The sequence below is a fragment of the Pseudomonas sp. T8 genome, assembly GCF_024610635.1.
Taxonomy (GTDB): Bacteria; Pseudomonadota; Gammaproteobacteria; order Pseudomonadales; family Pseudomonadaceae; genus Aquipseudomonas; species Aquipseudomonas chlororaphis_I.
Genome location: NZ_CP102374.1, coordinates 2,217,662 through 2,272,568 on the forward strand (window position 1 = coordinate 2,217,662; position 54,907 = coordinate 2,272,568).

Below are 54,907 nucleotides of genomic sequence, written 5' to 3' on the forward strand. Positions count from 1 at the left end.
TGCGATGCGTCGTAAACCGGGCAATCCCCGACATCCCCACTAGGAGCAAATCCTTGAGGGGACTACAATCGCCAGCCGCGCTCCTCCGATGGCTGATCCGCCCCGCATGTCGACCTGCTCCGTACACCCGCTGCCCTATCGCCCCAACCCCGCCGAGTATTTCGCGGCGATCCGTCTTGCCCCTGGCGCCGTCCTGCTCGACAGCGGCCGGCCCAGTGCCGAGCGCGGCCGCTATGACCTGCTCAGCGCCTGGCCACGGGCCCAGCTGGCCGTCCTCAAGGACGAAAGCGGCGAAGATTTCCTGCAACGCCTGCGGCTCAACCTGGACCAGCTGGGTCAGGCGGCGATCCCCGCGCCTTACCAGCTGCCTTTCGCCGGCGGGCTGATCGGCTACCTGAGCTACGACTTCGGACGCCACCTGGAACGCCTGCCCAGCCAGGCCCTGGATGACCTGCAACTGCCCGATGCGCGCTTCGGCCTCTACGACTGGGCGCTGATCAGCGACCATCAGCAGTGCACCAGCCAACTGGTGTTCCACCCGGTCGTCGACGCCGCCGAACGCCAGCGCCTGATCGCCCTGTTCAGCCAGGTGCCGGCCAGCACCGACGGCAGCTTCAAGCTCAGCGGGCCGATGCGCCCCGACCTCAGCGCCGCGCAGTATCAACAGGCGTTCGAGCGTATCCAGGCGTACATCCAGGCCGGCGACTGCTATCAGGTCAACTTCGCCCAACGCTTTCGCGCGCCCTGCGTCGGCGATCCGTGGGCTGCCTACTGCGCGCTGCGCGCGGCCTGCCCGACGCCTTTTTCCGGGTTCCAGAGCCTGCCGGAAGGTGGCGCGGTACTGAGCCTGTCGCCGGAGCGCTTCGTGCGGATCAGTGAGCGCCAGGTGGAAACCCGGCCGATCAAGGGCACCCGCCCACGCAGCCAGGATGCCGCCGAAGACGCGGCGAACGCCGCCGAGCTGCTGGCCAGCCCCAAGGACCGCGCGGAAAACCTGATGATCGTCGACCTGCTGCGCAACGACCTGGGCCGCACCTGCCGCATCGGCTCGGTGCGGGTGCCGGAGCTGTTCAGCCTGGAAAGCTACCCGAATGTGCATCACCTGGTGAGTAGCGTCACCGGCGAGCTGGCGGACGACAAGGACGCACTGGACCTGATCGCCGGCAGCTTCCCTGGCGGCTCGATCACCGGCGCGCCGAAGATCCGCGCCATGCAGATCATCGACGAGCTGGAGCCGACCCGGCGCGGGCTGTATTGCGGTTCGTTGCTGTACCTGGATGTGCGTGGCGAGATGGACAGCTCGATCGCCATCCGCAGCCTGCTGGTCAAGGACGGGCAGGTCTGCTGCTGGGGCGGTGGCGGGATTGTCGCGGACTCGGACTGGCAGGCCGAGTATCAGGAGTCCATCACCAAGGTGAAGGTGCTGCTGGAGACCTTGCAGAGCCTTTAAAGGCATCGCGGGCAAGTCGGATCGCCGCGCGCTCGCTCCTACGGGTCAATGTCGTTCACGGCAATGCGGCACGACGCGGCCTGTAGGAGCGAGGCTTGCCCGCGATAGCTGCGCCGCGAACCTACAGGCTCAACTCGCGGTTCGATGCCTTGAGGAACTCCTGCTTCAGCTCGGCAAAGCTGTGCACCGCCGGGAATTGCGGGAACTCGCGAATCACATTGTCCGGGGCATGGAACAGAATCCCGGCATCGGCCTCGCCGAGCATACTGGTGTCGTTGTACGAATCCCCCGCCGCGATCACCCGGTAGTACAGGCTCTTGAAGGCCAGCACTGACTGGCGCTTGGGGTCTTTCTGGCGCAGCTGGTAACCGGTCACCCGGCCGCTGTCGTCGGTGACCAGGCGATGGCACAGCAGCGTGGGGAAGCCCAGCTGGCGCATCAGCGGCTGGGAAAACTCATAGAAGGTGTCGGACAGAATCACCACCTGGAAACGCTCGCGCAGCCAGTCGACGAACTCGATGGCGCCGTCCAGCGGCTTGAGGGTGGCGATCACTTCCTGAATGTCCGAGAGCTTCAGGCCGTGCTCGTCGAGAATCCGCAGGCGCTGTTTCATCAACACATCGTAATCGGGGATATCCCGGGTGGTCGCCTTGAGGGATTCAATCCCGGTTTTTTCGGCAAAGGCGATCCAGATTTCCGGGACCAGTACACCTTCCAGGTCGAGACAGGCAATTTCCACGAGACACTCCCATTTGTATTGGTTATTCGAGCGAGCAAAAGGACTGCCGAACTCTAGCGATTCGCCCCAGCCCACGCAACGCAAGGAGCGCGCCAGCCGGGGGCGGATTTTGTTACCATCGCCAGTATCTAGAGCGCTCAGCGCCACCGACCTGTAGGAAACCGCCCTGATGAGCCCATCGTTCAATGTCGCTGAACTCGCCGCGACCTATGCCCAAAAATCCGCCCAGGACATTCTCAAGCTGGCCTTTGCCGAGTTTGGCGATGACCTGTGGATCTCTTTCAGTGGTGCCGAGGATGTGGTGCTGGTGGACATGGCCTGGAAGCTGAACAAGAACGTCAAGGTCTTCAGCCTCGACACCGGTCGCCTGCACCCGGAAACCTATCGTTTCATCGAGCAGGTACGCGAGCACTACAAGATCGACATCGAGGTGGTTTCGCCGGACCACGCCAAGCTCGACCCTTTCGTCAAGGAGAAAGGCCTGTTCAGCTTCTACAAGGACGGCCACGGCGAGTGCTGCGGCATCCGCAAGATCGAACCGCTGCGCCGCAAGCTGTCCACCGTCAGCGCCTGGGCCACCGGCCAGCGTCGCGACCAGAGCCCGGGCACCCGCAGCCAGGTGGCGGTACTGGAGATCGACAGCGCCTTCTCCACCCCGGAACGCACCCTGTACAAGTTCAACCCGCTGGCGCAGATGACCAGCGAAGAGATCTGGGGTTACATCCGCATGCTCGAACTGCCATACAACAGCCTGCACGAGCGTGGCTTCATCAGCATCGGCTGCGAGCCTTGCACCCGCCCAGTGCTGCCGAACCAGCACGAGCGCGAAGGCCGCTGGTGGTGGGAAGAAGCCACGCAGAAGGAATGCGGCCTGCACGCCGGCAATATCATCAGCAAGGGCTAAAGCCCCCGATTCCTCTTTCCTCTGGTCTGTCGGAGTGAAGCCTGCTCGCGAAGCGGTGTGCCAGGTACGCCGTCTCGCGAGCAAGCTTCGCTCCTACAGGAGCCCTCCTCCCGGCAAAAATCTTGTACACACAAGTGTCACCACAGGTGCCATTTTTGTGTGCACTTTATGCCTCGACGCCCCAAAAGGTTACACCCTTTTCCCTGGACCATCCTCCACCGCGCTCACACCCCATCCCCTCGAAAAATAAATACCTGTTCGAACGGTCAATTTATAATTTCGTAGTTTCAGTTACTTAGAAATCATTAAGAACAAACCGAAATTATCAGTCGCTTGCTTAGATTGGGTTCTGGCACGGAAGTGGCTTAAGTCGCTTCGCATCTTGTATACAACTTAAATAAAAAATACATACACTTTATATCCGCAAGCCGGGTTCCCGAATCCGCCTGCAGATGCCCAGAACCCAGTGATTCCCGGACCCCAGCCGAAGGCTGCCGAGCCTTGCGCTCAAGCACAGTCAGCGCAGGTCCGCAATCAGGAGCCTGCCGGAATGCGTACAAGCCTTGCCAACAACATCGCACTGGATTTGCCCTCCTCCCACACCCACCTCGGCCCCGGCACCGCCGCCACGGTCGACCTCAGCCCACGCCTGCACAACCGCGACCTGGCGCCGACCAAGGTCGAAGGCCGGCGCTGGGGTGGATACAGCATCTTTGCCCTGTGGACCAACGACGTGCACAACATCGCCAATTACTCCTTCGCCATCGGCCTGTACGCCCTGGGCCTGGGCGGCTGGCAGATCCTCCTGTCCCTGGGGATCGGCGCGGCGCTGGTGTACTTCTTCATGAATCTGTCCGGCTATATGGGCCAGAAGACCGGCGTGCCCTTCCCGGTGATCAGCCGTATCAGCTTCGGCATCCATGGCGCGCAGATTCCGGCGCTGATCCGCGCGGTGATCGCCATCGCCTGGTTCGGCATCCAGACGTACCTGGCCTCGGTGGTGTTCCGGGTCTTGCTCACGGCCATCCACCCCGGCTTCGCCGACTACGACCACAACTCGATCCTCGGCCTGTCGAGCCTGGGCTGGGTGTGTTTCGTGGCGATCTGGCTGGTCCAGCTGGCAATCCTCGCCTATGGCATGGAAATGGTCCGGCGTTACGAAGCCTTCGCCGGCCCGGTGATCCTGGTGACCGTTGCCGCCCTCGCCGCCTGGATGTTCACCCAGGCCGACGCCAGCATCGCCTGGTCGATCCGCGAGCCCTTGAGCGGTGGCGAGATGTGGCGCCAGATCTTCGCTGGCGGCGCGCTGTGGCTGGCGATCTACGGCACGCTGATCCTCAACTTCTGCGACTTCGCCCGCTCCTCGCCCTGCCGTCGGACTATCAAGGTCGGCAACTTCTGGGGGCTGCCGGTGAACATCCTGGTGTTCGCGGCCATCACCGTCTTGCTCTGCGGCGCGCAGTTCCAGATCAACGGCAGGATCATCGAAAGCCCGACCGAAATCATCGCCTCGATCCCCAACACCTTCTTTCTGGTGCTCGGTTGCCTGGCGTTCCTGATCGTCACCGTGGCGGTGAACATCATGGCGAACTTCGTCGCCCCGGCCTTCGTGCTCAGCAACCTGGCGCCGAAATACCTGACCTTTCGCCGCGCCGGGCTGATCAGCGCGACCCTCGCGGTGCTGATCCTGCCGTGGAATCTCTACAACAGCCCGCTGGTGATCGTGTACTTCCTGTCCGGGCTCGGCGCCCTGCTGGGGCCGCTGTACGGGGTGATCATGGTCGACTACTGGTTGCTGCGCAAAGGCCGGATCAACGTGCCCGAGCTGTACAGCGAGAACCCGCAAGGCGCGTATTTCTACAGCCGCGGGGTCAACCTGCGGGCGGTGGCGGCGTTCATTCCGTCGGCGCTGATCGCCATTGTCCTGGCCCTGGTGCCGGGGTTTGCCAGCGTCTCGCCCTTCTCCTGGCTGATCGGCGCCGGCATTGCCGGCCTGCTGTACCTGATCATCGCCAAACGCCAGCCGCACTATGCGGATGTCAGCGGCGAATCCATCGCAGTCGACAACGTCTGTCACTAACCTTGAACGGCCCGCGTGCGGCGGGCCCCGAATGCCTCACCGATAAGGACAGCCCATGCGAATTCTCGTGGTCAACGTCAACACCACCGACTCCATCACCCAGGCCATCGCCCGCCAGGCCCAGGCCGTGGCCGCGCCCGGCACTGAAATCATCGGCCTGACCCCACACTTCGGCGCCGACTCCATCGAAGGCAACTTCGAAAGCTACCTGGCCGCCATCGCCGTCATGGACCGCGTGCTGTCCTACGACCAGCCCTACGACGCGGTGATCCAGGCCGGTTATGGCGAGCATGGCCGCGAAGGCCTGCAGGAACTGCTCAATGTGCCGGTGGTGGACATCACCGACGCCGGCGCCAGCACCGCGATGTTCCTCGGCCATGCCTACTCGGTGGTGACCACCCTGGATCGCACCGTACCGCTGATCGAGGATCGCCTGAAACTCTCCGGCCTGTACGACCGTTGCGCCTCGGTACGAGCCAGCGGGCTGGCGGTGCTGGAGCTGGAACAGGACCCGGCGCGCGCCGTGGAAGCCATCGTGCGCCAGGCCGAGCTGGCGGTCAGCGAAGACAAGGCCGAGGTGATCTGCCTGGGCTGCGGCGGCATGGCCGGCCTGGACGAGCAGATCCGCCAGCGCACCGGCGTGCCGGTGGTGGACGGCGTGACCGCGGCGGTGACCATCGCCGAATCCCTGGTGCGCCTGGGGCTGTCCACCTCCAAGGTGCGCACCTACGCTACGCCGCGGCCGAAGGCCATCATCGGCTGGCCAGGGCGTTTCGGGCGCTGAATCGGCGCTTTCGTCGAGGACCTATCGCGAGCAAGCTCGCTCCTACAGGAAGCGGGTTTGCGCGCACCTTCAGACCGCGCTGAAGCGTTGCTCCAGGCCCAGCACGGCGAACTGTTCGATCACGAAGTCGACGAAGGCCCTGGTCTTGCCCGGCAAGAGTTTGTGCTCGGCGTAGTAGATCGAGATGTTGCCGTCGTCGACGTACCAGTCCGGCAAGACCCGCTGCAGGGTACCGGCATTCAGATAACCGACGGCGAACGGCATGCTCACCAGCGCCACCCCCAGGCCCTGGGCGGCGCTGGCGCAGGCCGCTTCCGAATCGCTCATGGTCATCCGCGCCTTCAGGTTCAGCGGGCTTTGCTGCCGGGTGCGGCTGGTCAGGGCCCAGGAACGTATCCGCCCGGTCTGTGGCGAGCGGATCAGGATGCCTTCGCAATGCTGCAAATCCTCGGGCTGCTCGACCGCCGCGCAGCGCGCCAGGTACTCCGGCGAGGCCACCAGGATGCGGTGAGCCGGGCTCAGCCGTCGCGCCACCACCCCTTGCGGCAGTTCGAAGCCGCCGCCGATCGCCGCGTCGAAGCCCTGGCCGATCAGGTCCACCTGGCGATTATCGAAATGCCAGTCCGGGCTGATCTCCGGAAAACGCCGCAGGAATTCGCCGAGCATGGGCACGATGTACAGCCGCCCGAACACCGTGCCCATGCTGACTTTCAGGGTCCCCGCCGGGCGCCCTTCGGCGCTGGCCAGGTTGGCCACGGCGTTCTGGATGGTGTACAGGCTGGCGCTGACCTCATCGAGAAACAGCTTGCCGGCCTCGGTCAGGGTCAGGCTGCGGGTGCTGCGCTGAAACAGCCTGACCCCGAGCCGGGCCTCGAGCTTGGCCACGCTTTTACCCACCGCGGCGGGGGTCAGGCTCAAGCGCCGCGCGGCTTCGGCAAAACTGCCGACTTCGGCGCTGCGCACGAAGCATTCGATGCTGCTGAAGGTTTCCATGGCGCCTCACTCTAAACTTCTGGTTTATACAGACTAGAGCGATTCCTATCTACACAGCACCTAATCCGAGGTCGATACTCGACTCCAACCACAAGGCAGCCCGCCTTGGACTTTTGGAGAACGACATGACCAGCCAATCCCTCAGCGGCAAAGTAGCCTTGGTTCAAGGCGGTTCCCGCGGCATCGGCGCCGCCATCGTGCAACGCCTGGCAGCCGAAGGCGCCGCTGTCGCCTTCACCTACGTCAGCTCCACTGCCAAGGCCCAGGTCTTGCAGGACAGCATCACCCAGGCCGGTGGCAAGGCCCTGGCGATCCTCGCCGACAGCGCCGATGCCGCGGCCATCCGCCAGGCGGTCGACAGCACGGTCGAAACCTTTGGCCGCCTGGACATCCTGGTCAACAACGCCGGCGTCCTGGCCGTCGGCCCGCTGGAAGACTTCAAGCTGGAAGACTTCGACCGGACCCTGGCCATCAACATTCGCAGCGTGTTCGTCGCCACCCAGGAAGCAGCCCGGCACATGGGCGAAGGCTCGCGCATCATCAACATCGGCAGCACCAATGCCGAACGCATGCCTTTTGCCGGCGGCGGCACCTACGCCATGAGCAAGTCGGCCCTGGTCGGCCTGACCAAAGGCCTGTCCCGCGACCTCGGCCCACGGGGCATCACCATCAACAACGTGCAGCCCGGCCCGGTCGATACCGACATGAACCCGGCCCACGGCGACTTCGCCGAAAGCCTGATCCCGCTGATGGCCATCGGGCGCTACGGCCACGCGGAAGAAATCGCCAGCTTCGTGGCTTACCTGGCCGGACCGGAAGCGGGTTACATCACCGGGGCCAGCCTGAGCATCGATGGCGGCTTCAGCGCCTGATTCCTGCGCCCATGAAAAACGCCGGGCCACCGTCATCAGGTGGCCCGGCGTTTTTTGTAGGGGCTGTCGCAGGCTGCTATCGACTCCTCAAGAGGCGCGGCACTTGAGACCGCTGAAGCCCTGTCGGACTTATCGCAGCCTGCGGCAGCGGCTACAGGTTCAGCTCCATTGCAGCAGCGGCAAGCCACAGGCCGCCGGCTGGAACCCCTTCAACGAACGCAGAATGGCATCGGCATGGGCGTACTTGGCGTCCGCCATCGCCGGGTCGGGAATGGCGATCGCGGTCATCCCCGCCGCTTTCGCCGCGGTGACACCGAAGGGCGAATCCTCGAACACCAGGCAATCCTCGGGAGCAACGCCCAGGCGCCGCGCGGCGGTCAGGAAGATATCCGGCGCCGGCTTGGCCGCGCCCACTTCCGGGTCGTCGGCGGTGACTATGGTGTCGAACAGCGCGAACCAGTCGCCGTGCAAGGTGGTTTTCTGGGCGAAAGACTGGCGCGAAGAACTGGTGCCCACAGCGATCGGCACGTTATTGGCCTTGAGGTGCTGCACCAGCTCCTGCGCCCCCGGCATCGCCAGCGCGCGGGGGAAACGCTCGCGCATCAGCGGCTCGCGAATCACCAGGAACTCCTCCGGCGTGATCGGCAGGTCCAGGGCTTCGACCACATAGCGGGCCAGGTCCGCGGCGCCACGGCCGATGATGTTCTGCTTGACCGTCCAATCGAAGGTGCGACCGTAACGATCGGCGATCAGTTGGGTCACCTCGGTGTAGATGCCTTCGGTGTCCAGCAGCAAACCGTCCATATCGAAAATCACGGCCTTGATCGGGCCCACATCATTCAACTGTGCATTCATCGCATCTGATCCGTTAACAAAAAACATCCCGGGGAGCGGCTCAGGTACGGCCAGTTTTTTGCCCGATTAAAGGGTTCAGCAGCATAGCCGCGGCGGATGACAGGGAGCAACCTCAGGCCAGCGCGCAGGCAGACAAAAGCCCGGACAGGCCGGGCTCGATGGTCTCGGCGAATGAATAAAGCAAGCTAGCGCCCCGCGCGCCCGCTGCCGCCTCCGGGACCGCCGGTGCCGCCACCCGCGCTGCCGGTTCCACCGCCGGCACCGCCGCCGCCCATGATGGAACCATTGACGCCGGTGGAGCCCATGCCGCCGCCCTGGCCGGAAGAGCCGCGCGCATTGTCGGCCCGGGAACGGCTGTCCGTGATGCCTACACCATTCCCGCCCAGGGCCCCAGGTCGCAGCATCAGATCGCTGCCGGAACCGCCCTCGAAAGAGCGCCCGGAAGGATGGGTTGAAGCCCGTCCGTCAGCGGATTCTGCCAGGCTGGAGAAGAAGAAAATCGACACCAGGGCGACCAGCACCAGGCTCAGCAGTTTTGCCCGGCTCACGACGAGCCTCCCGGGGCGGTGCGACGCTTGCCCCTGGCCGCCTTGCGCTGCGGCTTGGGTCGAGACAACTCCTGCTCGGCGTTGGCGTCCGGGAGGATCTGCTCGGGAGTCAGCGCATCCGTGGGGGACGGCAGCGGATATTCGGGCGTTTCATCCCGGTCGAGATGTTTCGGATCATGCTTCATATGTACCTCACACCGGTCATGCCGGCGTGCAGGAAGCAGACTTCACGGGCGTTCTTCCTCCGACTCGCCTGCCTCATCGTCATCGCTCAGTGGCACCAGGGCGTCATCCATCAGCGAGCCCGGGTCTTCATTGCCCGGATCGTTGACCAGGGGCGCGCCCGAGGCATCGTCTTCTTTCTTGTCAGCCGTTTCCGGAGTCATGGCAAACCTCGTCGACACAGTGTGTCCATCATTGAATTCGAGGGGCTGGAGCGATATTCGTTCCCATAAAAAAGCCCGGCACAGGGCCGGGCTTTTTGCACACTGCAGCAGAATCAGTCGTGCTTGTGCTTGTGTTTATTCTTGTGCTTCCTGCCGCCGGAGTGATGGTCATCGTCACCCATGCTGCTGCCCAAGGCACCACCGGCCGCGCCACCCAGGCCTGCACCGATGGTCGAGCCCGTTTTGCCGCCCAGCTTGTTGCCGATCACCGAACCGCCGGCCGAACCCAGACCGCCACCGATGGCCGCCTCGGTACGGCTGCCTTTACGGGCACCGACCGCACTGCCGGCAGCGCCGCCAATACCCGCACCCACCGCGGCACCGGTGCTGCCGCCAATCTGTTGTCCAACCACGTTGCCCAGCGCGCCACCCAAACCGCCGCCGACCGCAGCAGTGCCATCACCGGCGGCCATCGCACCTTGAGCAGCCAGAAGCCCCAAAACCAGAGCAGGCAGTGTTAAACGCATGATGTAAACCTCGAAAAAGATGCTGGAGAGTCATTCTATAGCGGTGTCTGACTAAAGCTGAGCGGCGACAGCGCAACGCTGTAATCCTTTTAGTCAAAGTGTTGGACCGTTTTTGCGCAAAGAGTTTTCACCCAGGCAAAAAAAAGGTTCTTCACGGAATACCGGGAAAGACGCTCTTGATCTTCATGAAAAAGAATTCGCTATCCCGGTAACCGTACGCCATTCGTTTGATGACCTTTATGCGATTGTTTATTCCTTCCAGCTGACCGGTGTGCATCGGCCAGCGAACGCGGCTGACGATGCCCCGCCAGTAACTCTTTAGCCGTTTGGCGAACTGGATCAGTGCCGGTATTTCGCTTTCATGAGCATGGCGCAACCATTGCTTCCAGGCCGATCTCCAGCTCCAAGCGGTATTCGGCGTCCAGAGCGTTTTGAGTTCAGCCTTCATCAAGTAGACCGTCATCAACGCCTGGTTGGCCGCCAGTAAATCCTGCAAGTGAACCTGTTGTTCCGGCGTTTTCAGATTCTGTGGATTGCGTAGCAGTAGCCATCGCGCTTGCTTGATGACCTTACGAGCAGGCTTGTCGTGGCGTAGCCGATTAGCCTCGTCAACGCGGACCCGATCAATCACCTCTCGGCCATATTTGGCCACCACATGGAAGAGGTCGTAGACCACGCGCGCTTTGGGGCAGTGCCGGCGAACCTCCAGGTCAAAGGCGGTGTTCATGTCCATCGCCACCGCTTCGATTCGAGCGCAACCCTCTGGCCCCAACTCTTCGAAGAACGGCCTGACCGCCGCACGGCTGCGGCCTTCGCCGATCCACAGCACTCGTCGTGTATCCGCATCCAGCACCACACTGGCGTAACGATGGCCCTTGAACAGAGCGAACTCGTCCATCACCAGACGCCGTGGTTGCGCCTTCGGCAGATCGCTCAATGCCGTTTGCAAGGCGCGACGCTCTAGCAGCCGAACGGTGTCCCAATGCAACCCAAACAGTTGAGCCACGTGTAACGTGGGAAGGCGCTCGCAGGCTTGAATCACCGCATCGGCCAAGCGGCGCGTCATACGGGCATAGCGATCCAGCCAACTGACAGTCTCCATGCGTTTGCCGCAGTCACGACAGCCAACACGTCTGAGCAAAACGCTGAGGCGCACTGCACGGCCGAGAATGGGCAAATCACGAACGACTCGCTCGCAATACTCGTGAGTGGTTGAGCAGGGCTTTTGGCATCCACCACAGGAAGGGAATCGGGTGGTGTGGGGCGTCAGATCGATCTGTAGGGCATCGCCATCAGGCTTGATCGTGACGACAGAAAAGCCCTCCCAAAAAGGAAGGAAAGTATTAATATCGTGCATAAGAACGCCGGTTTTTTAGATGTGTTTGCTCGCACGAACATCATCAATCAAATCGGCGTTCTTGTTTCTGTGTTTCCCGGAATTCCGTGAAGAACCAAAAAAAAGCCCGCTGGGGAGACGGGCTAATAGGATTTGCTTTAACGGATGAGTTGAGCCTACGCAGTCGCTTGTGAATAAATTGTGAAAACCCCGCGACCTTGTGCAACGGATAAGACGAAAGGTCCAACTTCATTCAAATCGACCGCGGCGGCCCATTGTTCAGGTAACAAAAACCCCGCCCGGAAGCGGGGTCGTTCGGTATGAAGGCTACCTTCTCTTAGGAAGCGCCGCTTTCGGGAAAAACTTTGTCTGGGTCACCCTGGGTAACGCACTGGTCCTGGTCTTGCCTGCCGATGCCTTGATCGGTGGCTCGCTGTCGAACGCTGCCTGACCGCAGCGCACCAGGTTGTTGATTGGGAACTCATCCCCGTTGTCCTCGATATAAGGATCGCTCATCTCCCTGCTCCCTCCAACAACCGGTCGATACCGGCAAGCACCTGACTGCCTAGAAAATATCGACCGTCACGGCGTTTCAGACTAGACGGTCATTTACGGACTTACAGTTCACAGGAGAAAAGACCGACGAATGGCCCAAACTGGGATTCTTCGTCCAAGGGAGTGGATCGTCGTTGAAAAAGGAGCTGATGGCCTGCATCAGCTCCTTTGCGACTGCCTTTCGCCTAGACCTTACGAGCGTAGTTGCTGGCCCCGAACCAGTCGACCACCACCACGGTTTCATCCCCCACCACCCAGGCGTCATGACCTTTAGGCAGGGAGGTAATATCGCCCGGTCCAGCGATGATTTCAGTGCCGTCATCCATCAGGATCGCCAGCTTGCCGGCCACGTGATACTGAAAGTGCGGCGCCTGGCAACTCGGTGTCTGCGCCAGCGGCCGGATATCGTTCGACCAGCGCCAGCCCGGCTTGAACGTGAAGCGCCCCACTTCGCATTGACCGATCTTCAGAATCTCTGCCTTGCCATTGGAAAACTCGCGGGTCTCATCCGGTTCGGAGAAGGATTTGTGCTCGGTGACCTGTTCGTGCGTGGACATGATCGTGCCCTCGATTGAGTAGCTGCAAAGCCTGCCGGCGCCGGCAACATCGCCCCACGCTCGCAGACCGCCAGCATCGCCCCACTCGATGCGCATGACCATTCTAGACCTGAAAGCGTGGGGTGCCCGGGACAAACGCTAAACGTAAGGTTGCCCACCAAAGCCCCGAGGCAGACGCTGCAAGCCCGCCATGGCCGTCAGCCGCTGGGTCCAGGCTGCACGCCAATCGCCCGTGTGCGCAGCCTTCGCTTTGCGCGCCGCTCGACGTGCCGCATTGCGCTGATTCTTGCGGGCTTCCTTGAACACCTCGGTATTGCGGCAACTGCGGCATTTGACCCGCGCCGGCTCGGTGCTGGACATGAGATTGGAACCCTTGTGGCCGCAGGCCAGATGCCCGGCGACCTTGAAGTGAATGACCATTGCGCGTCTCCTCGTAGCCAGTACGGGGCACAGAAAACCGCACGCTGATGCCCGCCTGATATCGGCGGAAACCTCACCTTCAAGGTGACCGGGCCGCCAGGCTTCGCAGGGGTAACCAAGCCAAAGACTACTCAGGTATCCAGCGTGATCGATACCTCGCTGGAGCAGCCTTGGCTGTTGCGAACTCGTAATGATTTTGACCGTGGCGAGGAAACGGCGTTCAGCAAAGAAACCGCTCGCCAACGGCTGCGACAAACAGGCCCCAGAAAGCACAAAACCCCTGACTTCTCGAGGAAATCAGGGGTTTTGCGTCGATCGAATATGGCGGTTGAGGAGGGATTCGAACCCTCGATACAGTTTCCTGTATACACACTTTCCAGGCGTGCTCCTTAAGCCACTCGGACACCCAACCGTGTCTCGTCAAACCGATTCAGTCTGTCGAGGCGCGCTAATGTAGTCGAAAGCTTTTCTGATGGCAAAGGTTTTTTTCAGAATTTTCATGCGCTTAAGACATTTCTCCGGATTCCGGCACTTCGACGACATCAGCGTCATGGCAAACCGGCCAATCTCTGGCCTGGCTGGCAGCTATATAGCAGAGCCGATACGCGCCCCAGGTGGCCGGCTACGCTTGTCAGGCCAGAAAGGGCTGACTCGCCAGTCAGTCACAGCGCTTTACCTGACCTGTGACCGTGGGTAACGTCTGCCCCACTTCAATACAAGGAATTGCGTCATGAGTGAGTTGATTTCTTACCACCTCGAAGACGGTATCGCGACCCTGACCTTGAGCAATGGCAAGGTCAATGCCATTTCCCCGGACGTGATTGCCGCCTTCAATGCCGCGCTGGACCAGGCCATCACCGATCGCGCGGTGGTGATCATCACCGGGCAGCCCGGCATTCTGTCGGGCGGCTACGACCTGAAGGTGATGACCGCCGGCCCCAAGGAAGCCGTGAGCCTGGTGACTTCGGGTTCGACCCTGGCCCGCCGCCTGCTGTCGCACCCCTTCCCCGTCATCGTCGCCTGCCCTGGGCACGCCGTGGCCAAGGGTGCGTTCCTGCTGCTGTCGGCGGACTACCGCATCGGCGTCGAAGGTCCGTTCAGCATCGGCCTGAACGAAGTACAGATCGGCATGACCATGCACCACGCCGGCATCGAGCTGGCCCGTGACCGTCTAAGCAAATCCGCGCTGCACCGCTCGGTGATCAATGGTGAGATGTTCGACCCGCAAGGCGCGGTGGATGCCGGCTTCCTCGACAAGGTGGTAAGCGCCGAGGAGCTGCAAGGCGCCGCCCTGGCCGCCGCGCGCCAACTGAAGAAGATCAACATGACCGCCCACAAGAACACCAAGCTGAAAGTGCGCAAGGCGCTGCTGGAAGCGCTGGACAACGCGATCATCCTCGATCAGGAACACCTGGGCTGAAGCTTGAGCCCATCGCATACCAGCCCGGCCCTGCGTCGGGCTTTTTTATGCCCGCAGCGCGAGAAAGACCGGCGCGATGCTCTAGCCCGCCACTGAGCAAAGAGTTGGAAACATGCGCTTAAACATCGGCCATCTTCCCCTTCTATACAGGTAATTGCCGAAAACAGTGCACATCCGTACACTGCGCCACCTTTTGTCCCCGGTGGGCCTGTAGATGCTGTATCTGTTTCGTATGTTATTGATGGGCCTGCATTTTATTGCAGCGGGGATTCTCGGCGTGGTGCTGGGGCTGTGCCGCCCGTTCAACCCGGATAACAGCCGCCTGTGCGCGCGCCTGTATGCCTTGCCTGCCATGTGCATTCTGCGCCTGCGGGTCAAGGCCGAAGTCGGGCCGCTGATGGACAAGCCCAAGAGCTGCGTGATCATCGCCAACCACCAGTCCAACTACGACCTCTTCGTGTTCGGCAACGTGGTGCCCCAGCGCACCGTGTGCATCGGCAAAAAGAGCCTGAAGTGGGTGCCGCTGTTCGGCCAGCTGTTCTGGCTGGCGGGCAACGTGCTGATCGACCGCGGCAACGCGCACAAGGCACGTCGCTCGATGCTGACCACCACCCATACCCTGCAACACAAGGACACCTCGATCTGGGTGTTCCCGGAAGGCACCCGCAACCTCGGTGAAGACCTGCTGCCGTTCAAGAAAGGCGCCTTCCAGATGGCCATCGCCGCCGGCGTGCCGATCGTCCCGGTGTGCGCCAGCAGCTACATCCGCCACATGCGCCTCAACCGCTGGCACAGCGGCAGGATCCTGATCCGTTCGCTGCCGGCGATTCCCACCGCCGGGCTGAGCCTGGACGACATGCCAAGGCTGATCGAGCAATGCCGCGAACAGATGCGCGAGTGCATCGAATCGATGGACCGCCAGCTACAGACCGCCTGAAAACAGCCCGCCGCGTGCGGGCTTTTTTATTGCCGGCGAACTCCGCCCAGCAGGCTGACTCTGATCAGTCATGGGGCTAAGCTGCACGGAGTCTCACTCCTCATTTCGATAAGAAGAAGCGAACAGGAACCATGGGTAGAGTTGTTGCCGCCGCTGTCTACAGCGCAGGTAAAAAAGTCACTGATATCACCCTCGACGAAGGTGCAGCCTGGGCTGCCAAACCCGGGCACTTCGTCTGGATTGGCCTCGAAGAACCCAACGCCCAGGAACTGGCCAATCTGCAACGCCAGTTCAACCTGCACGAACTGGCCATCGAGGACGCCCTGGAAAAACACAGCCGGCCGAAACTCGAAACCTTCGGCGACGCGCTGTTTATCGTCACCTACTCGCCCGTGCGCGAAAACGGCAAGCTGGAATTCATCGAGACCCACATCTTTGCCGGCAACGGCTACATCATCACTGCCCGCAACGGCCATTCCAAATCCTATGCGTTCGTCCGCCAGCGCTGCGAGGCACGACCGTTGCTGCTTGAGCACGGCGAAGACTTCGTGCTCTACGCGCTGCTGGATTTCGTCACCGAGAATTACCAGCCGGTCAGCGAAGCGATCCATGCCGAGATCGACGCGCTGGAGCACAGCGTGTTGTGCAGCTCGCTCAACGAGCGAGATATCCAGCACCTTCACAGCCTGCGCCGCGATGTGCTGCGCCTGCGCCGCTATGTGGCGCCCATGGTGGAGATCAGCGAAGAGCTGCAGAAGCTCAGCTTCCCCTTTATCGACAAGAACATGCGCCCGTACTTTCGCGACGTGCAGATCCACGTCACCCGGCAGATGGAAGACCTGGCGACCCTGCGCGATATCGCCAGCCAGACCATCGAGATTGGCGTGCTGCTGGAGGCCTCGCGACAAAGCGTGGTGCAACGCAAATTCGCCGCCTGGGCGGCGATCCTGGCGTTCCCGACCGCTGTGGCCGGGATCTACGGCATGAACTTCGACAACATGCCGGAGCTGAAGCTGCACTATGGCTACTTCGGCGTGCTGGCGTTCCTGGTGCTGGGCTGTACCGGGTTGTGGGCGAGCTTCAAGCGCTCGGGGTGGCTCTGACAGCGGAGCCGGGCAGGACGCTCCTACAAGGGCCTTGAGGCCTTTGTAGAAGCGAGCCGGCTGGCGATGCGGCTATGGATTCAAACCGACCCGGCCTGCGGCTTGTGCGCGACAAAACGCATCATCCACTCGGCAACGGTGCTGCCGTGATGATCCCGATCCAGGCTGGCGATGCCCTTTTGATAGACCTGCTCGCCCAGGTGCTGCTGGCGCAGGTCCAGCAAGGCCCGCGAATAGTCGTGGATGAACTCCGGGTGGCCCTGGAAGCACAGCACCTGGTCATTGATGTGATAGGCCGCGAACGGGCAGAAATCGCTGGAAGCGATCACCGTGGCGTTTTCCGGCAAGGCAGTCACCTGGTCCTGGTGGCTGATCAGCAGCGTCAGCTCTTCCACCACCGGGCTCATCCACGGCGCCTTGGCCGCCAGCTTGTAGTTGTGGGTACCCACGCCCCAGCCCTGGGTCGCGCGTTCGCTCTTGCCGCCCAGCAGCAACGCCAGCAACTGATGGCCAAAACAGATGCCCAGCAGTTTATCGCCGCGCTTATAACGCTCCAGCAGGTAAGTCTTGAGAGTTTGAATCCAGGGGTCGGTACCGAAGGAGTCGGCCTTGCTCCCCGTGACCAGGTAGGCGTCGAAGCTCTGGTCGTCGCTCGGGTAGTGGCCTTGCATCACGTTGTAGACGGTAAATTCGGCAGCGATCGGCTGCTGTGAAAACAGGCGCTGAAACATCTGCCCGTAACCCTGATATTGATCGACCAATTCTGGACGCAGGATGTCGGTTTCCAGAATGCAGATGCGTAGCGACATAAAAAATACCTGACACGTGATGGGAATAATGAACACCCCAGAGCCTGCCTTGAAACACCCGACCAAGGCAAGCCCCGCGATGCATCACTTTAATCCCTTCAGCCTCAGAACAACTGGCCCTTGGCGGCCTTCTCCAACAGTAGCGCCGGCGGCGCGAAACGCTCGCCATATTGCTCGGCCAGGTACTGGGCACGGGCGATAAAGTCCTTCAGGCCGTACTGGTTGATGAACTGCAAGGCCCCGCCGGTCCAGGCCGCGAAGCCGATACCGAAGATCGAGCCGATATTGGCATCGGCCGTCGAGCGCAATACGCCCTCCTCCACACAACGCACGGTTTCGATGGCCTGCACGAACAACAACCGATCGCGCACGTCCTGCGGTGAAATCTGCCCATCGGCTTTCTCGAAGCGGGTTTTCAGCTGCGGCCACAAGTGCTTCTGCCCCCCGGCCGGATAGTCGTAGAAACCGCCGCCCGCCGCCTTGCCTGGACGCTTGTATTCATTGAGCAGCAGGTCGATCACGGCAAAGGCCGGATGCTCCGGCAGTGGCTTGCCTTCGGCCTGCAGGTCCTTGGCGGTCTGTTGGCGGATATGGCTCAGCAGGCTCAGGGAAACCTCGTCGCAGATCGCCAGCGGACCGATCGGCATCCCCGCCTTGCGCGCCTCGGTCTCGATCATCGGCGCGGCCACGCCCTCGCCGAGCATGGCGATGCCTTCGTTGGTGAAAGTGCCAAACACCCGCGAAGTGAAAAAGCCGCGGCTGTCGTTGACCACGATCGGGGTCTTCTTGATCTGCTGGACGAAGTCGAAACCGCGCGCCAGGGTTTCATCGCTGGTCTGCTCGCCCCTGATGATTTCCACCAGGGGCATTTTTTCCACCGGGCTGAAGAAATGCAGGCCAATGAACTTGCCTTGATCCGGTACCGCCTTGGCCAGGCCGCTGATGGGCAGGGTCGAGGTGTTGGATGCGATCACCGCCTGCGCCCCCACCACTTGCTGCGCTGCCGCCGAGACCCTGGCCTTGAGCTCGCGATCCTCAAACACGGCCTCGATGATCAGGTCGCAACCGGCCAGGTCGGCGTCCTGCTCGGTGGTGCGGATTCGCGCCAGCGTGGCGTCACGCTGCGCGGCGCTCAAATGGCCACGGGCGACCTTCTTCTCCAGCAGCGCCGCCGAATGGGCCTTGCCCTTCTCGGCCGCCGCCAGGTTGATGTCCTTGAGCACCACCTCGATACCGGCCACAGCGCTGACATAAGCGATCCCGGCGCCCATCATTCCGGCACCGAGCACCCCGACCTTTTTGGTCACATAGGGCGCAAAACCTTGGGGACGGGAGCCACCGGCATTGATCTCGTTGAGCTGGAACCAGAAGGTGCCGATCATGTTTTTCGCCACCTGGCCGGTGGTCAGCTCGGTGAAATAGCGGGCTTCGATCAACTGCGCGGTATCGAAATCGACCTGGGCACCCTCCACTGCCGCACAGAGAATCTTCTCCGGCGCCGGCAGGCAGCCCTGGGTCTTGCTGCGCAGGATCGACGGCGCGATGGCCAGCATCTGCGCGACTTTCGGGTGCGACGGCGTGCCCCCGGGGATCTGGTAGCCGGCCACGTCCCAGCGCTGCTTGGCCGCCGGGTTGGCGACAATCCACGCCCTGGCCTTGGCCAGAAGATCGTCGCGGTCGCTGGCCAGTTGATCGATCAGGCCGGCTTGCAGCGCCTGTTGCGGCCGCACCTTCTTGCCTTCCAGCAGATACGGCAGGGCTTTTTCCAGCCCCAGCAAACGCACCATGCGCACCACCCCGCCACCGCCCGGCAGCAGGCCGAGGGTCACTTCCGGCAGGCCGATCTGCAGCGACGGATCGTCCAGCGCCACCCGGTGATGGCAGGCCAGGCAGATCTCCCAGCCGCCGCCCAGGGCCGCGCCGTTGATCGCCGCTACCACGGGTTTGCCCAGGGTCTCCAGGGCCCGCAGCTGGCCCTTGAGGGTCAGCACCATGTCATAGAAGGCCTGGGCTTCGGCCTTGCCGACCTTGATCAGTTCATTGAGGTCGCCGCCGGCGAAGAAGGTCTTTTTCGCCGAAGTGACGATCACCCCGGCAATCGATTCCTGCTCGGCTTGCAGGCGGGCCACGCAGGCGGCCATGGCCTCGCGGTACACCGCGTTCATGGTGTTGGCGCTCTGGCCCGGCATGTCGATGGTCAGAACGACGATCTGGTCCTGGCCCTTGTCGTAACGGATGGCTTCGGTCATGAAAGTGTTTCCTTGAAGTCAGGGCTCAGAGGCGTTCGATGATGGTGGCGATACCCATGCCGCCACCGACGCAGAGGGTCGCCAGGCCGTAACGCTGGCGCCGTGCTTCCAGCTCGTCGAGCAGGGTGCCGAGAATCGCGCAGCCGGTGGCGCCCAGCGGGTGGCCCATGGCGATGGAGCCGCCATTGACGTTGACCTTGCCAGGGTCGATGGCCATGTCCTTGATGAACTTCAGCACCACCGAGGCGAACGCCTCGTTGACCTCGAATAGGTCGATGTCCTCGACCCGCAGCCCGGCCTTGGCCAGTGCCTTGCGCGTGGCCGGCGCCGGCCCGGTGAGCATGATGGTCGGATCGGTGCTGGTGACCGCCGTGGCGACGATCCGCGCCCGCGGCTTGAGGCCCAGCGCCTGGCCCTTGGCTTCGGAGCCGATCAGCATCAGCGCCGCACCGTCGACTATCCCTGAGCTGTTGCCCGGGGTGTGCACGTGGTGGATGCGCTCGACATGGCTGTAGACCCGCAAGGCGGTGGCGTCGAAGCCCATCTGGCCGATCATCTCGAAGCTGGGCTTGAGCTTGCCCAGGCCCTCGAGGGTGGAATCGGCGCGAATGAATTCATCGTGATCCAGCAGGACGATGCCATTCTGGTCTTGCACCGGCACCAGGGACTTGCTGAAAGCTCCTGCCGCCCTGGCCCGCGCGGCCTTTTGCTGGGATTGCAGGGCAAAGCTGTCGACATCCTCGCGGCTGAAGCCTTCCAGGGTGGCGATCAGGTCCGCGCCTATGCCTTGCGGGGTGAAATGGCTGTGCATGTTGGTTTGCGGGTCGAGCACCCAGGCGCCGCCGTCGCTGCCCATGGGCACCCGTGACATCGACTCGACGCCGCCGACCACCACCAGGTCCTCGAAGCCGGAGCGCACTTTCATCGCCCCCAGGTTCACCGCCTCGAGGCCCGAGGCGCAAAAGCGGTTGATCTGCACCCCGGCCACGCTGACGTCCCAGTCGGCGACCAGCGCCGCGGTCTTGGCGATGTCGGCCCCCTGGTCGCCGATCGGCGTCACACAGCCGAGCACGATGTCGTCGACCTGGCTGGTGTCGAGTTCGCTACGCCGCTGCAGGGCATCGAGCAGCCCGGCCAGCAGGTTCACCGGCTTGACGCTGTGCAAGGCGCCGTCGGCCTTGCCTTTGCCACGGGGGGTGCGTAATGCATCGAATATCAAAGCCTGGGTCATGACGTCCTCGAACCGCTGTGCAGATGAATGATGACAGGGCTCCCACTCTTGGCCCCGAGGGCCCCGGATTCAATGACCGATGCGCTCACTGACCTTGACGGTCACGCTCAGACGAACGGTAGTGAGCTAATGGATTCCGCCCGCCGCATAACGGAACTGTCTAGACAAAGGGCGGGCAAGAAGATGGCAATAGGCCTCATGCGTTTTTTAAAGCATCCGCCTATTAGCTGATATGAAATGGATCTAAGCCAAGGGTTACAAGGACCCTAAGGTAGGACTGTAGGCAGTGAATCGTTGCAGCCGGGTCTTGCCGGTGCACGCGCAAGAAAAGGGACACATCGCCTGACCATAGTGAAGCGGCAGGCATGCAGTTGATGTTCAGGAATAACAACAAAAGGCATTCAGCCATGTTCAAGCATTCGAAAGTCCGTCAAGCGGGGCTCATTCTGTTCGCAACCACCTTGCTTCTGATCTTGCCGAACCTCACCAAAGTGATCGGCTAGAGGCGTGGCCATACCGTCACGCAATCGAATCTTTGTACTCCGGTTCGCTACCGGGGCCGGCACTTGTGTGCCACTCTTTCTGACGCTGCGGCTACGCTGAATCAGGGCGTTGTCGCGCTTATCAGAAAACTGGAGACAGGCCCTACGCGGAGCTCTCCACCCCAGCGACGGAACAGCGATCAATTGAAATCTCTTATCCTCCTGTGCAGCGCCCTGCTGCTCACCACGCCCGTGCATGCCGCGCAGCTGACCCTGGAACTGGGGGCCGGCAGCCGCACCTGGCAGACCGATGAACTGCTCAAGCACCCTTTGGCCCGGACCGTCACCGTCAAGGATGACGTGTCGTACAAACGCGACATGAGTTACCGCGCGGTGCCGATCTCGGCCCTGCTCACCGGCATCAAGGCCGATGACCATCTGCAGGCCGTCGCCCTGGACGGTTTCGCCGCCGAACTGCCCGCCGCGCCCCTGCTCACCCAGGACGGCGCCCAGGCTTGGCTGGCCATCGAAGACCCGGCCAAGCCCTGGCCGCCCCTGGCTGAAGGCAAGCACAGCGCCGGGCCTTTCTACCTGGTGTGGACCAACCCGCAGGCTGGTCATATCAGCCCCGAGCAATGGCCGTTCGAAGTGGCGAGCATCAAGCGCCTGGCGCCGGTGGCGGAACGTTTCCCGGCCCTGCGCCCGGACCCCAAGCTGGCGGCCGGCGACCCGGTGAACCAGGGCTTCGCCCTGTTCCAGAAGAACTGCCTGGCCTGCCATCGCCTCAACGGCGCCGGCGACTCGCAGTTCGGCCCGGACCTGAATATCCCCTACAGCCCCACCGAGTATTTCGGCGCGGACTTCCTCAAGCGTTACATCCGTGACCCGCAGAGCCTGCGCCGCTGGCCGCAGGCGAAGATGCCGGCCTTCGCAAGCAGCGTATTGCCGGATGCCGAGCTGGAGTTGCTGGTGGGGTATCTGAAGCATATGGCGGGGCGTAAACAGGCGGCGCAATAAAGCTGGCTCGGGGAGGTGTCCTTCGGGACGTCATCGCGGGCAAGCCTCGCTCCTACAGTCGAGTGAACTCCTCGGCGGCCGCTCTATTGCAACGTAATGCAATGGCTATCGACGACATAGCCAGACTTGATTTCACCGCCTGGGCAAAACTGCGCAGAATTCGCTGCAACAACGCAGATGACTTCAGCGCCGCCAAGGCGCGCAGTCGACGCCCCACCTTCATGGCGCCCATGGCAGCCGGCCCTGGAATGTCCCGACCGGTTTCCTCTCCTACCGGTCTTCCCTTTTGGCCACCCTCAGCGGGTGGCCTTTTTTTGCCCGCGCGTTTTGTAGGAGCGAGGCTTGCCCGCGATAAGGCCGATGCGGTTTTGCCGAAAGACCGCGTCCCCTTATCGCGGGCAAGCTGCGCTCCTACAGATCCCGGAGGCAGAAACGAAATCGGCCGACCCGAAGGTCAGCCGATGCTGAGTCTTGACGCTATTCATATGCACTAAACGAGTCGCCCTCGAACCTCCTGCTTCACGCCCCAACCCTCGATGATCCCGCCCAGGGGCGCGACCACCGCTTCAAAGTCCTGCTCGAAATCGCCGATGCCGCCGTAGGTGGCGTACATCACCTTGCTCAGCTCCAGGTACCAGGCGCCGTCATCGCGCACGCTGACCTGGGCATTCAAGGATTCACCGCGGAACTGCCCTGCCGCCCTGCGTGCCCGCTCCTCGTCCGGGAAAATGGCGTAGAACTCGATGGGATGGAATCGTGAAAAGTCGAAACCGCCTTCTTTCATGCGGCGCAGCACGCTGCTGCTGATGTCTTCTTGATAGGCTGTGCTCATGAAACGTCCTCCTCAAACCGATGGATAGACTTTCCGTACTCCCTTGCCTGTCACCGCACGGTGCAGGCTTGCGGCGAGAAGATCGCCGCCAGGAAACAAGCATGTAGCTGACAAGACCAGACCTTAGCGATTCATTCGCTGATCTCGAATGCAGAGTAGCGCCAAGACGCAGGCGCTGCCAAGGTCTGGGTTCAAGCTCGGTAGGGCTTTGCGCATTAAAGATTAAATTGGAGCAATGCTGAGGATTTGAATGCTGTTCTGATCTTTCAGGCTCTTGAGCGTAGGGTCATCGGTACGCCCCTCCAGATCGTTGAGGTCAAGCTCGGCCGGAACCGGTAGGAGCTTTGCGCGAATCAATTGTGCCGCCTCCTCCATACTGGGCTGCTGCTCACAGTCGAATTGCTCCACTGACTGGACACCATGATCGTCAACGAAAGTGACTTGCCACTTTTGCATCAGTGCCTCCTTGATGAAGCCCATGGATGGACTCACAAGATGTCGACCCTGAAGAGCCAGTAATCGTTCAAACCAGGGGCCCGGCGGCGCCATTAAAAAAGGCCGCCCTGGGGCAGCCTTTTTTTTTGCAACGATCGACGCTTACGGCTTCTCGGCGCGCGCCTTGAGTGCCTTGAGGGTGTTGAACGGCGCATCCACGACAAACTTGTTGGCCAGCCAGGACGGCACGCTACCGCCCGGCTCGGTGTGCACCTGGTAGGTCACTTCGACCTGGTCCGCGCCCTTGGGCACGAATTTCCAGAAACCTTCGACCTGGGCGACACGCACGAAACCTTTCTCGTCGGGAACATAGGTCGGTACGCCTTCGAGCTTGCGGGTCAGGCTGCCGTCGGCTGCTTCGCTGGTGGTGACGTGCAGCACCGAATCACGCGGGGTAACCGGCCACGGGGTATTGAACTGGGTGTAGGTCCAGCTCTGCTCACCTTCGTGCTTGAGCAGTTTCTGCGACTTGCATTCGTGAATCCAGGCACAGGCGCCTGTCACGTCGTCCTGCAGCGCGCGCAGCTTGGCCACGCTGGTTTTCATGGTGGTGACGCCCCGGTAGGCCTTGTATTTGGAACCGGCCACTTCACTCAAGGAGACCTTGATGCCGTCTTCATCCTTGGCCGTTTGCCAATCTTCGGCGTGGGCGGTGGCCGAGAGCAGAACGGTCAACCCACAGAGCACAGCAATTCGATGCAGCGAACCCATTGTCTTATTCCTTATTGTTGAAGTTCCGTTCATTGAAAACACTTCACGCCGCCGTCACTTGCTCCCACCAGCCCAACAAGCGGATAGCCTCTTCCCGGCTGCCGCCGCAGACTTCGACATCGGCCTGGAACGCACCACAGACGGCGGGCCGTTCGGCTTGGCCGAACAAACCGCACAGCAGTTCGACAGAAAGATGGATGCAACGTTCTCCGGCCGGTTTGCCATTGGGCATTCCAGGAATCGGGGTACTGATGGAAGGGGCAATGCAACAGGCGCCACAGCCTTCACGGCAGTTCATGACGACAAGCTCCTCGCGACGGGCAAAGTATTGAAATGACGCGGACTAGAGTAACCGCTAAAACAGCCGTTTGAAATTGGCCATCCGCTGGTTTTTGCTCTCGGGCTCGCGTGACTGACCAGTCTCCGACAAAGCGTCAGGGCCGCGGGTCACAGTCAGGATGAGGGTTTACTGCTTGAACTCGAAATCCAGCGCCGCGCCTTCCACATCACGCCGCTCGTCATTGCGCAGCTGCAACTGCATTTCGTTGCTCAGCAGGCGGCCGTTGAGCTGGAACGGACTGTCGTCCTTGGGTTTCTCGCCGAACATCGGCGGCAACAACGGAGTGCGTTTGGGTTGGTTGACCGAACCGATCGGCTGCAATTGCTTGACCATCTCCGGCGGCAGGCTCAGATCCACATTGGCTGATGGCAAACGCGTCTTCACGATTTCGCTGGCAGGCTTGGACTTGGAGGCAATCGGCGCACGCCTTTTCTGGGCCTTGGCCTTGGGGTTGGCCTTGCTGGTCGCGGTCGCCTTCTTTACCGGTGCGGTTTTCTTGGCTGCTGCGGTTTTCTGCGACTTATTCGCGGTGGCGCTTGTCGCGACCTTTTCCTGGGCTGGAGCCGCCAGGACGCTGGCCGTGCCAAAAGCACTCAAGACACTGACCAAGACCCAGGCAACAGGAAAAATCGCTTTCATAGAGAGACAACAGGATTGGCGGCGAAGAGCCATATGCTCGCCTGTTGACCGCGCGAAAACAAGCGCGGTAACCGATCCTTCAAAAACCGCCCGCAGCCTCCTGGCACAGCTGGCTGGCCAACATGCCCAGGGTCATCAGCGCCCGCTCGGCCTCGCGATTCCACGGGGTGCCGCAGTTGAGGCGAATGCAGTGGTTGAACTGCTCGGTATTACTGAAGATCAGCCCCGGCGCGATACTGATGCCCTGCTGCAATGCCCGGACATGCAATTCCTGGGTATTGACCCGCCCCGGCAGGCTGACCCAGAGAATGAAACCGCCGTTCGGACGGGTAATCTGCGTACCCTCTGGAAAGTACTGCTGCACCGCCAGCTGAAACGCGCTGAGGTTCTTGCGGTACTCCTGACGGATAAAACGTAGATGCCGGTCGTAACCGCCGTTCTCCAGGTAGGCCGCGACCCCCATCTGGGTGACGCTGCAGGCCGAATGAGTGCTGAAGGTCTGCAAGCGCTGGATTTCCTGCTGGTACTTGCCGGCAATCATCCAGCCGATGCGCACGCCGGGTGACAGGGTCTTGGAAAAGCTCGAGCAATAGATCACCCGATCCAGCCGGTCATAGGCTTTCAGCGCCTTGGTACGACCGACCTCGAACATCAGTTCGCCGTAGATATCGTCCTCGACCACCTGGATATCGAAATCCGAGGCCAGGCGCAGCAATTGCTTCTGTCGCTCTTCCGGCATGGTGCCGCCCAGTGGATTGCTCAGGCGCGTGGTCAGCACCAGGGCCTTGATCGACCATTGGTTGGCCGCCAGTTGCAGCGCCTCCAGGCTCATGCCGGTGGAAGGGTCGCTGGGAATCTCGATGACCTTGAGCCCGAGCAGGTCGGCCAGTTGCAGCAGGCCGTAGTAAGTCGGCGACTCCGCGGCGATCAGGTCGCCCGGGCGGGTCAGCACGCGCAACGACATCTGCAGGGCATCCACGCAGCCGTGGGTGATCACCACTTCGGACGGATCGACCACCACGCCGGCGTCGCGCATGCGAATCGCCACCTGTCGGCGCAACGGCTCGAAACCGGGGCTGAACATGTAGCTGAAGGCGCGCGGGCTGTGGAAACGGGTGACCTTGGCCAGTTGCTGGTGCAGCGCCCGCACCGGCAGGTAATCGACGCTGGGCACCGCAGCGCCCAGCGGAAACACGCCTTCACGGCGCGACTCCACCAACACCTGATGAATGATGCTGCTGCGCGTCACCAGGCCCGGCCGTTCGACCCGGGCGATGTCCGGGGTCGGCGCGGTCAGCGCCGGGGTCTGGTGCACGTAATAACCCGACTGCGGACGGGCGCGGATCAGCCCCTGGTCCTCGAGATTGGCGTAGGCCTGGAGCACCGTGGCATGGCTGACGTTGAGCTGGGAACTCATCTTGCGTACCGAGGGTACGCGCTCCCCGGGCTGGTACACACCACGACGGATATCTTCAGCCAGCTGCTGAGCGATACGTTGATAAAGCAAGAGATTGGTCATGACGCTGCACTCGATTTCACCGGCATTTTATTCTTGTGGATGACGATACCGGAACAGTTCATAAGTGTACTGGGACAGTTGCCACAATAGTCGACCGTACAGGGCAGTGTCAGCAAAAACTGTACTGTTTTGTGTGCCAATCGTCAGGCACAAAAAAACCCGGCTCCACAGGGAAACCGGGTTGTTTTGACCATCCGCGTCTTAGCGCGCGGCGCCCAGCTGGCCTTTCTCGTCGGAGAAGACGATTTCCACCCGACGGTTCTGCGCTCGCCCACGTTCGGAGGCATTGGCCTCGACCGGGTACTCATCACCATAACCTTCGACCTGGACCCGTTTCTCCTCGACCCCCAGGTCCACCAGGATATCGGCCACGGCCTGCGCCCGGTCGCGGGACAGTTTCAGATTGCTCTGCTTGTCGCCGGTGTTGTCCGTGTAACCCTCAATCCGCACCACGCGCTTGGGGTTCAGCTGGAGAAACTGCACGACCTTGAGCACAGTGCGGTTGGCCGAGCTTTTCAGCTCCGCCTCGCCGGTGTCGAACAGCACATCACCCAGGGTCATCACCAGCCCGCGATCGGTCTGGGTGGTGGCCAGGTTGATGATCTGCTCTTCCAGCCACTTGCCCTGTTGCTGCACGCTCAGCAGCTTGGCCTCGCGCAGCGCCAGTTGCAGGCGCTGGCGTTCGAGTTCGAGCTTGGCCGCCTGCTCCTGGTTCAGCGCCTGGTTGGTGTGCTCGCGGGCGATTTCGCTGTAGCGCTGGCTGAGGTAGGCGTAGTGCACCACATCCGAACCGCTGCCCCAGTAGCTGGACAGGCGATCGGCCCGGGCCAGGGACTCACCGGCACGGATCACATCCTTGGGCGCGATGCGCAGCACGTTGGAGTCTTCCTTGACCTTCTGGAAGTCTTCGCTGGCCTGTTCCAGCGCTGCTTCGCTGCGTTGCCCGGCGCAGCCGTAGAGGCCGGTGCAGGCGATCAGCAGCACGCCACCCAATACTCGAGTCAGACGAATCATTGGGCATCTCCCAACTGCTTGCGCAGGCGAGTGATGCGGGTCTGGACCAGGTTCAGCTGTTCCTGGCTTTTCAGGGTCAGGACGCGCGCCTCGGCCAGGCGCGCATCCAGTTCCGCCTGCTCGGCACGCATGCGCGCGTGCTTGAACGACTCTTCCTGCATGTTGCGTTGGGCGCGGGCGAACTTGTCCTCGGCCAGTTTCATTTCCGGCACATCCTCTGCCGTGGCCCCCACGGCCTTGGCCTGGGCCAGGGTTTGTTCGGTCAGGCGCATTTGTTCATTCGGCGCCGGATCGGCTGCGCAACCCGCCAGAGCCAGGACGGCCAGGGCAGCGAAAAGAGGTCGAATACTCACTAGAAATCCCTACTGTTTGGGGGTACTGACAGGTTGCTGCAACTGTGCCTTCCAACGCTCGAGATTGCGCTGCAGCACGGCTTCCGTCAGACCGGACGCGGGCAATTCTGTCATCTTTTTCGCCAACTGTCCGCGCAACCATGGGTCATTGCAGGCTGAGTTGTGTGAGACAGCCAGGAACAGGCCGGGTTTGTCGGCGGGCTGCTCAAAAGCCAGCAGATCGTTGGCCATGCCCAGCGACTGGGCCAGGGCCATGCCGGCGTAGCGTCCGGCCAGTACGTACTCCACCTCCCCCAGCAGCAGTTTCTGGAACGCCTGGGTCAGGTTCGGCATACGGGTCAGGCTCAATTGATCCTTGGCGAAGGCCTCGAAGGGCGGCGTCAGGCGCGCCCTTTCCGACACTGCGCCGGTATGCCCATGCAGGTCCGACGGCTGGCTGTAGCTCAGCGTAGAGCCCTTGCGGGTCCAGACCAGGAAGTCGTTCTCCAGCAACGGCGGATGAATGTAGTCCAGCGCTTCCAGCTCATTCACCGTCAGCGGGGCGTCGGCCAGCATGTCCATGCGTCCGCTGCGCACTTCATCCAGGGCGGCGGAGCGTTTGCCGGCATACAACAGTTCGACCTTGATTCCCAGCTCCTGCGCAACGTGCTGCAGCAGTTCGGCGCTGGCGCCAATCAGGTGGCTGGGGTCCTGCGGGTCGCGCCACAGATAAGGCGGGGCATCCGGACTGCCGGTCACCACCAGGCGCTCGCATTTGCCGGCGGCCATCAACGACAACGGCATCAATGTCAGGCCCAGCAGCACTGACAGACCACCCAGGCGGCGCAGATCCATGGCGAAATTCTCCCACTCACATCCCAGACAATAAAAAAGCCCGGCCAAAAGACCGGGCTCTTTATAAGTGAAGCCGCTGGATTAGACCAGCTTCTCCAGCTCAGGTACGGCTTCGAACAAGTCCGCTACCAGGCCGTAGTCGGCCACCTGGAAGATCGGCGCTTCTTCGTCCTTGTTGATCGCAACGATCACCTTGGAGTCTTTCATGCCGGCCAGGTGCTGGATCGCACCGGAGATACCGACGGCGATGTACAGCTGTGGCGCAACGATCTTGCCGGTCTGGCCGACCTGCATGTCGTTGGGTACGAAACCTGCGTCGACCGCGGCGCGCGAAGCACCCACGGCGGCGCCCAGCTTGTCGGCCAGGGCGTACAGGTGCTTGAAGTTGTCGCCGTTCTGCATGCCGCGGCCGCCGGAAATGACGATCTTGGCAGCGGTCAGTTCAGGACGGTCGGACTTGGCCAGCTCTTCGCCGACGAAGCTCGATTTGCCTGCATCGTGAGCGGCAGCAACCGCTTCGACAGCGGCCGAACCACCTTCGGCGGCAACCGGGTCGAAACCGGTGGCACGCACGGTGATGACCTTCACGGCAGCGTTCGATTGCACGGTGGCGATGGCGTTACCGGCATAGATCGGACGCTTGAAGGTGTCGGCGCTTTCTACCGAGATGATCTCGGAGATCTGGTCGACGTCCAGTTGCGCGGCAACCCGCGGCAGGATGTTTTTGCCGTTGGAAGTGGCGGCGGCCAGGATGTGGCTGTAGCCCTTGCCCAGCTCTGCTACCAGAGGGGCAACGTTTTCCGGCAGCTGGTGCGCGTAGGCGGCGTTGTCAGCGGACAGGACTTTGCTCACGCCAGCGATTTTCGCAGCGGCTTCAGCCACGGCGCCAGCGCCCTGGCCGGCAACCAGAACGTGGATGTCGCCGCCAATTTTGGCAGCGGCGGCAACGGTGTTCAGGGTGGCCGGGGCCAGCACCTTGTTGTCGTGTTCAGCGATTACCAAGATAGTCATGATCAGATTACCTTCGCTTCGTTTTTCAGTTTCTCGACCAGTTCAGCGACCGACTTGACCTTGATACCCGCGCTGCGTGCAGCCGGCGCTTCGACTTTCAGGGTCTTGTTGGTAGAGGCGGTGGAAACGCCCAAAGCATCAGGAGTCAGCACTTCAAGCGGCTTCTTCTTGGCTTTCATGATGTTTGGCAGGGACGCGTAGCGCGGCTCGTTCAAACGCAGGTCGGTGGTGACGATCGCTGGCAGGTTCAGCGAAACGGTTTGCAGACCGCCGTCGATTTCACGGGTCACGGCAACCTTGTCGCCCGACACTTCGACCTTGGAGGCGAAGGTGCCTTGAGCGTAACCGCTCAGGGCAGCCAGCATCTGGCCGGTCTGGTTGTTGTCGCTGTCGATGGCTTGCTTGCCAAGGATCACCAGTTGAGGCTGTTCCTTGTCGACCACGGCCTTGAGCAGCTTGGCCACGGCCAGCGAGTTCAGTTCATCAGCGGATTCGACGAGGATGGCACGATCGGCACCCAACGCCAGGGCGGTACGCAGTTGCTCTTGAGCAGTAGCGGGACCGATGGAGACGACGACGATTTCAGTCGCTACGCCTTTTTCTTTCAGGCGTACGGCTTCTTCCACTGCGATTTCGCAGAAAGGGTTCATCGACATCTTGACGTTGGCGAGGTCGACGCCGGAATTGTCCGCCTTGACGCGAACCTTGACGTTGTAATCGACAACGCGTTTGACAGCTACAAGAACCTTCATGGATTCCTCGTTACTCTCCGGTGAAAAGAAAGTCGCCTAGGCGAACCTGGCGGTTGATGCTCATCGGGCACAAGGGCACCTCTAAAAACGCTGGCATTGCCCCTTGGGACAGCAGACAGATGACCCTGCTCACGGGATGATGACCGTTCGTCAGTAGCGACTGGCCGGTCATTCTTTAGCGCGGCGTGTAAACTGCGCGTTGCGTCACCTTGTACTGCCTCCGCCCTGTCTTTAGAGGTGCTCTTGAAACCAACAGTCAGCCTACGGCGAGCGCAAAACCGACCGTATCTTGACCGGAACGCCTATTCTGGTCAATACGCCAAAATGGTCTGTCATAAGCCGCGCTTCTTTGATTTACATGGGCTGCAGCAAATTCAAACAAACGTTTGTATTGGACGCTAAGAGTGGTGTAGATATAATGCGCCGCCTAGAGATAAAGGCGGGTCGTTCATTGTCCCCTCCCCTGTTTGGCGGAGAAAACCATCGATGCGACACCCAACCTCCAATTAGAAAAAAACCGTTGAGCCTTGAGTAGGAGATAGCCTAGTGGAACGCGAATACATGGAATTCGACGTGGTCATCGTCGGTGCCGGCCCCGCTGGCTTGTCCGCCGCCTGCCGACTGAAGCAGAAGGCCGCCGAAGCCGGTAAGGAAATCAGCGTCTGCGTGGTCGAGAAAGGCTCCGAAGTCGGTGCTCACATTCTTTCCGGCGCCGTGTTCGAACCGCGCGCCCTGAACGAGTTGTTCCCGGACTGGAAGGAACTCGGCGCCCCGCTGAACACCCCGGTCCAGCGCGATGACATCTATGTCCTGAAAAACGCCGACAGCGCGACCAAAGTTCCCGACTTCTTTGTGCCCAAGACCATGCACAACGAAGGCAACTACATCATCTCCCTGGGCAACCTGTGCCGCTGGCTGGCCCAGCAGGCCGAGAACCTGGGCGTGGAAATCTACCCGGGCTTCGCCGCCCAGGAAGCGCTGTTCGACGAGAACGGCGTGGTCCGCGGGATCATCACCGGCGATCTGGGTGTCGATCGCGAAGGCAATCCGAAGGAAGGCCTGTACACCCCCGGCATGGAGCTGCGTGGCAAATACACCCTGTTCGCCGAAGGCTGCCGTGGCCACATCGGCAAGCAGCTGATCAAGCGCTTCAACCTGGACAGCGACGCCGACGCCCAGCACTACGGCATCGGCCTCAAGGAAATCTGGGAAGTCGACCCGGCCAAGCATCAGCCAGGCCTGGTGGTCCACACCGCCGGCTGGCCGCTGGACATCATGGGCACCGAGAACACCGGCGGCTCCTTCCTTTATCACCTGGAAAACAACCAGGTGGTGGTCGGCCTGATCGTCGACCTGTCCTACAGCAACACCTACCTGTCGCCGTTCGACGAGTTCCAGCGCCTCAAGCATCACCCTGTGTTCAAGCAGTACCTGGAAGGTGGCAAGCGCGTCAGCTACGGCGCGCGGGCCATCTGCAAAGGCGGCCTGAACTCGCTGCCGAAGATGGTGTTCAAGGGCGGCGCGCTGATCGGTTGCGACCTGGGCACCCTGAACTTCGCCAAGATCAAGGGCAGCCACACCGCCATGAAGTCCGGCATGCTCGCCGCTGACGCCGTGGCCGATGCGCTGTTCGCCGGCTCCGAAGGTGCCGACGAACTGAACACCTATGTAGAAGCGTTCAAGTCCAGCTGGCTGTACGAAGAGCTGTTCGCCAGCCGCAACTTCGGCCCGGCGATCCACAAGTACGGCGCCATCGTCGGCGGCGGTTTCAACTGGGTCGACCAGAACATCTTCGGCGGCAAGCTGCCGTTCACCCTGCACGACACCAAGCCGGACTACGCCTGCCTGAAGCTGGCGGCGGACTGCAAGAAGATCGACTACCCGAAACCGGACGGCAAGCTCAGCTTCGACAAACTCAGCTCGGTGTTCATCTCGGGTACCAACCATGAAGAAGAACAGCCTTGCCACCTGAAGCTGAGCGACCCGAGCATCCCGATCGGCAAGAACCTGCCGCTGTACGATGAGCCTGCTCAACGCTACTGCCCGGCCGGGGTGTATGAAGTGATCACCAAGGAAGACGGCGAGAAGCGCTTCCAGATCAATGCCCAGAACTGCGTGCACTGCAAGACCTGCGACATCAAGGACCCGGCGCAGAACATCACCTGGGTCGCGCCGGAAGGCGCGGGCGGCCCGACTTACCCGAACATGTAAGGCGTACACTCAAAGAAAAAAGGCTCCCGAACGGGGGCCTTTTTTATTTGCCAGCACCACTGCCCCGCTTCTGTAGGAGCACAGCTTGCGTGCGATAAGGCCTTGGCAATGTCTCTGTCAGACCGCGTCGCTATTCATCGCGGGCAAGCCTCGCTCCTACAGAAGAGTGTCGCGCCACGCCATCACGCTGCTCGCTCATCCCCCGGATTGCGCTCGAAGTAGCGCTTGTATTCACGACTGAACTGAGAGGTGCTCTGGTACCCCACCCGATGCGCCACCTGGGCCACGCCCAGCCCTTCCCCCAGCAGCAACTGCTGCGCCTTGAGCAAGCGCAGGCGCTTGAGGTACTGCACCGGCGACAGCAGCGTGCTGCGCTTGAAGTGCTCATGGAAGGTCGAGGCGCTCATGTTCGCGCAACGGGCCAGGGTCTCGACGTTCAGCGGCTCGGTGTAATGCTCGTGCAAGTGATTCAGCGAGGCGGAAATCCGCGCGAACTGCCCATGCTGCTCCACCAGCGCGCGCAGCACATCGGCCTGCGGCCCGCGCAAGACGGTGAACATCAACTCGCGCAAACGCGCCTGGCCCATGACCTTGCATTCCAGAGGATCGTGCAGGCAGCGCAGCAGGCGCTCCACGCAACCGCGCATGGTGTCGTCGAGCACCACCGAGGTCATGGACTCCGGGGTTTGCGCCTGGGCACTGCGTCCTGCGGCAACGCCCATCGCCAGCACCAGTTCGCCCAACAAGGCCCGGTCGAGGGCGATGGACACCCCGAGCAACGGCGCATTGGGCATGGCGAAAGTCTCGCACTCGAAAGGCACCGACAACGCCTGGATCAGGTAATGCCCGGCGCCGTACTCCAGGGTCCGCGGGCCCAGGTACGCCAGTTTGCTGCCCTGGACGATGATCATCAGGCTCGGCTCATAGATCTGCGGGCCGCGGGCCACATCACAACTGGCCCGCAGCACCATGACCCCCGGCAGCTCGGTGGGGACGAAACCATCGCGGGTCGCAAGGGGCTGGATCAGGGATACCAGGGTGGCGTTGGCATCGAGATGACGGGTCAACAACATGGGGAAAACTTCACGGGAAAAGGGATGAAAACATCATCGCAGGTCTGAACGCCAATGCCGCGCGCCAATCGCCGATGGCGGAGGAATAGGCATGACATGCCGAGGAATCGCCATGTTCGCGCCCGGCAGCGGCGCCGAGAATGGCCCGCCTCACCTGTCAGTGCTTTTGCGAGGTTCATCATGTACACAGCCATCGGTTACGCCGCCCAGTCAGCCACCACGCCCCTCGCCCCCATGAGCTTTCAGCGACGCAGCCCGCGCCCCGACGACGTGGCCATCGAGATTCTCTACTGCGGCGTCTGCCACTCCGATATCCACCAGGCCCGCAATGAATGGGGCATCGCCGTGTACCCGCTGATGCCGGGCCACGAGATCGTCGGCAAGGTCACCGCGGTCGGTGCCCACGTGACCAGGCACAAGGTCGGCGACCTGGTCGGCGTCGGCTGCATGGTCGACTCCTGCCGGCATTGCGAGGCCTGCGCCGCCAACCTGGAGCAATACTGCCTGGAAGGCCCGACCATGACCTACGCGACCCCGGACCGGGTCGACGGCAGCAACACCATGGGCGGGTACTCCGACAGCATCGTGGTCAGCGAGCACTTTGTCGTGCGTATCCCCGAGAAACTCGACCTGGCCAGCGCCGCGCCGATCCTCTGCGCGGGCATCACCACCTACTCGCCGCTCAAGCATTACGGGGTGAAGGCCGGCGACAAGGTGGGCATTCTCGGCATGGGCGGCCTGGGCCACATGGGCATCAAGTTCGCCAAGGCCCTGGGCGCAGAAGTGACCCTGTTCACCCGTTCGGCGAGCAAGGCCGAGGAAGGTCGTCGCCAGGGCGCCGATCATGTGATTGTCTCCACTGATGCCGAGCAGATGAAAGCCGCGGCCGGCCGCTTCGACTTCCTGCTGGACACCATCCCGGTGCAACACGACCTCAACCCCTACCTGGATACCCTGCGTTTTGACGGTGTACACATCCTGGTCGGCCTGATCGAACCGGTGGACCCGCCCGTGCACGCGGCCAAGCTGGTGCTGGGCCGTCGCGTGCTGGCCGGCTCGCTGATCGGCGGCATTGCCGAAACCCAGGAAGTGCTGGATTTCTGCGCCGAGCACAACATCACCTGCGACATCGAAATGCTCGACATCCGCCAGATCAACGAGGCTTACGCGCGGATGATCGCCGGCGATGTGAAATACCGCTTCGTCATCGACATGGCGACCCTCAAGCAATAAACCGCGTGCTGTAGGAGCGAGGCTTGCCCGCGATGACGATGGACCTGGAAAAATCCCATCGCGGGCAAGCTCCGCTCCTACAGAAGCCTGAGTCAGCCGCCGAGCTCGGCGGAGATACCAGCCGCGGCCTGCTTGATCACCGGGATCAGCTCGGCCATCTTCTCCAGCGGCATGTACGGCACGGTGCTGGCGATACTGATGCCGGCGACGATCTTGCCGCTGGCATCGCGGATCGGCGCCGCCACGCAACGGATCGACGGTTCGTTGTCCTCCAGGTCGAAGGCATAACCGCCCGTCACATATTCCTGCATGCGCTGCTGGAACTGCTCCCAGGTCGGCTCTTCATGCTGCGGCCAGAGGGCATTCCTGCCGCCCGCCGGCAGGCTCACTTCATATAAACGCTGCCACTCCTGCGGCGTGCTATCGAGCAGCAGCGCCTTGCCGATCCCGGTGCGCGCCAGCGGCATGCGATGGCCGACCCGCGAGCGCATTTCCGGGCCGTTGCGCCCAGGGTTCTTGTGCAGGTACAGCACATCGTCGTCTTCGCGGATCGCCAGGTGAATGGTGTCGCCGGTCAACGCCGACAGCTCGTCGAGGAATGGCCTGGCCAGGGTCACCAACGGCAAGGCTTCGCGCGCCTGGAAACCCAGCTCGATCAGCTTCGGCCCCAGCAGGTAGCCGACCTGCGGCACCACCCTCAGGTAACGCTCGTCCACCAGGCAACTGGCCAGGCGATGGGTGGTGCTGCGGGTGGTGCCGATCAGCCGGGCGATTTCCTTGAGGTCGCGGGCACCGCTGGCCACGGCCTGCACCACCGCCAGGCCACGGAGCAATGTCTGGGTACCGGTGGGGGCGGCATCCTTGGCGGTCTTTGCTGCGTCGTCCTGCATATCCAGCCTTTTGAGGGTGAGAACGGGCGGCATTATGGTCGCCCGCCCCCCGCCACTACAACTCGATACGCTCGACCTTGCCCACCAGCAGCACGTAGGACAAGGCCCCCGCCAGCGCCAGCACGGCAATGTAGGTAATGGCCGGGGCGAAGGAGTCGCCGCTGGCCAGGAAGCCGATGACGATCGGCGTGGCAATCGCCGACAGGTTGCCGATGAAGTTGAACACCCCGCCGGTCAACCCTAGCAACCGTGCCGGCGCCAGGGTCGAGACCAGCGACCAGGTGATCGAGGCCAGGCCGTTACCGAAGAACGCCAGCGCCAGGAAGGCGATCACCAGCGGCGTCGACTCGACGAAGTTGGCGCCGATGATCGAGGTGGAAATCAGCAGCCCGCCAATGATCGGCAGCTTGCGGGCAAAACCCACCGAGGCGCCACGCCGGATCAGCCAGTCGGAGAAGAACCCGGAACACAGCACGCCGACAAAGGCCGCGAGGAACGGCAGCGACGCCAGCAGGCCGGACTTGATGAAGTCCATGCCGCGGTACTTCACCAGGTAAGTGGGGAACCAGGTGAGGAAAAACCACAGGGTCGAATTGAGGCAGAACTGCCCCAGATAAATGCCCCACAGCTTGCGCTTGCTCAGGACGATCCCCAGGTCCGTCCAGTTGAAACGCGCCTTGCGCTTGGCCGTCTCGCGCTGGATATCCACCAGGCCGCCGCCCTGGCGGATCAGGTCGATTTCCGCCGGGTTGGCGCCCTTGAAATCCCGTGGTTCGCGATACACCGCGTACCAGATCGCCGCCCACAGAATGCCCACCGCGCCGGTGACGACAAACACCATCTGCCAGCCAAAGGCATGCTGCAGCCAGGCCAGCACCGGGGTGAGAAAAGCCAGGCCGACAAACTGCCCGGAGGTGTAAAAGCCGATGGCCGTGGCACGTTCGCGCTCGGGAAACCAGGTGGTCACCACCCGGCTGTTGATCGGATAGGCCGGCGCCTCCAGCGCGCCCACCGCCATGCGCAGGACGAACAGGGCGATAAAGCTGGCGGCGAAACCGAGCATCACCGTCGCCAGCGACCACAGCAGCAGCGCCGCGGTGTAGAGAATGCGCGGCGGTACCCGGTCCACCAGCCAGCCACCGGGGATCTGCATGGCGGCGTAGGTCCAGCCGAAGGCCGAGAAAATCAGCCCGACGTGGATCGGGTCGATACCCAGGTCGCTGGTCAGCGCCGGCGCGGCGATCGACAGGTTGCTGCGGTCCAGGTAGTTGATCACCACCGTGATGAACAACAGCAGCATGATGAAAAAACGCTTGCGGCTCGGCGCGACCAGCGACGCCTGCCCGGTGAAGGTTTCCGGTTGCATGGGGATGCCTCTTCTTATGGTTATTGAGGGCAATGTTTCTCTGTACCTGTAGGAGCGAGCTTGCTCGCGATGGCGTCGGTTGCTTCACGGCGATAAGAAGTCAGACCCTGTCGTCTGCATCGCGAGCACGCTCGCTCCTACAAGCAATGAATCAACTCACCATTCGGCAAAGCTGCCGTCGGCGTGGCGCCAGATCGGGTTGCGCCAGCGGTGGCCGATGGCCGCGCGCTCGATGACGTATTCCTCGTTGATCTCGATACCCAGGCCCGGGCCGTTGGGGATCGTCACCATGCCTTGCTGGTAGTCGAAGACGCGCGGGTCCTTGACGTAGTCCAGCAGGTCGTTGCTTTCGTTGTAATGGATGCCCAGGCTCTGCTCCTGGATGAAGGCGTTGTAGCAGGCCGCGTCCAGTTGCAGGCAGGCGGCCAGGGCAATCGGCCCCAGCGGGCAATGCAGGGCCAGGGCCACGTCGTAGGCTTCGGCCATGTTGGCGATCTTGCGGGTCTCGGTGATGCCGCCGGCATGGGAAGCATCCGGCTGGATAATGTCGACGTAGCCTTCGCTGAGCACCCGCTTGAAATCCCAGCGCGAGAACAGCCGCTCGCCCAGGGCGATCGGCGTGTTGGTCAGCGGCGCCAGCTCCTTGAGGGCCTCGTAGTTTTCGCTGAGCACCGGTTCTTCGATAAACATCAGCTTGTAGGGATCGAGTTCCTTCATCAGTACCTTGGCCATGGGCTTGTGCACCCGGCCATGGAAGTCGACGCCGATCCCGACGTTAGGCCCCACCGCATCACGCACCGCGGCCACGTTGGCCAGGGCCAGGTCGACTTTGTCGAAGGTATCGAGGAACTGCAGCTCCTCGGTGCCGTTCATCTTCACCGCGGTAAAACCACGCGCCACCGCCTCTTTGGCGGCGCGCGCGGTATCGGCCGGACGGTCGCCGCCGATCCACGAATAGACGCGGATCTTGTCTCGCACCTGGCCACCCAGCAGGTCGCTGACCGACACGCCCAGGGCCTTGCCCTTGATGTCCCACAGCGCCTGGTCGATACCGGCCAGGGCACTCATGTGGATCGCGCCGCCACGGTAGAAGCCGCCGCGGTAGAGCACGGTCCAGATGTCCTCGATATTGCGCGGGTCCTTGCCGATCAGGTAATCGGCCAGCTCGTCCACAGCGGCGGCCACCGTGTGTGCCCGCCCTTCGACCACAGGCTCACCCCAGCCGATGACGCCCTCGTCGGTCTCGACCTTGAGAAAGCACCAGCGTGGCGGAACGATAAAGGTGGTCAGTTTGGTGATTTTCATCTTCTTGTCTCTCTTGTCGGATGCAGCGCCGACGGCGCAGAAAAAGTCTTAAGCCAGGGCGTTCCAGGCGGCGACATAGGCCTTGGCGCGAGTCGCCACCTCAGCCGCGCTCATCCCCGGCTTGAACAACCCGGAACCGAGGCCGAAGCCCTTGACCCCGGCGTCGACGAACACCTGCATGTTGTCCGGGGTGATCCCGCCCACCGGCAGCAGCACGGTGCCGGCCGGCAATACCGCGAGCCAGGCCTTGACCACCGCCGGGCCCATCTGCTCGGCGGGGAACAGCTTGAGCACGTCGGCGCCTTCGGCCAGCGCGGCAAACGCCTCGGTCGGCGTGGCCACGCCGGGGGACAGATACAGGCCGGCGGCCCTGGCCGCGCGCAGCACCCTGGGGTCGCTGTGGGGCATGACGATCACCTGGCCGCCCGCGGCCTTGACCTGCTCGACCTGCTCCGGGGTCAGCACCGTGCCGGCGCCGATCAGGCAATCGGCGGGCAAGGCGTCGCGCAGGATGCGGATGCTGTCGAAGGGCTGTGGAGAATTGAGCGGCACCTCGACAACCCGAAACCCCGCCTGATACAGCACCTCGCCGATGGCCGCCGCTTCTTGCGGACGCAGCCCCCGGAGAATGGCGATCAGGCCGTTATGTGCCAGTGCTTGCTTGAGCATGTCGGACCTCTTTTCAAGGATGAGCGCAAGGGACGCGCGCCAGCAGCCCGGCCGCTTCAGCCAGGTGCCATAAACCGCGTTCGGTGGCCTGTTCGGCCAGGATTACCCGGGGAAAACCGCAGGCGGACAGGGCCCGGCTGTAGCGGGCGCAAAGCTGGGCATTGCCGATCAGCACGATCGATGGCAACGGGTCGCTGTGACGGCGGCGCCGCTGCACGGCGGCCAGTGCGCAAAGTTCGTGGCCGATCAGCAGGCCCGACAGATAGTCCGGCTGGGCGCGGCCGCTGAGTTCACCGGTCAACCCCAGGCTGCGGGCGCTGAACAGAGTCGACAGCGGGCCGATCTCGCCCTCGACGGACAAGGCCACCTGCACGCCGCGATCGAAGGCCTCGGTGTCGAACGCCGCGCCACGCTCCTGGGTACGGCCGAGAATGCTGTGTTGACTGAGCACGGCGAACAGCTCGCCGGTCATGAAGGTGTCGAAATGGACGATACAACCGTCGGCCACCTGCACCCATTTGGAATGACTGCCGGGCAGGCCGATCAGCACGTCGTCCCCTGCCCCGCCCGCCAGTTGCGGCAGCACACCCAGCACCTGGGTTTCTTCGCCCCGCATCACGTTCGGCAAGCGCGAACGCTGGATCACCCCCGGCACGATATGCACGTCCACCCCGCGCCGGCTGCGCAAGGTCACCAGGGCCTGTCCGAGCTGGGCGACATCCGCCGGGGTCTCGCAGTAACTGGCCTCGCGCCAGCCCTGGGCGCTGCCGACCATGCCGCAGGCAATCACCGGCAACCCCGGCTGCGCGTCGAGCCAGTCGCCGCAGGCGTCGTCGAAGGCCAGTTCGAAACCGTTGTCGCAGCGCTGGCCGGCAATCATCCGCGCCACTTTCGGCAACTGCATGATCCCCGAGGTCAACGCGCGCTGTTCCAGCACCTGGCCGCCTGCTGCGAGTTTGTAAGCACGAAGGGAGGTGGTTCCCCAATCGAGCGCGATCAATTGCGCCTGCATCGCTTCACCTGTGAGTTGTTTTTGGCAGTGAGTGCGTAAGAGCTGATGGCGGCGACTATAAACCCGACTCAAATAAAATCTCAATATATAAATATAACTCCCATATTGTGGGATTTATTGATTTGCATGAGAACAGCCCGCTATTGCCTGGTTTTCATGGCAGCAGGCAGGCGTCGACCGCCTGTCCCTACAAGGGAACAGGAACCGGCAACGAGTGAGATCGGTTTTTGAGCCTGGGCAGTGAAGGCGGGCCTAAGCCCGAAGAAAAACGCCGGCCGCCCCGAGTACACAGGGCGGTCTTGGCAGCGAGGGATCTGGAAAGGAATCGCGAGCAACCGGATAGCGAGCGGCTGCCCCTACAGCGTTGACGATGGACTCAGCCCTGGGCGAACGCGCGCAGCACATCGCCATCCATGCGGTACCTCACCCACTCTTCCTGAGGCTGGGCGCCCAGGGATTTGTAGAACTGGATCGCCGGTTCGTTCCACTCCAGCACGCTCCACTCGAAGCGCCCGCAACCGTTGTCGCAGGCGATCCGCGCCAGGTGCCGCAGCAGCTGTTTGCCAGCGCCGCCGCCACGTTGTGCAGGGGTGATGTAGAGGTCTTCCAGGTACAGGCAGTTGCTGCCCAGCCAGGTGGAATAGCTGAAGAAAAACACCGCGAAACCGATCGGCACACCATCGCGCAGGCAGATCAGGCCGTGGGCCGTGGCACCCTCGCTGAACAGGCTGCGCTCGATGTCGGCGACGCTGGCGATGACCTCATGGCGAGCGCGTTCGTAATCGGCCAACTCCCTGATGAAGGCAAGGATTTGCGGTGCATCGCTGGGCACGGCTGGACGGATTTCGACGGACATCGGCGGGTCTCGGTTAGAAGGCAGGCGGCCATATTAGATCGACAGGGGAAGGACATGCACGGGTATTTCACAGGGATATGCCTGGAGGTCGTGGCGGGTGATTGTCCATGTCGGAATTGCCGATTCCCGCGACCAGCGCCGCAGACTGACCGACCGGCCAGCCAGCAAAGGACGCAGGTATGAGCGTCATGGGCCTTATCGCCGCCTTCGACAGCGGCTACAGTGGCGCGTTATTGACCCGCTGATGGCTCCCTCCTGATGACCGCCCACGCTTTTGCTCCCCTGCCCGATCTCGCCAATACCCTGCTGCCCCACGCCTTGGAGCCTGTCGACGACGGCGCCCACGACCTGTCGCACCTGCAGCGGGTGTGGGCCAATGTGCGGCGCATCGCCAAGGAAGACGGCGGCGATTTGCAGGTGCTGCTGGCCGCCACCCTGCTGCACGACTGCGTCGCCGTGGAAAAGAGCTCACCGCTGCGCGCCCAGGCCTCGCGCCTGTCGGCGGAAAAGGCCGCGGCCCTGCTGCACCGGCTGGGCTGGCCCGAAGCCAAGATCGCCGCGGTGGCCCACGCCATCGAAGCCCACAGTTTTTCCGCCGCCATCCAGGCCGAAACCCTGGAGGCGAAGATCCTGCAGGACGCCGACCGTCTCGACGCCCTCGGTGCTCTCGGCGTGGCCCGCACCTTCTATGTCGGCGGCCGGTTGAACCGAGCCTTCTACGATCCCCACGACCCGCACGCCGAGCACCGCGGCTACGACGACCTGAACTTCACCCTCGACCACTTCCACACCAAGCTGCTGCACCTGGCCGAGGGCTTTCAGACCGTGACCGGCGCGCGCCTGGCGCAGGTGCGGCATACCCGCCTGAAGCGCTTCATGGACGAGTTCATCGACGAGATCGGCGGCTGACTTACTCCGCTATGCGCTAACCCTGAAGCCTGCAAGATCACAACTAACGCGACAGCCACCCATGGTAGAACGGCGCCTCATGAATCCAACAAGAAACGAGGCCTGCGCATGTCCAGCGCTACCCCACCACCCATGGTTCCAGCCAGGCTGTTCGGGCTGTTCTGTGTCGCCAGCTACCTGCTGTCGCTGTCCTATGGCTCGACCTTCCTGCTCTCGCTGCTGATCGGCTCGCGCGGTGGCAATGAGCACGATGCCGGCAGCGTGATTTCGGTCGCCATGCTCAGCACCTTGGTCGCGGTGATCTTCTCCGGGCACCTGTCGGACCTGCTGGGCGCCGCGCGCTCGATTGCCCTGTTCGGTTGCCTGCTGGTGGTCGCCAGCCTGGGCTTTGCCCTGACGCCGGGCTTTGGCGATGCCTTGCTGTTTTTCGGCCTGACCCTGGGCCTGGGCTGGGGCGTGTTCTACACCCTGGGGCCGATCATCGTCGCGATGATGGTGGCGCCGGCGCAGCGGGCCAGGTTCTTCGCCCTGCTGTCGGGCAGCATGATGAGCGGCATCGGCTCGGGCCCGCTGCTGGGGCGGCTGGCCAGCGCCCTGGGCTACCCATTGACTGCGGCCTTTCTGCTGGCCGCGGCCGCCAGCTTGATCGGCGTGCTGATCTTCTGGCGCCTGGGCGCGCTGCTGAAGAGACACCCCAGCCATCTGGGGGCCGGCGCGGCGAAAATCAGTTGGGCCAGCAGCGCCCGGGTGCTCTCGTCCAAGGCCTTGTTCCCGATCCTCATGGTCGGTCTCGGTGGCTGCGTATTCGGCGGCCTGTCAAGTTTCCAGACCAGCTACGCGGCCTCCCGCTCGCTGGACTATTCGCTGTTCTTTCTCGGCTTCATGGTGGCCGCCATCGGCAGCCGCCTGCTGATCGCCGGCTTCGTGGTCAAGCGCGACGCCTATCGCGCGGCGTGCCTGCTCTCGGGGATGATGCTGGGGTCGATCCTGATGTTCCAGCTGCTGGTCGATGACACGGTGAGTTATCTGCTGGCCGCCGTGGTCCTGGGGGTCGGCTACGGCCTGACCTACTCGGTGATCAACGGCCTGGCCGCCAACGAAGCGCCGCCCGGCGACACCTCGCAAGCCTTGCTGCTGTTCAGCCTGGCCTATTTCATCGGGGTGTTCGGTTTTCCGCTGCTGGCCGGCCGGATCATCGTCGAACAGGGCATGCCGGCCCTGATGCTCACGGTGCTGGGCATCGCCCTGCTGAACTGGCTGATCAGCGTCGGGCGCCTGGTCTGGCGCGGGCTGAAACCCGACAGGGTGGCGCAGAACGCCTGAACCGTTCGTCGTTCATCAGGCACCAATCAAAATCACCGGCAGCCCAAGATCAGGTAGCGACTCTAAAAACGAATGGAGGCGACATCATGATCAAATCCAGGCTGACGCTCCTCGCCCTCGCCGGGCTGCTGTCCTCGGCGGCCTTCGCCGGCGCCAGCGGCCCCACCGATCCGGTGGAACGGCCAAAGTCCCCGGCCACCCAAGGCTCGCCGAGCATCAATATCAACCCGCCGCAGGTGGACGAAAGCACCCTGCCCCCCGCCACGGGTACCGATCCGCGCATCCAGGGCAACGACACCGGCCGCGCCGGTACCCTGGACACCGACCCGCCGGACAGCAAGCCGAAAACCACCACCGGCGGCACAGGCTCCGAAGGCCACGGCACCGATCAATGAACCAGGCACGCACCTTTCCCCCACACAGAGGTCCGCATGAACGTCGACAAAGAGCTGGAAAAAGAAGTGCTCACCCGCTTGCTGCACGCCCACCCCAACGGCCTGGGCAAGGAGGTGCTGGATAACTATCGCGGCGAAAGAGTCGTGGCCAGTACCCTGGCAATGTTGCAGGAACGCGGCTTGATCAAGGAGGGCCATGTCACCCTCAACCCGGCGGGCGAACATGCCCTGAACCTGCCGATCAAGCTGACCGCTTCCGGAGTGGAAGCGGCCCGCAAGCTGGACGCCTGATCGAAGGCCCGGGCGTTCGTTTGCGCCCACCGGCACCCGCGTCGCGACGCGGGTGCCGCCAGCGCCGATTCAGCAGGTCGGATGGTTGAAGCGATTGATCATGTTGCCGTAGGTGCGGTTGTAGCGGTTGGCCGAGCGAACGATGCTCGAGCTCTGCATATGCGCCGGCAGGTTCTTCATCGCGCCTTCGGGAGCGCGCTTGTACACCCCGTCCTTGACGTCGCGGATGATCGAACGCGACTGGCCGATGAACTCATTGATTTCCAGCATGCCGCCACCGCACGACTTGCCGCTCTGCGCCGCCTGGGCGCTGACCTTGCCATTCCAGCCCGCGGCCGCGTCGGCCACCAGTGCCAGGGACTTCTCGAAAGCCGCCAGGGCCTGCGGATCGTTCGGTTCGGCGAACAGCGTCTCGGCATCGGCGGTGTTGAGTTTGCCGTAGTAGATCAACCCGGCACGGTAGTAGGCCGCGGTGTCTTTCGGCGCCTCGTCGAAGGCTTGCTTGGTCAGCGCCAGGTCACGCGCGCCAAGGCCGGCGTAGAAGTCCTGCTCCTTTTCGCTGACCGCGGTCAGGGCGGCCAGATAGGCCTGGCTCTGGCGACGGGCCAGCTCGCCGTTGTCGCTCAGGTAGCCCTTGGAAGTCGCGTAGTTCTGCAGCTCATGACTCAGCGGCGAGAGGGTTTTCAGCGCCGCGGAAAAGGCCTGGGCCGCCTGATCCACTTCCGGGATTGGTGTATCGATGGCCAGGGCGCCATCCAGGGCCTGGCTCAGGCGATCGATGAGGATATCGTTGCCGACGCTGAAAGCGCTGATCGGCGCCTTGCCCGCCAAGGCTGGCACCTCGTACTGCTGGTAACGCTGGAGGAACGTCTGGAAGGATTCGCTGATGCTGTTCGCCGCACCGACGTACTGGTTGTATTTATCGATTTCCTGCTGCTTGGCATCGACCTGTGCCGCGGGCTGGCTGACCTTTTCAGTCTTGTCGCCACAACCGGCCAGCAGCACGCTGCCGCCCAACAGGGCCGCAGCCAAAAACATCCGGGTATTCATTGGTTCATTCCTTTAAAAACAGGCCACGACCACACCGCACGGCAGCGGCAGACCGGTGACGGGGTTGGATTTGCGCAACAGGGGATTGATAGCGGGCGTACTGTGTCGATCAGCCGCCCCTGATCTGGGGCGTAAGAATCATCCATGAGCATCTCGCGAAAAGGCCTGACAACTCGTCAGACGCATCCATTTCCGGGGCAGGCATTGTGCGAGACTTCCCCCGCCCTGGCAAACCTCGGGCCGCCCTGGCCTGCCGCTTTTGTGCGCAATGCCGCACTTCTGTGATAGCGATCACACCCCTCTGGCACTGGCGTCGAGAGCCCCATTCGTCGATTCCCGGGCACTTATCGGCCTTTCTCCCGCCCCAACTTCAGGTACCCATTGCCAAAGGAGAGCCCTCATGCCTCGTGGAAGCAAAGCCAAATACACCGCCGAACAGAAGCGCAAGGCCGCACATATCGAAGCCGGCTACGAAGCCAAGGGCGTGCCCAAGGACGAGGCCGAAGCGCGCGCCTGGGCCACGGTGAACAAGCAGTCCGGTGGAGGGGAACGGGCTGGCGGCTCCGGGCAACGCACACCGGCTTCGGAAAAGGCCGCCGCGCGCCACTCCTCGGCCAGGCGTGCCGCCGCCAGCCGTGAGGGGTACGCCCGCAACAGCCAGGCCTCGCTGAGTACCCAGACCAAAGACAGCCTGCTGAAGGAAGCCCGGGTGAAGAACATCCGCGGCCGCTCGACCATGAGCAAGCAGGAGTTGATCGACGCATTGCGCAAGGCGGGATAAACCGCGATCGCGAGCAGTGCTCCCTGTAGGAGCGAGCTTGCTCGCGATCCCCTCACTCCGTCAGCAAGTGTCAGGCGTGGACGCCGTTCCCATTGACCAACGCATCCACCTCCGCCGCCCCCGGCGCGGTGGCCGGGCCCCAGCGGGTCACCGCCAGGGCCGCCGCGGCATTGGCACGACGCGCCGCCTGCAACGGCTCCAGCCCCTGCGCCAGGGCTGCGACGAAGACTCCGGCATGGGCATCGCCAGCGCCGTTGCTGTCCACTGCCTGGACCTTGAAGCCCGGTACATGGGCGCTGTGGCCATGCTGGCTGACCCAGCAGCCTTGCGGGCCGTCCCTGACCACCAGCAACACCTCCTGCGGCAGCCCCTCATGCAGGCGTCGCAGGGCTGCAGCGATGGTCGTGGTCCCGGTGAAGCGCAAGGCCTCGACACTGTTGCTGGTCCAGAGATCGATACGCGGCAGCAGCCGGCGCATCGCCACGGAGTCCGGCGAATCCACCAGCGGGCCCGGATCGAACACCAGCCGGATCGCCCGTGGCAAGGCCAGCAGCCAGTCCAGCAAGGCCTCGGCCTTGCCGGCATGCAGCAGGCTGTAGCCGCTGACATAGACAAAGTCGTCGGCCTGCACCGCGACACCGGCCAGGTCCTGGGCCGACAGTTGGCCTTCCGCCCCGATGTAGGAAATGAAGCTGCGTTCGGCCGTGGCTTCGGTCAGCGCCACGCACAGGCCGGTGTCCTCGGTGCGGCTGGCCTCGAGAGTGACCTGGATGCCCTCGGCACGCATCGCCTCCCGCGCCAGCTCCCCGAAGCGGCCGTTGCCGTGCCGCCCCAGGTACAGCACCGGCAAGCCGTTTCGCTGGGCGGCAGCCATCACGTTGAAGCCGCCACCGGCCTCGAAGCTGGCAGACTGTGCCAGCACGTCGCCGCCGGAGCTCGGCAGGCGGTCTACGGACATCACCAGATCGACGATGACCTGGCCGGTGTGCAGCATTCTAGGCATTGGCATTCTCGACAAAAGCGCCGCGGCGATCCCTGGCCCCACCCAGCACGGCATACACGCCGCCGGCTACCAGGAAGGTGACGATCCAGCCCAGGCCGTTATGGCCCAGCCAGGAATCGGCCAGCGGCCCGGCGAACCAGACGTTCTCGGCGCTGGTGCCGATGGTGGTGAAGCTGAAACCCAGCACTATGGCCAGTGCCCAGGCACCGAAGGCCCGCCATTCGACACCACCGCGATACCAGTAGGCGCTGCTCGGGCTGACGTCCAGCAGGTCCTTGGGGCTGTAGTAGTGACGGTGGATCAGGTCGACCACGAAGATCCCGACCCAGGCGGTGAGAGGCACCGCCAGCAAGGAAATGAAGGTAATGAACGGCCCATAGAAACTCTCGGCGATCAGCATGAAGTAGATGGAGCCGGCGAAGATCGCCACGATGTCCACCACCACCGCGTACACCCGCTTGACCTTGAGCCCCAGGGTCAGGGTGGTCAGGCCGGCCGAGTACACCGACAGGTTGTTCGACAACAGCAGGCCGCCGAAAGCGGTGATCAGGTAGGGCACCGCCATCCAGGTCGGCAGCATGTCGCGGATCGCCACGATCGGGTCGGTGGCCGAGGCCAGGTCATCGTTGCCCACCGACAGCAGGCCACCCAGGGTAATCAGCAGCACCAGCGGAATGCCGGCGCCGAAGGCCGCCGATGCCACCAGGCGCGAGGCCTTGACGCTGCTGTGCTGGTAACGCGACATGTCGGCACCGGTATTGGCCCAGCCGATACCGGTGCCCGCGGCCATGGTGCCGATACCGATGATCATCGCGCTCAACGGCGCCGGGGTGGCGTTGAACACCGCGCTCCAGTCGATGGTGGCGCAGAGGAAGCCGCCCACCAGCAGGTTCAGCGCGCCGAACACATAGGTGGCCCACTTCTGGATCACCAGCAGGGTCGCGTGGCCCAGACCGGAGACGGCCAGGGTCAACAGCACGAAAATGCCGATGAACAGCAGGGTCAGCAGCGGCGCACTCTTGGCTTCCACCGGCGAGCCGAACAGGATCGAACACAGCGACAGCAGGACGAAGGCAGCGGTGGTGGTGTTGACGGTTTCCCAGCCCACCCGCGACATCAGCGACACCAGGGTCGGGCCGATATTGCCGCGCACGCCGAAGATCGCCCGCGATAGCGTCAGGCTCGGCGCCCGCCCGCGACGCCCGGCGATGGAGATGATCCCCACCACCGCGAACGAACCGGCGGCACCGAGGATAGCGACGATGATCGCCTGCCCGATCGACAGGCCACGAAAAGCCACCAGGGTCGCCCCCAGCGGCAAGCCGAGGATGCTGATGTTGGCGGCGAACCAGACCCAGAACAGTTGCAGCGGATGGCCGTTGCACTCGCCTTCCGGCACCGGCTCGATGCCACGGGTTTCCAGCTGCCCGGCACTTTGCCCGGGGTTCGATGCACTCATGAAAACACTCCTGTTGCCTTTGTTGTGATTGTCGGCAATTTCGGAAGTCGATCAGACGTCCCGGCATTCCTCGCCGTATTCCTGCTATCCATGGCAAATAGGCCTCAGCGAGGGCTCGCGCACAGGGGGTGGGAGCCTTGGTCATGCAGCCTCGCGGCCCTTAACGCAGGGCCAGCAGCCCCTGCACCAGCGGTTCGAGATCCAGGTCATTGACCTGCTTGATCTGCTCGATCAAGGCGGCCGGCCAGCACTCCATCCCCTGGCAGGCACCGAGCATCGCGCCGAGGATGGCGGCAATGGTATCGGTGTCGCCCCCCAGGCTGGCGGCCATGCACAGCGCTTCGAACGCCTGCAGTTCGCCGATGGCCACCTGATGCGCCAGGGCAAAGGAGACCACCACCGATTCCTGGGAAGCGACGGAAGTACCGATCAGGTCGTACAGCAGATCGGCCAGCAGCGCCTTGTCGCTTTCGACACTGAGGCTGCGCGCCCAACTGATGCGCGTGGCGATACGCCCGCCGGCCACCCAGTGGCCATGCCGCTCCGCCTCCTGGGCGATCTGCACGCCGACCTGCAAGGCATCGCCCAGCGGCACGCCATTGATCCCGGCGGATACCACCGCCGCCACCGCCGCCGCGCTGGAGATGCCCAGCGTGGTGTTATGGGTGACCTGGCAAGCCTCCACCACCGCACGGATAAAGGCCTGGGCATCGTCGACATTCGCCGCGATGCCCACCGGAGTGATGCGCATCGCCGCGCCGTTGGTGGTGCCATAGCGCCCGGCTTCTTCCGCGGTATGCCCGGCGAGGATCATTTCGATGGCGCGTTTGGTCGAAGGGCCCAGCAGATCCTGGGAGCCCTTGGCCTGCATCGCCGCTTCCCACTCGATCAGGCTGTGGGCCAACGCTGCCGGTTCGATCCGGCCCTTGCCCGCGACCAGCAGGTCGCCGACCAGGATCGCCTGCTCGGTGTCGTCGGTGATCGAGCCCTTGGGCATGTTGGCGGCGATCGGTTGATCGGGGCCGGCGTCTTCCAGGCCGCGAATGGCACCGAAGCGCTGCTTGATCTGCTGCCGGCTCAAGGATTGGGTCGGCATGCCCAGGGCGTCGCCCAGCGCCAGCCCATAAAAGGCGCCCAGAGCGCGGTCCAGGGGAATCATTTCTGCGCTCCGAATTCCAGGTGCAGGCGAAAGTGCAGCGGGTCGAGAAAACTTTCCACCTGCTCCATGAAACGCCCGCGACGGTCATAAGTGGTCCGCAGGGCCTTGAGAAACACACTGCCGGCCGGACGCCCCAACAGTCGGGCCTCTTCTTCACCCAATGGCTCGGCGCCGATCCATTGATCGCCGCGCTCGCCGATGTAGCCGTAGGCGGCCAGGGTAATGGTCAGGGAATCATCGATCAGCCCTACTCGCGGCAGGCTCTCCAGGCCTCCGGTGGCGGGCATCAGGGAACGTTCAAGGGAAACCACGGTGCCGTCGGTAGAGCGCCGGCGCCGGTCCAGGGCGATGAATTGGTCGGTACCGAAACGGCTGAACAGGTCAGGACGTTGAACCGCCTCCAGGCGCAGCAGCTCGGTGTTGATCAGCGCCCCGCTGTCCGCCAGGGCCTGGGCCCAGCCGTTTTGCTGGTCCAGCACCACACCGTCAAAGGTGACGATGGAGCCGACCCCGCTCTGGGTGGCGATGTAGTTGCGGCGTTTGAGTTCGGCCAGGGCCTCACGCAGGGTGCCACGACTCACCGAGAATTCCTGGGCCAACTGATGCTCGCCCGGCAGCAGGAAACCGTCCTCCATGAGGCCGCTTTCGATGCGTCGGATCAGTTCATCGACCACGCGTTTTTTCTTGTCAAATCGAACATGTCTAATCATGTACAAATTGATACCCGAAACGGGATCTTCGTCGCAAGATATTTATTCGGGACACAAGGTATTTCGCAGCTCAGGGCTCCAGGCCGATCGGGAAGAACACCCCGCCGCTCCAGACGCCCAGCCAGTTCTGACCGTCGATCGGACGGCTCACCGCCAGCTCCACCAGTTGGTAGAACACGTTGCGGTGCACCAGTGCTTCCAGGTTGCTGCGCACGTGAACGTAAGGCGCCGGCTCCTGGGTCTGCGGGTCGATCACCACCCGCAGCGGATGCTCGCTGCCGGTGCTGACCTGCTCGTCGACATTGGTGGTAAAGCGCAGGAGTTGCTCCTCACCCCCACCTTCGACCTCCAGGGTGACAGCGACAAAAGGCGCGTCATCGACCTTGATGCCGACCTTTTCCACCGGGGTGATCAGGAAATAGTCGTCGCCGTCGCGGCGAATGATGGTGGAGAACAGCTTGACCATGGGTTTGCGGCCAATGGGGGTACCCAGGTAGTACCAGGTGCCATCGCGGGCGATACGCATATCGATATCGCCACAGAAGTCGGGATTCCACAGGTGGACCGGCGGCAAGCCTTTCTCCGCCTTGGGAATCTGCGCCAACAGATCGTTGGCTTTGCCCGGACCACTCATGCTGCTCTCCTCGTGCTTGGCTTAATCGCTCAAGCCTAACAGGCTGCGGGCGTATTGTTCGAGCGGCGGGCCAAGCAGGTCTTCCGGCTTGTTGTCGTGGAACGTCAGTAAACCGCCACGACTGCGAATCCGCGCGGTGTCGATCAGATACTGGGTACTGGTCTCGATCAGCATGATCTGAATCACGCCGTTGTCGATCCCCAGGCGATCCACGGCTTCCTGGTCGAACCACTCATCGGAGTTGCCGATACGGTCGTCGGCCTTGGCGAAACGGGTGTACAGCAGGTAATGCGCGCCCACTTCACGGGCTTCGGCCATGGCCTGGTCCAGGCCTTCCGGCGCCCGGGCGCGGCGGACCATGGGGAAGTATTCGATAAAGCCCTTGAAGGCTTCCTCGGCCACCACGTTGGGGCGCGGGTAGGCGCTGCCCGGCGGGGCAAAGGCGCCCTGGGCGATGAAAATGAACGAGTCCGGCTGAACGCGGAACGAGTTGGAGCGCTGGGTATTACTGTGATCGAGGAAACCCGCATCACTCATGTGATAGCGAACACCCTCGCCCATATCGCTGACATTCATGCAGCCACCGAGCCCCAAAAAAGCCAGCAGCAAAACCAGGCTACGCATCCTTCCCTCCAGAAGCCGGTGACGGAAAACCGGCGAATGGCCACGAGATGCAGCTTCCGCGCCAGCTCGGGCGCCTGTAGCCGCGGCCGCAGCTGCGAATGGCTGCGCAGCAGCCACAAACCCGGTGAAGGCTATTGGCTGGAGAGAAATGGGTCGTCTGGATTGGCGAGGGCTACGCCCTCGATCGCAGCCGCTACAGAGGACGGGGATCAGAGAGATGGGGTTTAGCCGCCGATGATTTTCATCACCGTCGCCCCACCGGAGAACGCCACATCCTGCTTGTCGCCCAGGGCCTTGACCAGCAGGCGCTGCAAGGCCGGCAAGGCTTGATGGCGCGGCTTGTCCAGCAGGTCGCCGACGTAATGCCGGTTGCTCGACGACAGGCAACCGTGCAACCAGCCGGTGGACGACAACCGCAGGCGCGAGCAGGTCCGGCAGAACGGCACGCTTTCGTTGGCGATCACGCCGAAATGGCCCAGCCCCGGAATTTCATAACGCACGGCCGTGGCATCCACCGGCGCATCGGCCTGCAGGTATTCGTAGCGTTCGCCGATCAGGCTCAGCAACTGCTGCAGGCTGACGAATTGCTGCAGGAAGGCGTTGGAGTCGCTGGCCAGGTGGCCCATGCGCATCAGCTCGATAAAGCGCAGCTCATAACCACGCTCCAGGCAGTAGTCGAGCAACGGCATTACCTGATCCAGGTTCTGCCCGCGCAGCGGCACCATGTTGACCTTGATTTTCATGCCCGCCGCGCGAGCCTGGTCCATGCCGTCGAGCACCGTCGCCAGATCGCCGCCACGGGCGATGCTGCGGAAAGCTGAGGCGTCCAGGGTGTCGAGGGAAACGTTGATGCGCCGGATACCGGCATCCACCAGTAGCGGCAGCTTGCGTGCGAGCAACTGGCCGTTGGTGGTCAGGCTGATGTCTTCCAGGCCCATTTGCCCCACCGCGCCCATGAAGGCTTCGAGTTTCGGGCTGACCAGGGGCTCGCCGCCGGTGATGCGCAGGCGTTCGATGCCTGCCGCCTCGATCAGGTAGGCCACGCCGCGCGCCATGGCTTCGGCCGACAACTCGTCCTGGGCAGCCACCAGCCGCTTGCCGTTGGGCACGCAGTAGGTACAGGCGTAGTTGCAGGCAGAAGTCAGGCTGATACGCAGATTGCGAAAACGCCTGCCTTGACGGTCAACGATCATGGATGACTCCGGCGAAGGAAGAGTGAACCAGCCAAAACCTGACTCAAAAATCAAGTTTTGGCAAGTCCCATGCCTGAGTATATTCCTGGGACACTGCGCCATATAGAGAAATCATGGCGCCATAAGGCGACTGAATGAATCAGCTGCCGGAGCTATCGGGGTCGCGCTTGCGCTTGTTGCCCATGCGCACGCCGATGTCCATCAGGAACTGGAAGAAGCCTTCCTGGTCTTCCAGCACGTTGCTCCAGAACGGCGAGTGGTACAGCGCTACCGCGCCGTGCACCAGCGCCCAGGCCGCGCAGTAGTGGAAGTAAGGCGGCACGTCTTCGAGCTTGCCTTCGCTGATGCGGCCCTTGATCAACAAGGTCAGGCGTTCGAAGTTGGAAGCACGGATCTTGTGCAACTCCTCGACCATTTCCGGCACCTGGTTGCCCTTGACCACCTTCTCTTCCAGGCGATCGAACAGCCGGTAACGCTGTGGGTCGCGCATGCGGAATTCGAAGTAGGCCCGGGACAGGGCTTCCTTATCCTTGTCGACATCGGCAGAGTGCAGCAGCTCGTTCAGGTCGCGCTCATAATCGAGCATCAGGCGCAGATAGATCTCCGCCTTGGACTTGAAGTGCTTGTAGATGGTCCCTTTGCCGATACCAACGGCATCAGCGATCATCTCGACGGTGACGCTGTCTTCACCTTGATCGAGGAACAGCTTGAGCGCGGTATCGAGAATTTCTTGCTCGCGGCGACGAAACTCACGGACCTTACGAGGTTCTTTCTGCATAAGAAAAGGTCTGTCGGGGTCAAAATCGAAGCCGCGTATTATGCCTAAATTGCGCCAAAATGCACGGATCATCCGACCATGACTATGTTTCTTGATGAATTTGTACAGGCCCCGGGCCTGCGTTATTTGAACCATGCAGCTGTCGCCCCCTGGCCGAATCGGGCCGCCGAAGCCGTGGCGCGCTTCGCCAAAGAGAACGTTTTGCTGGGTGCGCGGGATTATCCGGACTGGATGGCCCTTGAGCAACGCCTGCGCGAACGCCTGATGCGCCTGCTAAATGCACCGTCAACGGATGACATCGCGCTGGTCAAAAATACTTCGGAAGCGCTGTCATTCGTCGCCTTTGGCCTGTCCTGGGAAAAAGGCGACCAGATCGTCATCAGCGACGAAGAATTCCCCTCCAACCGTATCGTCTGGGAAGCCCTGGCCAGCCAGGGCGTGGAAGTGCTTCAGGTGAGCCTCAAGGGCGACGACCCGGAAGGCGCGCTGCTGGCCGCCTGCGGGCCGCGCACCCGGCTGATGGCGATCAGCGCGGTGCAATTCGCCAGCGGCCTGCGCCTGGACCTGCAGCGCCTGGGCGCCGGTTGCAAACAACAGAACGTGCTGTTCTGCATTGACGCCATCCAGCAACTGGGCGCGCAACCCTTCGATGTCCAGGCCTATCAATGCGACTTTGCCATGGCCGACGGCCACAAATGGATGCTCGGGCCTGAAGGCCTCGGCGTGTTCTATTGCCGCAGCGAGCTGCGCGCGCAGCTCAAGCTCCATGAGTTCGGCTGGCACATGCTGGAACACATGGGCGATTACAGCCGCAGCGAATGGGAACCGGCCAAGAGTGCCCGGCGCTTCGAATGCGGCAGCCCGAACATGCTCGGCGCCATGGCCCTGGAAGCCAGCCTGTCGTTATTGGAAGAAGTGGGCATGGAGCACGTGGCGACCTTGATCGCCGAACGGGTCCAGTGGCTTCAGGACGGCTTGAATGCTATCCCCGGCGTACGCCTGCACACCCCGCTCAACCCTGCCCGTCGCGGCGGAATTTTCTCGTTCAGTATCGATGGCATCGATAATCAGGCGGTTTATGAGGCGCTGCAACAGCAACAGGTGGTGTGCATCCCCCGCGGCCCCGGAGTTAGATTTTCACCGCATTTCTATACCGAAAAACGCGTGATCGACGAAACTCTCGCCATTGTGGCTGACATCGCCCGGCAATGAGAACTCAAGCGAAGCGC

At 62.6% G+C, this 54,907-nt stretch carries 58 protein-coding genes and 1 tRNA gene; 17 read left to right on the plus strand and 42 right to left on the minus strand.

Annotated elements, in window-relative coordinates:
• The first annotated feature begins 106 nt into the window (after positions 1–106).
• Entirely contained in the window at positions 107–1,450 is a 1,344-nt protein-coding gene (pabB, locus tag NRG23_RS09820; RefSeq protein ID WP_257374576.1) for an aminodeoxychorismate synthase component I, read from the plus strand.
• 121 nt (positions 1,451–1,571) lie between these two features.
• Here pabB and thrH read toward each other — a convergent pair whose 3' ends face one another.
• Positions 1,572–2,189: a bifunctional phosphoserine phosphatase/homoserine phosphotransferase ThrH gene (gene thrH / locus NRG23_RS09825; protein ID WP_009047891.1), complete on the minus strand. Its 618-nt coding sequence runs from the start codon at positions 2,187–2,189 to the stop codon at positions 1,572–1,574.
• Positions 2,190–2,358: 169 nt separating this feature from the next.
• Between thrH and NRG23_RS09830 the strand changes: the two genes are divergently transcribed.
• The 3 genes from NRG23_RS09830 (at position 2,359) to NRG23_RS09840 (ending at position 5,957) form a co-directional block, all read left to right on the plus strand.
• Positions 2,359–3,093: a phosphoadenylyl-sulfate reductase gene (locus NRG23_RS09830; protein WP_016704990.1), complete on the plus strand. Its 735-nt coding sequence runs from the start codon at positions 2,359–2,361 to the stop codon at positions 3,091–3,093.
• A gap of 550 nt (positions 3,094–3,643) precedes the next feature.
• Positions 3,644–5,173: an NCS1 family nucleobase:cation symporter-1 gene (locus NRG23_RS09835; RefSeq protein WP_016704991.1), complete on the plus strand. Its 1,530-nt coding sequence runs from the start codon at positions 3,644–3,646 to the stop codon at positions 5,171–5,173.
• Positions 5,174–5,228: 55 nt separating this feature from the next.
• Positions 5,229–5,957: an aspartate/glutamate racemase family protein gene (locus NRG23_RS09840; protein ID WP_028681992.1), complete on the plus strand. Its 729-nt coding sequence runs from the start codon at positions 5,229–5,231 to the stop codon at positions 5,955–5,957.
• A 69-nt stretch (positions 5,958–6,026) separates the two neighbouring features.
• Here NRG23_RS09840 and NRG23_RS09845 read toward each other — a convergent pair whose 3' ends face one another.
• Positions 6,027–6,950: a LysR family transcriptional regulator gene (locus NRG23_RS09845; RefSeq protein WP_257374577.1), complete on the minus strand. Its 924-nt coding sequence runs from the start codon at positions 6,948–6,950 to the stop codon at positions 6,027–6,029.
• Between the two features lie 125 nt (positions 6,951–7,075).
• Here NRG23_RS09845 and NRG23_RS09850 point away from each other — a divergent pair, with 125 nt between their 5' ends.
• On the plus strand, positions 7,076–7,822 hold the full coding sequence (locus NRG23_RS09850) for a 3-oxoacyl-ACP reductase family protein (protein WP_257374578.1): 747 nt from the start codon (positions 7,076–7,078) through the stop codon (positions 7,820–7,822).
• A gap of 159 nt (positions 7,823–7,981) precedes the next feature.
• Here the strand turns inward: NRG23_RS09850 and NRG23_RS09855 are convergent, their stop codons facing one another.
• From NRG23_RS09855 to NRG23_RS09900, 10 genes are all read right to left on the minus strand, one after another.
• The gene (locus tag NRG23_RS09855; RefSeq protein WP_009047886.1) at positions 7,982–8,677 is read right to left on the minus strand and encodes an HAD-IA family hydrolase; all 696 of its coding nucleotides are present in this window, start codon (positions 8,675–8,677) and stop codon (positions 7,982–7,984) included.
• A 185-nt stretch (positions 8,678–8,862) separates the two neighbouring features.
• Positions 8,863–9,225, minus strand: coding sequence for a hypothetical protein (locus NRG23_RS09860; RefSeq protein ID WP_016704992.1), 363 nt, complete (start codon positions 9,223–9,225; stop codon positions 8,863–8,865).
• Positions 9,222–9,410, minus strand: coding sequence for a hypothetical protein (locus tag NRG23_RS09865; protein ID WP_009047884.1), 189 nt, complete (start codon positions 9,408–9,410; stop codon positions 9,222–9,224). Before NRG23_RS09865 ends, NRG23_RS09860 begins: the two co-directional genes overlap by 4 nt.
• A 42-nt stretch (positions 9,411–9,452) precedes the next feature.
• The gene (locus NRG23_RS09870) at positions 9,453–9,611 is read right to left on the minus strand and encodes a hypothetical protein (RefSeq protein ID WP_257374579.1); all 159 of its coding nucleotides are present in this window, start codon (positions 9,609–9,611) and stop codon (positions 9,453–9,455) included.
• Positions 9,612–9,724: 113 nt separating this feature from the next.
• Positions 9,725–10,138 (minus strand): hypothetical protein, encoded by a 414-nt coding sequence (locus tag NRG23_RS09875; protein WP_009047882.1) that lies wholly within the window; start codon positions 10,136–10,138, stop codon positions 9,725–9,727.
• Between the two features lie 151 nt (positions 10,139–10,289).
• The gene (locus tag NRG23_RS09880; RefSeq protein WP_009047489.1) at positions 10,290–11,495 is read right to left on the minus strand and encodes an ISL3 family transposase; all 1,206 of its coding nucleotides are present in this window, start codon (positions 11,493–11,495) and stop codon (positions 10,290–10,292) included.
• Between the two features lie 306 nt (positions 11,496–11,801).
• The gene (locus NRG23_RS09885) at positions 11,802–11,990 is read right to left on the minus strand and encodes a hypothetical protein (RefSeq protein WP_009047880.1); all 189 of its coding nucleotides are present in this window, start codon (positions 11,988–11,990) and stop codon (positions 11,802–11,804) included.
• Positions 11,991–12,214: 224 nt separating this feature from the next.
• A complete protein-coding gene (locus NRG23_RS09890) occupies positions 12,215–12,682 on the minus strand; it encodes a cupin domain-containing protein (RefSeq protein ID WP_232290999.1) in 468 nt (155 codons plus the stop codon).
• 42 nt (positions 12,683–12,724) lie between these two features.
• Complete coding sequence (locus NRG23_RS09895) at positions 12,725–13,006, minus strand: hypothetical protein (RefSeq protein ID WP_009047878.1); 282 nt, start codon at positions 13,004–13,006, stop codon at positions 12,725–12,727.
• 322 nt (positions 13,007–13,328) lie between these two features.
• A tRNA-Ser gene (locus NRG23_RS09900) sits at positions 13,329–13,418 on the minus strand.
• A gap of 318 nt (positions 13,419–13,736) precedes the next feature.
• Between NRG23_RS09900 and NRG23_RS09905 the strand changes: the two genes are divergently transcribed.
• From NRG23_RS09905 to NRG23_RS09915, 3 genes are all read left to right on the plus strand, one after another.
• On the plus strand, positions 13,737–14,426 hold the full coding sequence (locus NRG23_RS09905) for a crotonase/enoyl-CoA hydratase family protein (RefSeq protein WP_009047877.1): 690 nt from the start codon (positions 13,737–13,739) through the stop codon (positions 14,424–14,426).
• Between the two features lie 214 nt (positions 14,427–14,640).
• Positions 14,641–15,363 carry a 1-acylglycerol-3-phosphate O-acyltransferase gene (locus tag NRG23_RS09910; RefSeq protein WP_009047876.1) on the plus strand — a complete coding sequence of 241 codons (723 nt, stop codon included), beginning with the start codon at positions 14,641–14,643 and terminating at the stop codon, positions 15,361–15,363.
• A 131-nt stretch (positions 15,364–15,494) separates the two neighbouring features.
• The gene (locus tag NRG23_RS09915; protein ID WP_009047875.1) at positions 15,495–16,466 is read left to right on the plus strand and encodes a magnesium and cobalt transport protein CorA; all 972 of its coding nucleotides are present in this window, start codon (positions 15,495–15,497) and stop codon (positions 16,464–16,466) included.
• 80 nt (positions 16,467–16,546) lie between these two features.
• On the opposite strand, the gene NRG23_RS09920 is transcribed toward NRG23_RS09915, so the two are convergent.
• From NRG23_RS09920 to NRG23_RS09930, 3 genes are all read right to left on the minus strand, one after another.
• Entirely contained in the window at positions 16,547–17,275 is a 729-nt protein-coding gene (locus tag NRG23_RS09920; RefSeq protein ID WP_016704995.1) for an amidotransferase, read from the minus strand.
• 104 nt (positions 17,276–17,379) lie between these two features.
• On the minus strand, positions 17,380–19,524 hold the full coding sequence (locus NRG23_RS09925; RefSeq protein WP_257374580.1) for a 3-hydroxyacyl-CoA dehydrogenase NAD-binding domain-containing protein: 2,145 nt from the start codon (positions 19,522–19,524) through the stop codon (positions 17,380–17,382).
• 25 nt (positions 19,525–19,549) lie between these two features.
• Positions 19,550–20,755 carry an acetyl-CoA C-acetyltransferase gene (locus tag NRG23_RS09930; protein WP_009047872.1) on the minus strand — a complete coding sequence of 402 codons (1,206 nt, stop codon included), beginning with the start codon at positions 20,753–20,755 and terminating at the stop codon, positions 19,550–19,552.
• Positions 20,756–21,441: 686 nt separating this feature from the next.
• On the opposite strand from NRG23_RS09930, the gene NRG23_RS09935 reads away from it, so the two are divergent.
• Positions 21,442–22,254: a cytochrome c gene (locus tag NRG23_RS09935; RefSeq protein WP_257374581.1), complete on the plus strand. Its 813-nt coding sequence runs from the start codon at positions 21,442–21,444 to the stop codon at positions 22,252–22,254.
• 490 nt (positions 22,255–22,744) lie between these two features.
• On the opposite strand, the gene NRG23_RS09940 is transcribed toward NRG23_RS09935, so the two are convergent.
• The 11 genes from NRG23_RS09940 to NRG23_RS09990 form a co-directional block, all read right to left on the minus strand.
• Positions 22,745–23,086, minus strand: a complete 342-nt coding sequence (locus tag NRG23_RS09940; RefSeq protein WP_009042886.1) for a ribonuclease E inhibitor RraB — start codon at positions 23,084–23,086, stop codon at positions 22,745–22,747.
• A 222-nt stretch (positions 23,087–23,308) separates the two neighbouring features.
• The gene (locus tag NRG23_RS09945) at positions 23,309–23,566 is read right to left on the minus strand and encodes a hypothetical protein (RefSeq protein WP_028681983.1); all 258 of its coding nucleotides are present in this window, start codon (positions 23,564–23,566) and stop codon (positions 23,309–23,311) included.
• A 117-nt stretch (positions 23,567–23,683) separates the two neighbouring features.
• Entirely contained in the window at positions 23,684–24,292 is a 609-nt protein-coding gene (locus NRG23_RS09950) for an START domain-containing protein (protein WP_009047868.1), read from the minus strand.
• Positions 24,293–24,335: 43 nt separating this feature from the next.
• Positions 24,336–24,590 (minus strand): YkgJ family cysteine cluster protein, encoded by a 255-nt coding sequence (locus tag NRG23_RS09955; protein WP_257374582.1) that lies wholly within the window; start codon positions 24,588–24,590, stop codon positions 24,336–24,338.
• 168 nt (positions 24,591–24,758) lie between these two features.
• Positions 24,759–25,271 (minus strand): translation initiation factor 2, encoded by a 513-nt coding sequence (locus NRG23_RS09960; RefSeq protein WP_257374583.1) that lies wholly within the window; start codon positions 25,269–25,271, stop codon positions 24,759–24,761.
• A gap of 79 nt (positions 25,272–25,350) precedes the next feature.
• On the minus strand, positions 25,351–26,790 hold the full coding sequence (locus tag NRG23_RS09965) for a PLP-dependent aminotransferase family protein (RefSeq protein ID WP_009047866.1): 1,440 nt from the start codon (positions 26,788–26,790) through the stop codon (positions 25,351–25,353).
• Positions 26,791–26,991: 201 nt separating this feature from the next.
• Entirely contained in the window at positions 26,992–27,804 is an 813-nt protein-coding gene (locus NRG23_RS09970) for an OmpA family protein (RefSeq protein WP_009047865.1), read from the minus strand.
• Complete coding sequence (locus NRG23_RS09975; protein WP_009042881.1) at positions 27,801–28,157, minus strand: DUF4398 domain-containing protein; 357 nt, start codon at positions 28,155–28,157, stop codon at positions 27,801–27,803. The genes NRG23_RS09970 and NRG23_RS09975 overlap by 4 nt, the downstream gene beginning before the upstream one ends.
• A 9-nt stretch (positions 28,158–28,166) precedes the next feature.
• Positions 28,167–28,991: an ABC transporter substrate-binding protein gene (locus NRG23_RS09980; protein WP_016702139.1), complete on the minus strand. Its 825-nt coding sequence runs from the start codon at positions 28,989–28,991 to the stop codon at positions 28,167–28,169.
• Positions 28,992–29,072: 81 nt separating this feature from the next.
• Positions 29,073–30,002: an electron transfer flavoprotein subunit alpha/FixB family protein gene (locus NRG23_RS09985; protein ID WP_009042879.1), complete on the minus strand. Its 930-nt coding sequence runs from the start codon at positions 30,000–30,002 to the stop codon at positions 29,073–29,075.
• A gap of 2 nt (positions 30,003–30,004) precedes the next feature.
• Positions 30,005–30,754, minus strand: coding sequence for an electron transfer flavoprotein subunit beta/FixA family protein (locus NRG23_RS09990; RefSeq protein ID WP_007928126.1), 750 nt, complete (start codon positions 30,752–30,754; stop codon positions 30,005–30,007).
• Between the two features lie 546 nt (positions 30,755–31,300).
• Between NRG23_RS09990 and NRG23_RS09995 the strand changes: the two genes are divergently transcribed.
• Positions 31,301–32,965: an electron transfer flavoprotein-ubiquinone oxidoreductase gene (locus tag NRG23_RS09995; RefSeq protein WP_110176050.1), complete on the plus strand. Its 1,665-nt coding sequence runs from the start codon at positions 31,301–31,303 to the stop codon at positions 32,963–32,965.
• Positions 32,966–33,147: 182 nt separating this feature from the next.
• Here the strand turns inward: NRG23_RS09995 and NRG23_RS10000 are convergent, their stop codons facing one another.
• Positions 33,148–34,038 (minus strand): AraC family transcriptional regulator, encoded by an 891-nt coding sequence (locus tag NRG23_RS10000; RefSeq protein WP_016702136.1) that lies wholly within the window; start codon positions 34,036–34,038, stop codon positions 33,148–33,150.
• A gap of 180 nt (positions 34,039–34,218) precedes the next feature.
• Here NRG23_RS10000 and NRG23_RS10005 point away from each other — a divergent pair, with 180 nt between their 5' ends.
• On the plus strand, positions 34,219–35,271 hold the full coding sequence (locus NRG23_RS10005; RefSeq protein ID WP_016702135.1) for an NAD(P)-dependent alcohol dehydrogenase: 1,053 nt from the start codon (positions 34,219–34,221) through the stop codon (positions 35,269–35,271).
• A gap of 92 nt (positions 35,272–35,363) precedes the next feature.
• On the opposite strand, the gene NRG23_RS10010 is transcribed toward NRG23_RS10005, so the two are convergent.
• From NRG23_RS10010 to NRG23_RS10035, 6 genes are all read right to left on the minus strand, one after another.
• Positions 35,364–36,161, minus strand: a complete 798-nt coding sequence (locus NRG23_RS10010) for an IclR family transcriptional regulator (RefSeq protein WP_041990013.1) — start codon at positions 36,159–36,161, stop codon at positions 35,364–35,366.
• Between the two features lie 55 nt (positions 36,162–36,216).
• Complete coding sequence (locus NRG23_RS10015; protein WP_009047858.1) at positions 36,217–37,527, minus strand: MFS transporter; 1,311 nt, start codon at positions 37,525–37,527, stop codon at positions 36,217–36,219.
• A 156-nt stretch (positions 37,528–37,683) separates the two neighbouring features.
• Complete coding sequence (gene dgoD / locus NRG23_RS10020; protein ID WP_016702133.1) at positions 37,684–38,832, minus strand: galactonate dehydratase; 1,149 nt, start codon at positions 38,830–38,832, stop codon at positions 37,684–37,686.
• A gap of 48 nt (positions 38,833–38,880) precedes the next feature.
• Entirely contained in the window at positions 38,881–39,501 is a 621-nt protein-coding gene (locus tag NRG23_RS10025) for a 2-dehydro-3-deoxy-6-phosphogalactonate aldolase (protein WP_257374584.1), read from the minus strand.
• Positions 39,502–39,514: 13 nt separating this feature from the next.
• On the minus strand, positions 39,515–40,513 hold the full coding sequence (locus NRG23_RS10030; RefSeq protein WP_101282027.1) for a 2-dehydro-3-deoxygalactonokinase: 999 nt from the start codon (positions 40,511–40,513) through the stop codon (positions 39,515–39,517).
• A 376-nt stretch (positions 40,514–40,889) separates the two neighbouring features.
• Positions 40,890–41,369 (minus strand): GNAT family N-acetyltransferase, encoded by a 480-nt coding sequence (locus NRG23_RS10035; protein WP_007928100.1) that lies wholly within the window; start codon positions 41,367–41,369, stop codon positions 40,890–40,892.
• A gap of 258 nt (positions 41,370–41,627) precedes the next feature.
• Between NRG23_RS10035 and NRG23_RS10040 the strand changes: the two genes are divergently transcribed.
• The 4 genes from NRG23_RS10040 (at position 41,628) to NRG23_RS10055 (ending at position 44,287) form a co-directional block, all read left to right on the plus strand.
• A complete protein-coding gene (locus tag NRG23_RS10040) occupies positions 41,628–42,278 on the plus strand; it encodes an HD domain-containing protein (protein WP_028683126.1) in 651 nt (216 codons plus the stop codon).
• A 108-nt stretch (positions 42,279–42,386) separates the two neighbouring features.
• A complete protein-coding gene (locus NRG23_RS10045) occupies positions 42,387–43,601 on the plus strand; it encodes an MFS transporter (RefSeq protein WP_257374585.1) in 1,215 nt (404 codons plus the stop codon).
• Positions 43,602–43,687: 86 nt separating this feature from the next.
• Positions 43,688–43,996 carry a hypothetical protein gene (locus tag NRG23_RS10050; protein WP_038631138.1) on the plus strand — a complete coding sequence of 103 codons (309 nt, stop codon included), beginning with the start codon at positions 43,688–43,690 and terminating at the stop codon, positions 43,994–43,996.
• 36 nt (positions 43,997–44,032) lie between these two features.
• Positions 44,033–44,287, plus strand: coding sequence for a hypothetical protein (locus NRG23_RS10055; protein ID WP_009042865.1), 255 nt, complete (start codon positions 44,033–44,035; stop codon positions 44,285–44,287).
• A gap of 69 nt (positions 44,288–44,356) precedes the next feature.
• Here the strand turns inward: NRG23_RS10055 and NRG23_RS10060 are convergent, their stop codons facing one another.
• On the minus strand, positions 44,357–45,337 hold the full coding sequence (locus tag NRG23_RS10060; RefSeq protein ID WP_028683123.1) for a DUF3829 domain-containing protein: 981 nt from the start codon (positions 45,335–45,337) through the stop codon (positions 44,357–44,359).
• A 400-nt stretch (positions 45,338–45,737) separates the two neighbouring features.
• Between NRG23_RS10060 and NRG23_RS10065 the strand changes: the two genes are divergently transcribed.
• Positions 45,738–46,118 carry a hypothetical protein gene (locus NRG23_RS10065; protein ID WP_016702160.1) on the plus strand — a complete coding sequence of 127 codons (381 nt, stop codon included), beginning with the start codon at positions 45,738–45,740 and terminating at the stop codon, positions 46,116–46,118.
• A 70-nt stretch (positions 46,119–46,188) separates the two neighbouring features.
• On the opposite strand, the gene NRG23_RS10070 is transcribed toward NRG23_RS10065, so the two are convergent.
• From NRG23_RS10070 to NRG23_RS10105, 8 genes are all read right to left on the minus strand, one after another.
• A complete protein-coding gene (locus tag NRG23_RS10070) occupies positions 46,189–47,121 on the minus strand; it encodes a PfkB family carbohydrate kinase (protein WP_257374586.1) in 933 nt (310 codons plus the stop codon).
• The gene (locus tag NRG23_RS10075; protein WP_009047846.1) at positions 47,114–48,580 is read right to left on the minus strand and encodes a cytosine permease; all 1,467 of its coding nucleotides are present in this window, start codon (positions 48,578–48,580) and stop codon (positions 47,114–47,116) included. The genes NRG23_RS10070 and NRG23_RS10075 overlap by 8 nt, the downstream gene beginning before the upstream one ends.
• Positions 48,581–48,740: 160 nt before the next feature.
• Positions 48,741–49,739, minus strand: a complete 999-nt coding sequence (locus tag NRG23_RS10080) for an ADP-ribosylglycohydrolase family protein (RefSeq protein WP_016702162.1) — start codon at positions 49,737–49,739, stop codon at positions 48,741–48,743.
• Positions 49,736–50,449 (minus strand): GntR family transcriptional regulator, encoded by a 714-nt coding sequence (locus tag NRG23_RS10085; RefSeq protein ID WP_016702163.1) that lies wholly within the window; start codon positions 50,447–50,449, stop codon positions 49,736–49,738. The genes NRG23_RS10080 and NRG23_RS10085 overlap by 4 nt, the downstream gene beginning before the upstream one ends.
• 70 nt (positions 50,450–50,519) lie before the next feature.
• Entirely contained in the window at positions 50,520–51,083 is a 564-nt protein-coding gene (locus tag NRG23_RS10090) for a DUF1285 domain-containing protein (RefSeq protein ID WP_257374587.1), read from the minus strand.
• A gap of 21 nt (positions 51,084–51,104) precedes the next feature.
• Complete coding sequence (locus NRG23_RS10095) at positions 51,105–51,707, minus strand: DUF4823 domain-containing protein (RefSeq protein ID WP_009042857.1); 603 nt, start codon at positions 51,705–51,707, stop codon at positions 51,105–51,107.
• A gap of 224 nt (positions 51,708–51,931) precedes the next feature.
• Positions 51,932–52,900, minus strand: coding sequence for a GTP 3',8-cyclase MoaA (locus NRG23_RS10100; RefSeq protein WP_009047842.1), 969 nt, complete (start codon positions 52,898–52,900; stop codon positions 51,932–51,934).
• A 139-nt stretch (positions 52,901–53,039) separates the two neighbouring features.
• On the minus strand, positions 53,040–53,678 hold the full coding sequence (locus NRG23_RS10105; protein WP_007928069.1) for a TetR/AcrR family transcriptional regulator: 639 nt from the start codon (positions 53,676–53,678) through the stop codon (positions 53,040–53,042).
• 78 nt (positions 53,679–53,756) lie between these two features.
• Here NRG23_RS10105 and NRG23_RS10110 point away from each other — a divergent pair, with 78 nt between their 5' ends.
• A complete protein-coding gene (locus tag NRG23_RS10110) occupies positions 53,757–54,890 on the plus strand; it encodes an aminotransferase class V-fold PLP-dependent enzyme (protein WP_103331015.1) in 1,134 nt (377 codons plus the stop codon).
• The last annotated feature ends 17 nt before the right edge of the window (positions 54,891–54,907 follow it).

Bases quoted from the DNA above. Each gene is read 5' to 3' on its own strand.
- NRG23_RS09875 (WP_009047882.1), bottom strand. From the start codon at position 10,138: ATGCGTTTAACACTGCCTGCTCTGGTTTTGGGGCTTCTGGCTGCTCAA.
- NRG23_RS10045 (WP_257374585.1), top strand. From the start codon at position 42,387: ATGTCCAGCGCTACCCCACCACCCATGGTTCCAGCCAGGCTGTTCGGG.
- NRG23_RS09865 (WP_009047884.1), bottom strand. From the start codon at position 9,410: ATGAAGCATGATCCGAAACATCTCGACCGGGATGAAACGCCCGAATAT.
- NRG23_RS10055 (WP_009042865.1), top strand. From the start codon at position 44,033: ATGAACGTCGACAAAGAGCTGGAAAAAGAAGTGCTCACCCGCTTGCTG.
- NRG23_RS09895 (WP_009047878.1), bottom strand. From the start codon at position 13,006: ATGGTCATTCACTTCAAGGTCGCCGGGCATCTGGCCTGCGGCCACAAG.
- NRG23_RS09880 (WP_009047489.1), bottom strand. From the start codon at position 11,495: ATGCACGATATTAATACTTTCCTTCCTTTTTGGGAGGGCTTTTCTGTC.
- NRG23_RS10070 (WP_257374586.1), bottom strand. From the start codon at position 47,121: ATGCCTAGAATGCTGCACACCGGCCAGGTCATCGTCGATCTGGTGATG.
- NRG23_RS09970 (WP_009047865.1), bottom strand. From the start codon at position 27,804: ATGATTCGTCTGACTCGAGTATTGGGTGGCGTGCTGCTGATCGCCTGC.
- NRG23_RS10110 (WP_103331015.1), top strand. From the start codon at position 53,757: ATGACTATGTTTCTTGATGAATTTGTACAGGCCCCGGGCCTGCGTTAT.
- NRG23_RS09990 (WP_007928126.1), bottom strand. From the start codon at position 30,754: ATGAAGGTTCTTGTAGCTGTCAAACGCGTTGTCGATTACAACGTCAAG.
- NRG23_RS10085 (WP_016702163.1), bottom strand. From the start codon at position 50,449: ATGATTAGACATGTTCGATTTGACAAGAAAAAACGCGTGGTCGATGAA.
- NRG23_RS10005 (WP_016702135.1), top strand. From the start codon at position 34,219: ATGTACACAGCCATCGGTTACGCCGCCCAGTCAGCCACCACGCCCCTC.
- NRG23_RS10065 (WP_016702160.1), top strand. From the start codon at position 45,738: ATGCCTCGTGGAAGCAAAGCCAAATACACCGCCGAACAGAAGCGCAAG.
- NRG23_RS10010 (WP_041990013.1), bottom strand. From the start codon at position 36,161: ATGCAGGACGACGCAGCAAAGACCGCCAAGGATGCCGCCCCCACCGGT.
- NRG23_RS10015 (WP_009047858.1), bottom strand. From the start codon at position 37,527: ATGCAACCGGAAACCTTCACCGGGCAGGCGTCGCTGGTCGCGCCGAGC.
- NRG23_RS09940 (WP_009042886.1), bottom strand. From the start codon at position 23,086: ATGAGCACAGCCTATCAAGAAGACATCAGCAGCAGCGTGCTGCGCCGC.
- NRG23_RS09915 (WP_009047875.1), top strand. From the start codon at position 15,495: ATGGGTAGAGTTGTTGCCGCCGCTGTCTACAGCGCAGGTAAAAAAGTC.
- NRG23_RS09980 (WP_016702139.1), bottom strand. From the start codon at position 28,991: ATGGATCTGCGCCGCCTGGGTGGTCTGTCAGTGCTGCTGGGCCTGACA.
- NRG23_RS10075 (WP_009047846.1), bottom strand. From the start codon at position 48,580: ATGAGTGCATCGAACCCCGGGCAAAGTGCCGGGCAGCTGGAAACCCGT.
- NRG23_RS10100 (WP_009047842.1), bottom strand. From the start codon at position 52,900: ATGATCGTTGACCGTCAAGGCAGGCGTTTTCGCAATCTGCGTATCAGC.
- NRG23_RS09905 (WP_009047877.1), top strand. From the start codon at position 13,737: ATGAGTGAGTTGATTTCTTACCACCTCGAAGACGGTATCGCGACCCTG.
- NRG23_RS10080 (WP_016702162.1), bottom strand. From the start codon at position 49,739: ATGATTCCCCTGGACCGCGCTCTGGGCGCCTTTTATGGGCTGGCGCTG.
- NRG23_RS09965 (WP_009047866.1), bottom strand. From the start codon at position 26,790: ATGACCAATCTCTTGCTTTATCAACGTATCGCTCAGCAGCTGGCTGAA.
- NRG23_RS09960 (WP_257374583.1), bottom strand. From the start codon at position 25,271: ATGAAAGCGATTTTTCCTGTTGCCTGGGTCTTGGTCAGTGTCTTGAGT.
- NRG23_RS10040 (WP_028683126.1), top strand. From the start codon at position 41,628: ATGACCGCCCACGCTTTTGCTCCCCTGCCCGATCTCGCCAATACCCTG.
- NRG23_RS09830 (WP_016704990.1), top strand. From the start codon at position 2,359: ATGAGCCCATCGTTCAATGTCGCTGAACTCGCCGCGACCTATGCCCAA.
- NRG23_RS10000 (WP_016702136.1), bottom strand. From the start codon at position 34,038: ATGTTGTTGACCCGTCATCTCGATGCCAACGCCACCCTGGTATCCCTG.
- NRG23_RS09840 (WP_028681992.1), top strand. From the start codon at position 5,229: ATGCGAATTCTCGTGGTCAACGTCAACACCACCGACTCCATCACCCAG.
- NRG23_RS09890 (WP_232290999.1), bottom strand. From the start codon at position 12,682: ATGCGCATCGAGTGGGGCGATGCTGGCGGTCTGCGAGCGTGGGGCGAT.
- NRG23_RS10030 (WP_101282027.1), bottom strand. From the start codon at position 40,513: ATGCAGGCGCAATTGATCGCGCTCGATTGGGGAACCACCTCCCTTCGT.
- NRG23_RS09920 (WP_016704995.1), bottom strand. From the start codon at position 17,275: ATGTCGCTACGCATCTGCATTCTGGAAACCGACATCCTGCGTCCAGAA.
- NRG23_RS09910 (WP_009047876.1), top strand. From the start codon at position 14,641: ATGCTGTATCTGTTTCGTATGTTATTGATGGGCCTGCATTTTATTGCA.
- NRG23_RS10105 (WP_007928069.1), bottom strand. From the start codon at position 53,678: ATGCAGAAAGAACCTCGTAAGGTCCGTGAGTTTCGTCGCCGCGAGCAA.
- dgoD (WP_016702133.1), bottom strand. From the start codon at position 38,832: ATGAAAATCACCAAACTGACCACCTTTATCGTTCCGCCACGCTGGTGC.
- NRG23_RS10095 (WP_009042857.1), bottom strand. From the start codon at position 51,707: ATGCGTAGCCTGGTTTTGCTGCTGGCTTTTTTGGGGCTCGGTGGCTGC.
- NRG23_RS09850 (WP_257374578.1), top strand. From the start codon at position 7,076: ATGACCAGCCAATCCCTCAGCGGCAAAGTAGCCTTGGTTCAAGGCGGT.
- NRG23_RS09885 (WP_009047880.1), bottom strand. From the start codon at position 11,990: ATGAGCGATCCTTATATCGAGGACAACGGGGATGAGTTCCCAATCAAC.
- NRG23_RS09955 (WP_257374582.1), bottom strand. From the start codon at position 24,590: ATGAACTGCCGTGAAGGCTGTGGCGCCTGTTGCATTGCCCCTTCCATC.
- NRG23_RS10090 (WP_257374587.1), bottom strand. From the start codon at position 51,083: ATGAGTGGTCCGGGCAAAGCCAACGATCTGTTGGCGCAGATTCCCAAG.
- NRG23_RS09930 (WP_009047872.1), bottom strand. From the start codon at position 20,755: ATGACCCAGGCTTTGATATTCGATGCATTACGCACCCCCCGTGGCAAA.
- NRG23_RS09945 (WP_028681983.1), bottom strand. From the start codon at position 23,566: ATGGGCTTCATCAAGGAGGCACTGATGCAAAAGTGGCAAGTCACTTTC.
- NRG23_RS09845 (WP_257374577.1), bottom strand. From the start codon at position 6,950: ATGGAAACCTTCAGCAGCATCGAATGCTTCGTGCGCAGCGCCGAAGTC.
- NRG23_RS09985 (WP_009042879.1), bottom strand. From the start codon at position 30,002: ATGACTATCTTGGTAATCGCTGAACACGACAACAAGGTGCTGGCCCCG.
- NRG23_RS09855 (WP_009047886.1), bottom strand. From the start codon at position 8,677: ATGAATGCACAGTTGAATGATGTGGGCCCGATCAAGGCCGTGATTTTC.
- NRG23_RS10060 (WP_028683123.1), bottom strand. From the start codon at position 45,337: ATGAATACCCGGATGTTTTTGGCTGCGGCCCTGTTGGGCGGCAGCGTG.
- NRG23_RS09950 (WP_009047868.1), bottom strand. From the start codon at position 24,292: ATGGGTTCGCTGCATCGAATTGCTGTGCTCTGTGGGTTGACCGTTCTG.
- NRG23_RS09925 (WP_257374580.1), bottom strand. From the start codon at position 19,524: ATGACCGAAGCCATCCGTTACGACAAGGGCCAGGACCAGATCGTCGTT.
- NRG23_RS09835 (WP_016704991.1), top strand. From the start codon at position 3,644: ATGCGTACAAGCCTTGCCAACAACATCGCACTGGATTTGCCCTCCTCC.
- NRG23_RS10035 (WP_007928100.1), bottom strand. From the start codon at position 41,369: ATGTCCGTCGAAATCCGTCCAGCCGTGCCCAGCGATGCACCGCAAATC.
- NRG23_RS10050 (WP_038631138.1), top strand. From the start codon at position 43,688: ATGATCAAATCCAGGCTGACGCTCCTCGCCCTCGCCGGGCTGCTGTCC.
- NRG23_RS10025 (WP_257374584.1), bottom strand. From the start codon at position 39,501: ATGCTCAAGCAAGCACTGGCACATAACGGCCTGATCGCCATTCTCCGG.
- NRG23_RS09870 (WP_257374579.1), bottom strand. From the start codon at position 9,611: ATGACTCCGGAAACGGCTGACAAGAAAGAAGACGATGCCTCGGGCGCG.
- pabB (WP_257374576.1), top strand. From the start codon at position 107: ATGTCGACCTGCTCCGTACACCCGCTGCCCTATCGCCCCAACCCCGCC.